At 49.3% G+C, this 57,671-nt stretch carries 45 protein-coding genes and 1 pseudogene (1 of these 46 only partly in view); 6 read left to right on the forward strand and 40 right to left on the reverse strand.

The annotated features are described in order from the left end of the window. Positions 1–304: 304 nt before the first annotated feature. The 10 genes from FHS16_RS17010 to FHS16_RS17055 form a co-directional block, all read right to left on the reverse strand. The gene (locus FHS16_RS17010; RefSeq protein ID WP_183564947.1) at positions 305–2,539 is read right to left on the reverse strand and encodes an MMPL family transporter; all 2,235 of its coding nucleotides are present in this window, start codon (positions 2,537–2,539) and stop codon (positions 305–307) included. 30 nt (positions 2,540–2,569) lie between these two features. Continuing rightward, the gene (locus FHS16_RS17015; protein ID WP_183564950.1) at positions 2,570–3,709 is read right to left on the reverse strand and encodes an NAD(P)/FAD-dependent oxidoreductase; all 1,140 of its coding nucleotides are present in this window, start codon (positions 3,707–3,709) and stop codon (positions 2,570–2,572) included. After that, positions 3,693–4,445 (reverse strand): methyltransferase domain-containing protein, encoded by a 753-nt coding sequence (locus FHS16_RS17020; protein ID WP_183564953.1) that lies wholly within the window; start codon positions 4,443–4,445, stop codon positions 3,693–3,695. Before FHS16_RS17020 ends, FHS16_RS17015 begins: the two co-directional genes overlap by 17 nt. After that, entirely contained in the window at positions 4,438–5,592 is a 1,155-nt protein-coding gene (locus tag FHS16_RS17025; protein WP_183564956.1) for a type III polyketide synthase, read from the reverse strand. Before FHS16_RS17025 ends, FHS16_RS17020 begins: the two co-directional genes overlap by 8 nt. Before the next feature lie 253 nt (positions 5,593–5,845). After that, positions 5,846–6,769 carry a helix-turn-helix transcriptional regulator gene (locus FHS16_RS17030; RefSeq protein ID WP_183564959.1) on the reverse strand — a complete coding sequence of 308 codons (924 nt, stop codon included), beginning with the start codon at positions 6,767–6,769 and terminating at the stop codon, positions 5,846–5,848. A gap of 118 nt (positions 6,770–6,887) precedes the next feature. Beyond that, positions 6,888–8,060, reverse strand: a complete 1,173-nt coding sequence (locus FHS16_RS17035; RefSeq protein WP_183564962.1) for an epoxide hydrolase family protein — start codon at positions 8,058–8,060, stop codon at positions 6,888–6,890. A gap of 91 nt (positions 8,061–8,151) precedes the next feature. Further along, a complete protein-coding gene (locus FHS16_RS17040; RefSeq protein ID WP_183564965.1) occupies positions 8,152–8,682 on the reverse strand; it encodes a hypothetical protein in 531 nt (176 codons plus the stop codon). Positions 8,683–8,694: 12 nt separating this feature from the next. Beyond that, positions 8,695–9,051 (reverse strand): nucleotide excision repair endonuclease, encoded by a 357-nt coding sequence (locus FHS16_RS17045; protein ID WP_183564968.1) that lies wholly within the window; start codon positions 9,049–9,051, stop codon positions 8,695–8,697. 84 nt (positions 9,052–9,135) lie between these two features. Then, positions 9,136–9,987, reverse strand: a complete 852-nt coding sequence (locus FHS16_RS17050; protein ID WP_376769681.1) for a metallophosphoesterase — start codon at positions 9,985–9,987, stop codon at positions 9,136–9,138. Between the two features lie 185 nt (positions 9,988–10,172). Further along, complete coding sequence (locus FHS16_RS17055; protein WP_183564974.1) at positions 10,173–11,672, reverse strand: DUF4153 domain-containing protein; 1,500 nt, start codon at positions 11,670–11,672, stop codon at positions 10,173–10,175. A gap of 124 nt (positions 11,673–11,796) precedes the next feature. Here FHS16_RS17055 and FHS16_RS17060 point away from each other — a divergent pair, with 124 nt between their 5' ends. Further along, positions 11,797–13,584, forward strand: coding sequence for an ABC transporter substrate-binding protein (locus FHS16_RS17060; RefSeq protein WP_183564977.1), 1,788 nt, complete (start codon positions 11,797–11,799; stop codon positions 13,582–13,584). 24 nt (positions 13,585–13,608) lie between these two features. Here the strand turns inward: FHS16_RS17060 and FHS16_RS17065 are convergent, their stop codons facing one another. The 6 genes from FHS16_RS17065 to FHS16_RS17090 all read right to left on the reverse strand — a co-directional run bounded on the left by FHS16_RS17065 (position 13,609) and on the right by FHS16_RS17090 (position 19,774). After that, entirely contained in the window at positions 13,609–14,700 is a 1,092-nt protein-coding gene (locus FHS16_RS17065) for a GerAB/ArcD/ProY family transporter (protein ID WP_183564980.1), read from the reverse strand. A gap of 27 nt (positions 14,701–14,727) precedes the next feature. Next, on the reverse strand, positions 14,728–14,970 hold the full coding sequence (locus tag FHS16_RS17070; protein ID WP_183564983.1) for a hypothetical protein: 243 nt from the start codon (positions 14,968–14,970) through the stop codon (positions 14,728–14,730). A gap of 22 nt (positions 14,971–14,992) precedes the next feature. Further along, positions 14,993–16,138, reverse strand: coding sequence for a Ger(x)C family spore germination protein (locus FHS16_RS17075; RefSeq protein ID WP_183564986.1), 1,146 nt, complete (start codon positions 16,136–16,138; stop codon positions 14,993–14,995). 6 nt (positions 16,139–16,144) lie between these two features. Then, on the reverse strand, positions 16,145–17,731 hold the full coding sequence (locus FHS16_RS17080) for a spore germination protein (RefSeq protein WP_183564989.1): 1,587 nt from the start codon (positions 17,729–17,731) through the stop codon (positions 16,145–16,147). A gap of 255 nt (positions 17,732–17,986) precedes the next feature. Beyond that, positions 17,987–18,730 carry a type I methionyl aminopeptidase gene (gene map, locus FHS16_RS17085; RefSeq protein ID WP_183564992.1) on the reverse strand — a complete coding sequence of 248 codons (744 nt, stop codon included), beginning with the start codon at positions 18,728–18,730 and terminating at the stop codon, positions 17,987–17,989. Between the two features lie 66 nt (positions 18,731–18,796). Then, the gene (locus FHS16_RS17090) at positions 18,797–19,774 is read right to left on the reverse strand and encodes an aldo/keto reductase (RefSeq protein ID WP_183564994.1); all 978 of its coding nucleotides are present in this window, start codon (positions 19,772–19,774) and stop codon (positions 18,797–18,799) included. A gap of 208 nt (positions 19,775–19,982) precedes the next feature. On the opposite strand from FHS16_RS17090, the gene FHS16_RS17095 reads away from it, so the two are divergent. Both FHS16_RS17095 and FHS16_RS17100 read left to right on the forward strand, forming a co-directional pair. Beyond that, positions 19,983–23,327 carry a DEAD/DEAH box helicase gene (locus FHS16_RS17095; RefSeq protein ID WP_183564997.1) on the forward strand — a complete coding sequence of 1,115 codons (3,345 nt, stop codon included), beginning with the start codon at positions 19,983–19,985 and terminating at the stop codon, positions 23,325–23,327. Positions 23,328–23,675: 348 nt separating this feature from the next. Next, positions 23,676–25,007, forward strand: a complete 1,332-nt coding sequence (locus tag FHS16_RS17100; RefSeq protein ID WP_183565000.1) for an ArsB/NhaD family transporter — start codon at positions 23,676–23,678, stop codon at positions 25,005–25,007. 58 nt (positions 25,008–25,065) lie between these two features. Here FHS16_RS17100 and FHS16_RS17105 read toward each other — a convergent pair whose 3' ends face one another. Beyond that, entirely contained in the window at positions 25,066–25,623 is a 558-nt protein-coding gene (locus tag FHS16_RS17105; RefSeq protein WP_183565365.1) for an NUDIX hydrolase, read from the reverse strand. Positions 25,624–25,802: 179 nt separating this feature from the next. Here FHS16_RS17105 and lplA point away from each other — a divergent pair, with 179 nt between their 5' ends. Continuing rightward, positions 25,803–26,795 carry a lipoate--protein ligase gene (gene lplA / locus FHS16_RS17110; protein WP_183565003.1) on the forward strand — a complete coding sequence of 331 codons (993 nt, stop codon included), beginning with the start codon at positions 25,803–25,805 and terminating at the stop codon, positions 26,793–26,795. A 91-nt stretch (positions 26,796–26,886) separates the two neighbouring features. Here lplA and FHS16_RS17115 read toward each other — a convergent pair whose 3' ends face one another. The 9 genes from FHS16_RS17115 to FHS16_RS17155 all read right to left on the reverse strand — a co-directional run bounded on the left by FHS16_RS17115 (position 26,887) and on the right by FHS16_RS17155 (position 40,452). Continuing rightward, the gene (locus tag FHS16_RS17115; protein ID WP_183565006.1) at positions 26,887–28,596 is read right to left on the reverse strand and encodes a methyl-accepting chemotaxis protein; all 1,710 of its coding nucleotides are present in this window, start codon (positions 28,594–28,596) and stop codon (positions 26,887–26,889) included. 104 nt (positions 28,597–28,700) lie between these two features. Further along, a complete protein-coding gene (locus FHS16_RS17120) occupies positions 28,701–33,074 on the reverse strand; it encodes a M20/M25/M40 family metallo-hydrolase (protein WP_183565008.1) in 4,374 nt (1,457 codons plus the stop codon). 324 nt (positions 33,075–33,398) lie between these two features. Next, positions 33,399–34,964 (reverse strand): L-glutamate gamma-semialdehyde dehydrogenase, encoded by a 1,566-nt coding sequence (gene pruA / locus FHS16_RS17125; RefSeq protein ID WP_246431803.1) that lies wholly within the window; start codon positions 34,962–34,964, stop codon positions 33,399–33,401. A gap of 13 nt (positions 34,965–34,977) precedes the next feature. Beyond that, positions 34,978–35,892, reverse strand: coding sequence for a proline dehydrogenase family protein (locus tag FHS16_RS17130; RefSeq protein WP_183565011.1), 915 nt, complete (start codon positions 35,890–35,892; stop codon positions 34,978–34,980). Between the two features lie 28 nt (positions 35,893–35,920). Then, complete coding sequence (gene rocF, locus FHS16_RS17135) at positions 35,921–36,823, reverse strand: arginase (protein WP_183565014.1); 903 nt, start codon at positions 36,821–36,823, stop codon at positions 35,921–35,923. Between the two features lie 93 nt (positions 36,824–36,916). Next, entirely contained in the window at positions 36,917–38,128 is a 1,212-nt protein-coding gene (locus tag FHS16_RS17140; RefSeq protein ID WP_183565017.1) for an ornithine--oxo-acid transaminase, read from the reverse strand. 104 nt (positions 38,129–38,232) lie between these two features. Beyond that, positions 38,233–38,955: an amino acid ABC transporter ATP-binding protein gene (locus FHS16_RS17145; protein ID WP_183565020.1), complete on the reverse strand. Its 723-nt coding sequence runs from the start codon at positions 38,953–38,955 to the stop codon at positions 38,233–38,235. Further along, positions 38,955–39,605, reverse strand: a complete 651-nt coding sequence (locus tag FHS16_RS17150) for an amino acid ABC transporter permease (protein ID WP_183565023.1) — start codon at positions 39,603–39,605, stop codon at positions 38,955–38,957. Before FHS16_RS17150 ends, FHS16_RS17145 begins: the two co-directional genes overlap by 1 nt. A 22-nt stretch (positions 39,606–39,627) precedes the next feature. Next, complete coding sequence (locus FHS16_RS17155) at positions 39,628–40,452, reverse strand: transporter substrate-binding domain-containing protein (protein ID WP_183565026.1); 825 nt, start codon at positions 40,450–40,452, stop codon at positions 39,628–39,630. Positions 40,453–40,788: 336 nt separating this feature from the next. Here FHS16_RS17155 and FHS16_RS17160 point away from each other — a divergent pair, with 336 nt between their 5' ends. Next, positions 40,789–41,433: a GntR family transcriptional regulator gene (locus tag FHS16_RS17160; RefSeq protein ID WP_183565029.1), complete on the forward strand. Its 645-nt coding sequence runs from the start codon at positions 40,789–40,791 to the stop codon at positions 41,431–41,433. 153 nt (positions 41,434–41,586) lie between these two features. Here the strand turns inward: FHS16_RS17160 and FHS16_RS17165 are convergent, their stop codons facing one another. The 6 genes and pseudogenes from FHS16_RS17165 to FHS16_RS17190 form a co-directional block, all read right to left on the reverse strand. Then, positions 41,587–43,953 (reverse strand): EAL domain-containing protein, encoded by a 2,367-nt coding sequence (locus FHS16_RS17165; protein WP_183565032.1) that lies wholly within the window; start codon positions 43,951–43,953, stop codon positions 41,587–41,589. A gap of 49 nt (positions 43,954–44,002) precedes the next feature. Next, entirely contained in the window at positions 44,003–45,091 is a 1,089-nt protein-coding gene (locus tag FHS16_RS17170; protein WP_183565035.1) for a GGDEF domain-containing protein, read from the reverse strand. Continuing rightward, a complete protein-coding gene (locus FHS16_RS17175) occupies positions 45,088–46,206 on the reverse strand; it encodes a GGDEF domain-containing protein (protein WP_183565037.1) in 1,119 nt (372 codons plus the stop codon). The genes FHS16_RS17170 and FHS16_RS17175 overlap by 4 nt, the downstream gene beginning before the upstream one ends. Positions 46,207–46,502: 296 nt before the next feature. Beyond that, positions 46,503–47,462, reverse strand: a complete 960-nt coding sequence (locus FHS16_RS17180) for an acetylxylan esterase (RefSeq protein WP_183565040.1) — start codon at positions 47,460–47,462, stop codon at positions 46,503–46,505. A gap of 359 nt (positions 47,463–47,821) precedes the next feature. Continuing rightward, positions 47,822–47,911, reverse strand: a pseudogene (locus tag FHS16_RS32670) (DUF3934 family protein); the annotation flags it as partial. Between the two features lie 345 nt (positions 47,912–48,256). Further along, on the reverse strand, positions 48,257–48,451 hold the full coding sequence (locus FHS16_RS17190; RefSeq protein WP_183565047.1) for a YodN-related protein: 195 nt from the start codon (positions 48,449–48,451) through the stop codon (positions 48,257–48,259). A 392-nt stretch (positions 48,452–48,843) separates the two neighbouring features. On the opposite strand from FHS16_RS17190, the gene FHS16_RS17195 reads away from it, so the two are divergent. Beyond that, positions 48,844–49,470: an SGNH/GDSL hydrolase family protein gene (locus FHS16_RS17195; protein WP_183565050.1), complete on the forward strand. Its 627-nt coding sequence runs from the start codon at positions 48,844–48,846 to the stop codon at positions 49,468–49,470. A 138-nt stretch (positions 49,471–49,608) separates the two neighbouring features. Here FHS16_RS17195 and FHS16_RS17200 read toward each other — a convergent pair whose 3' ends face one another. The 8 genes from FHS16_RS17200 to FHS16_RS17235 all read right to left on the reverse strand — a co-directional run. Next, complete coding sequence (locus tag FHS16_RS17200) at positions 49,609–50,598, reverse strand: Gfo/Idh/MocA family protein (RefSeq protein ID WP_183565053.1); 990 nt, start codon at positions 50,596–50,598, stop codon at positions 49,609–49,611. A 137-nt stretch (positions 50,599–50,735) separates the two neighbouring features. Continuing rightward, the gene (locus tag FHS16_RS17205) at positions 50,736–51,374 is read right to left on the reverse strand and encodes a ThuA domain-containing protein (RefSeq protein WP_183565056.1); all 639 of its coding nucleotides are present in this window, start codon (positions 51,372–51,374) and stop codon (positions 50,736–50,738) included. Between the two features lie 94 nt (positions 51,375–51,468). Beyond that, entirely contained in the window at positions 51,469–52,560 is a 1,092-nt protein-coding gene (locus tag FHS16_RS17210; protein WP_183565059.1) for a low temperature requirement protein A, read from the reverse strand. 227 nt (positions 52,561–52,787) lie between these two features. After that, a complete protein-coding gene (locus FHS16_RS17215) occupies positions 52,788–53,549 on the reverse strand; it encodes a sugar phosphate isomerase/epimerase family protein (RefSeq protein WP_183565063.1) in 762 nt (253 codons plus the stop codon). 260 nt (positions 53,550–53,809) lie between these two features. Then, positions 53,810–55,414 carry a DUF3502 domain-containing protein gene (locus FHS16_RS17220; RefSeq protein WP_183565066.1) on the reverse strand — a complete coding sequence of 535 codons (1,605 nt, stop codon included), beginning with the start codon at positions 55,412–55,414 and terminating at the stop codon, positions 53,810–53,812. Between the two features lie 76 nt (positions 55,415–55,490). Beyond that, entirely contained in the window at positions 55,491–56,402 is a 912-nt protein-coding gene (locus FHS16_RS17225) for a carbohydrate ABC transporter permease (RefSeq protein ID WP_183565069.1), read from the reverse strand. A 12-nt stretch (positions 56,403–56,414) separates the two neighbouring features. Continuing rightward, on the reverse strand, positions 56,415–57,335 hold the full coding sequence (locus FHS16_RS17230) for an ABC transporter permease (protein ID WP_183565370.1): 921 nt from the start codon (positions 57,333–57,335) through the stop codon (positions 56,415–56,417). Between the two features lie 73 nt (positions 57,336–57,408). Next, positions 57,409–57,671, reverse strand: the final stretch of a protein-coding gene (locus tag FHS16_RS17235; RefSeq protein WP_183565072.1) for a beta-galactosidase. Its footprint extends 2,542 nt past the window's final position; the window shows 263 of its 2,805 coding nt (coding positions 2,543–2,805); the start codon falls outside the window, past its right edge; it ends in the stop codon at positions 57,409–57,411.

The following is a 57,671-nucleotide window of genomic DNA, read 5'->3' on the forward strand; positions in this document are numbered from 1 at the left end:
ACATCGATTGGTAAGTGAATTATGCCTTTTCGCCCTACGTAGGAAAATGCTACGCTGCAACTAGACTGTCCACTACGCGAGACCAAGCTACGCTGCAACTAGACTATCCACTATGCGAGACCAAGCTACGTTGCAACAAGACTATCCACTACGCCAGACCAAGCTACGCTGCAACAAGACTATCCACTACGCCAGACCAAGCTACGCTGCAACAAGACTGTCCACTACGCGAGACCAAGCTACGCTGCAACAAGACTGTTCGCCATACTAAATAATGGATTTCTTGGGAATTAAGCTAATGATATTAGCGCCTTAACCATCCCGGTATCCACCAGTTCCATCGGCCGAGCATCACCATCAAAGAAGGCACAAGCAGCAACCGAACGATGGTCGCATCAATAAAAATCGCCGTAGCGATGCCGATACCGAGCTGCTTCACCCCCGCAACCTCGCCGAGCGCAAAGGGGAGCGTCACCGCAATCATTATAGCAGCCGCTGAAGCAATGACCCCGCTGACGGAAGAAAGACCGATTCTCACAGCTTGCTCGTTATTGCCCGTCCGCTCGTATTCCTCCCTAATCCGCGAGACAAGAAATACGCCGTAATCCATGCTGATGCCAAATACGAGGCCAAAAATAAAAACCGGAATCATGATCGCGATGCTGCTTGGCTCTATGCCAAAGACTCCTCTGCTAAACATAATAGACAGCATGCCAAATGCTGCTCCCATGCTTAGAAGATTGAGCAGAATCGTTTTGACCGCAACCAGAACAGATCGAAACGCGATGAGCAGCACGATGAAATTCGATACAAGAATGAAGCCCAGCACGTATCCTAAGCTTCCCAGTACCCGATCGAACACCTCCTGCTGGTATTTAGCCTCACCGCCAACCTTGAAAGCCAGCGTCGATATCCAATCTCTTCTTTCCCATTTCTTCACCCACCGTACGGCTTCTTCCATAGAAGAATCCTCAGCTAAAGCAACATGCAACAGCATCCGATCTCCGTTCAAAAAAGGTTCCAACAAAGCCCCATACTTACGGCTTTGCAGCGGATTCCCAACCTTCTCAAACAATTGCTCAGGAGAGAGCCCCGTCCGCGAGAAGATCGATTCTACCTTGATCACGGCATGATCCTTCTGCAATTGATTCACAATTCCGGACGCAGCATTCCAATCCGAAAGCTGAAGAAACAGGCGTTTGCCTTCCACCAGCACGAAGATGTTAGATGCAGGTGATCCTTCGAAAGCTGTTTTATATGTCTCCGCCGCTGCACGTGAATCTGACGTTCGCGGCAAGGAGCCCTCGTCCGGAATAGCCACTCGCATCGTTCCTAGAGGATATAAGCCAATCAACAATATGCTGCCCGCAAATAAACAAGTTATTGCCGGTCTTCGCATGACGAAACGGGAGAGCATATCCGCAAAACCCGCATAGCCGTTTGCTTTGCTACGTGACTGTCCTCCTGCCAGAATCGAGTTTGCTTTGCTACGTGACTGTTCTCCTGCCAGAATCGTGTTTGCTTTGCTACGTGACTGTCCCCTTGCCAGAAGCAAAGGCGGGCTTAGTGCGAGCAAAGCGGGTAGCAGCGTAAAGGCCGCCAGCAAGGATATAGCTACGACGGTCATCGCACCGACCGCAATAGAGGAAAACATCGGGAGCGGAATCCATATGAAGCTCAGCAGGCCTAGAAATACGCAAGCCGCTGACACCAAGACTGCCCTTCCCGCCGTTCTCATCGTTTTCGCAAGCGCCTCCGCAGGAATGATGCCTTCCAGTAGCTCCTTGCGGAAACGGCTGATCAGCATGAGTGCGAAATCAATGCTTAATGCAAGCCCCACCATCGGAATGACATTTAGGACAAAGTTGGACAAATAAAGCTTCGTCCCTATGCCATACATGATTCCCATCGCAACGATCACTGCTGAAACCCCGATAACGATCGGAAGCAGCGCAGTTGCTGTTTTTCTGAACAAGAACCATAACACAGCGAATGCAAGCGGAATGCCTACGGCCTCAGCTCTGGCCAAATCACGGTGGCTGGCTTCGTTCACGTCCGCCTGCACAACGGCTTTGCCCGTCGCCTTCACCGAAATGCCTTCGTAGCTTGGGAGCCGGTCATCCAGCTGCCGCAGCACATCCGGCATCCTGTTGGCCGGCTTCGAAAAGTCCAGAATCGCATAGGCGTAGTTCCCTTTGGCCATCTCGCGATGCTCAAGCGGAGAAACCATCGCTTGCAACCCGTCGACCCTCGCTAGCCGGTGCAGCGTTTGCTCTATAAACCAATTAAACCGAGCCGCTGCGATCTTATCCTCCTTCTCAAACACAAGGATGACTGGCGCAGCGGCCTGGTTAAAATCCTTGGCGAGCGCCTGCTCAACCTGCGCATAGGCGCCGCTCTCCGGGTACAAGCCATGATCCTGTACCACTTCATCGAGCTTAACTGCAAATGAGCCCGCGATTATAAGGAGCACGGACCAGAACAGGAGCATTGTTTTGGGGAAATGGAAAGAAAAAAGCGCAAAACGAACGATTCCCATTAGTCTGCTCCCTTCTGCATCACGCTTGTCCTATAACGGCTTCAATCGAGTAGCCTGCACGATAAGCCTCGTTAACGCGGGAGCCATTCTTGCGGCATAGGGGAGCCAGCTTTCCGCACTCGGCATGCTAACCATACCTTGCAGAAACCGTCCCCATTGCAGCGGTCCCTTGAAGGATTTGCGAATCGAACGCGAATAGGCTTGCTCCCACTCTGCCGCAGAAAGCTCGCCGCGCAAGCAGCGGTCCGCTAGCGGAGCGCAAATAGCGGCCGATCGCAATGCCATCGACATACCATCCCCGCAAAGCGGCGGGATCATCGCGGCAGAATCGCCAAGCAGCGGCAGCCCCTCCCATGTTGCCAGCTTTCGGCTCAATTGAACGGGAGCTACGGCTGCCTGCGTTCCGGGCACTGCTTCAGCGAGCGCGAGCTTGCGGTTCAGTCTCGGATTGCGCCTGGCTGCGGCTTTTATCATTGAAAGCACCGATTGGCCTGCAGGCGAGAATGCATCCCGCCGCAGCAGCGCCGAGACGTTTACGATGCCGCCTTCGACTGGGCATATTCCCATGTATCCGCCCCTGAAAAAATACAGCTCAATAACAGGCTCCAGCGCAAGCGCACGGAAATGGGATTTCACGCCGATGTATGAGGGCTTCGAGGAGTCTTGCTGGCGATAGCCGGGCAGACCCGCATGGCCGTTCGCCCCCCATGCCGCAATGACAGCCCTTGCTTCCACCGTGCCGCTTTGCCCGTTCCGCTTAATGTCCACACTATAGCCGTGCTTGGCTGTGCGAATGGCAGTAACGGTCGTTGCCGTCCAAAGGCTGGCTCCCGCCTGCTCAGCCGCTTGATGAAGGGTCGAATCGAGCGAGAAGCGGCTTATCCCTAAAGCGGGCCCGGGAAGAGGGATCTCCAGCTCGGCACCATTTTCGAATATAAGCCGTATGAGACTGATCCTGACCGGCTCTAATGCTAAAATGGTATTACCTAGCCCTACCGCATCCAGCGTGCTTTGCGATTCTGGAGACAGAAACTCCCCGCACACCTTATGTCTCGGGAATGGCTTACGATCAAGCAGCAGCGTGTCCCATCCCTGTCCGGCAAGCGACTTGGCTAAGCTGCTGCCCGCAAGGCCCGCACCCAGCACGGCTGCGTCATACATTCTCGTCATTTCGCTCAGCTCCATCACCTCTGCTTGCCTGATGCTTGTCTATAACAGCCGCAAAACGAAACAACGGCCTCCAGCTGTAATATTTGCCCGGAATGCCAAGCTCTTGCCCAAGCTTCTTCCAATCTTCAGAGCGGAAGCCCTTCGCCACCGATAAAGGCCCATCATGGACAATATAACGATTGGAGGACAGGAGCCGCGCCGTCAGCCATACGGCAGCCCAAGCCAGCCAATGTCGATGGATATCATTAATGACGACGCCGATTCTCGAGGCGCGCAGCATGCAACGAGCTGCGCGGGGAAGCTCGTCCTCGCCGAAATGATGAAGAAATTGCGTCGCGGTTACGATGTCCGCCCTACCCTCCGGCAAGCCAAACAAATCGCTTTGTACAACCTTGATTCGAGGCTCGCCTTCATAATAACGACGAGCCTCCGAGCATGCCTCCTCGGTTAAATCAACAAGCTCGACGGCAAGAGCAATGCCTTGCTTATCCGCCCATTTCAACAGCTGCCTGTTCACGTCCCCCGAGCCGGCGCCAACATCCAGTATGGACAAGCTTCGCGGCTTGCCGGCATGCGCCCATAACTGCTTTACGCCATAAAGAGTAGGCGCGGCTGCTGAAAAAATTCGATTCAGCCTGCGTAAATGGCGCAGCGCCTCGCTTAGCTCCGGCCCTCCTTGCGAGAAATCATCCATCAATTCCTCAGCAGTCGAACGGCTGCGCAGCTCTCTAGACATATGCCCCATCCGTCTTCCGCTGCTCATCCCCCGCCAGAGAGGCAGGCACATAGGCGATCTTGATCATTTCGGCAGTGAGACCCGGACCGAAAGCCAAAGCGATGCCATTGACCGCGTCCGATCCGTTTTCATGAAGATGCTGCCTCATCGCGTTCAGCACGAACAGAATCGTCGCGGACGACACGTTGCCGTAGTCGCGCAACACACCGAGACTATGCGAGATTTGTGCATCCGTTAGCTCGAACTTGGTTTGCAAAATATCGATAATGCCTTTGCCTCCCGGATGAATCGCCCACAGCTGAGGCTCCTCTTCTCCGCAAAGCCGCTCTACCTCGGGCGGGATATGTTCCCCAATCAGCTTCGGAATACTCGGAGACAAGTACAGGTCAAAGCCATGATTGCCAACCTCCCATACCATTTCATCCGCGCAATCCGGCAGGAGGACCGACCTCTCCTGACCAAGCGTAAAAATAGGCTTAACATGCGGCTTTGCTGCTCCAATCAGACAAGACGATGCCCCGTCGCCAAAAAAAGAAGCGGCAAACAGCGACTCTTTATCGCCCGAGGGTTGAATATGCAGCGTACACAGCTCGACGCAAACGATCAATACTTGAGCGGCACGATCATTTAGAACAATCTGACGCGACAAGCCAATCGCTTTGAGCCCGGCGGCACACCCCAGAAAATTAAGCGGAATCCGGGTTATGGCAGGCGACAATCCTAATTGTTGAATAAGAGCGGCATCGAGTCCAGGCAGAAATTGCCCCGTGCAGCTGACCGTTATCAGATGCGTGACATCAGCCGATTCAACCTCCCCGTCCGCCAAGGCTTGCCTGGCTGCTTGAAGGGCGAGCGGGACCGATTCCCGTTTGTAGATGCCCATTCGCTCAGCAGTCGAGGGCGCTTTATCAGCGGACGAGCTTGGCAGGTAGCGGCACTCGGCGGCCTCCGCAAGCAAATTCGGCTCGCACGTGTAGCGGCTCTGGACGCCGCATTGCTTGAAAATCCGCCTGCCCCAGCGAGCGGAGTCCGGCTTATCGATTAACGCATCGGTCAGCCTCCGAGCTGTATCGGCCTGATCGACCAAATAAGGAGGCACGGCCGTTCCTATTCCAATAATCGCAATATTCGATTGTGGCTGCTTCATATCTTCCTATTTCATCCTCTCCGGCATAAATGATGGACAAGTCACACGCTTTAAACCAGTCTATTCGCCGGTTCTTCCATATATGTATCTGAATATGACAACCATTTCCAAACATTTGTAATAAACATGAAATCTAATTTTCATCTCGTTTTAATGAAGACCGCCTATAATAAAAACAACCCCCTTTTGTAATATATATAGTGAAGACCCACAGCACCGTATGCTGTGGGTCTCTTTTTGTCCTGCTGGACGATTAGTTTATTCGATAGTTACGGGCCATATTCGTAATATGGCGGACCAGCTCTTCCACTAATTCCGAAGGCTCAAGCACCGTCACATGGCTGCTATAGCTCAAAATATTGCGAACCGCACGCTCCGTCGAGGAATAGTGAGCGACAACAGACATCGTCCCATCTGGATGATCCGTTACCTCATCATAGCCGAATTCATCCCTCACCCTCGTCCGCACTGCCGGCTGGAAGCGCAGCACGGCTCTCACCTTTTGGAAGTTCGCCTGCCCCATAAACTGCTGTTCAACATCCTGCAGCGTATAGCTGCGTCTCACAAAGGCTTCGGACAAGGTGCGTAGGTGAAGGATGCGGGAGAGTCTGAATACGCGGATGTCCGCTCTCGTCAGGCAATAGCCGTATAAATACCATACATAACCTTTGAGGAAAAGCCCCATCGGTTCAATCATCCGCTCCGTTTCCTGTCCTTTGCTGTCCAGATAGCTGAACTGAACCAGCTTAAGCGCTTTGATGGCTGCATGAAGAGGCTCGATCTTCTCTTTGTCGTTCGGAACCGGTTGAAAATCCATATCGATTGGTGCGGGAGCGCTTGAACTTCCCGATTTCGGCATTAGCGCACCTACCCGCTCCAGCAAGCCGTTTATATCGGAGCTGCCTGTCGCCGACTTCGCTCCGCGCAGCGCGGAGCAGATAGCCGTAAAATCATCCAAGGACAACATCTGCTTTTCGATACGATAACCGGGCATCATTTCATATCCCCCGTCCGAACCGGCGAAGGACATGATCGGAATGCCCGCCTGATTAATGGCTTCCATGTCCCGGTATATGGTACGCAAGGAAACCTCGAAGCGCTCAGCCAGCTCGGTCGCACTTACGCGGGTTTGATTCAGCAATGCCATCGTGATGGCGAGCAATCGGTCCAGCTTCATTCGAGGCTATCCTCCCGGATTAACTTATTTTACCTGATTGTTTTATTTCCAATTGATTCTGTTTCGGTTTCAAATCTATATTTCTACGCTAACCTGCCTATACCCTGCAACGATTCATTCAACGATAGCGTCGGAAGAAATCCTGAAGCTCGGGAACGAGCAAATCAGGTGCGTCCAGAGCCGCAAAATGAGTACCCCGCTTAAACTCCGACCATTGTACGATATTTGTATTGTCACGATTCGCGAAACGCTTCATTGATTTGAAATCATGGCCGAATACGGATACCCCCGTTGGCGTCGTGTTCACAGCTTGCGGGGACGGCTCCTGCTGATGAGCGTTCTCGTAATAAAGCCGTGCAGAGGATTCTGCCGTGTTCGTCAGCCAGTAGATCATCACATTGGTCAGCAAAGCGTCGCGGTCGATGAAATCAATGTGATCACCGAAACCATTGAACAGCTCCGCAATCCAAGCTAACTGGCCGATTGGCGAATCCGCCAGCCCGTAAGCAAGCGTCTGCGGACGGGTCTGCTGTATCGCGTTATACCCGGCGCGCTCATGGAAATTAGCCAGAAACTGCAGGCGGCTCATATCGTCCTCGGATAGATCCGCCATTTCGGATGGGTCACCCGAAGGGAAGGAGAACAGCTGAAGCACTTGAATGGCGAGCAGCCCCTCCGGCTTTTGGATGCCCAGCTCGCGGGATACAAGCGCGCCGCAATCACTGCCGTGCGAGCCATATTTCTCGTAGCCCAGACGACTCATGAGCTCCGTCCATGCTTTTGCAATGCGGGCGATGTTCCAGCCTTCATCCAGCTCTGGGCCCGAGAACCCGAAGCCCGGCACGGATGGAATAACAAGATGAAAGGCATTTGCCGGATCGCCGCCAAACGCGCGGGGATTGCTAAGGGGGCCGATCAGATCCCAGAACTCTACAATCGAGCTCGGCCAGCTGTGCGTGAGCAGAAGCGGCAGCGCATCAGGCTCAGGTGAGCGTACATGCATGAAATGGATGTTGGCTCCGTCAATCGCAGTCGTGAATTGTGGAAACGTATTTAACCGGGCCTCATGCTTGCGCCAATCATATTCATTCATCCAGTACTCAGCCAGCCCCTTCACATAGTCCGACGAAACCCCATATTTCCAGCCTGCCTCCCGCCTTGCATTCGGCCAGCGCGAATTCGCTAAGCGATTGCGCAGATCATCAAGATCCGCTTGCGGAATCGTAATTTCAAAAGGGTAAATCTCCGTATCTATAGCGTTAGCAATCAGGTTGTTTTTAGAAGTTGTCATGGGAATAGCCTCCTCGGATTTGGGTTTGCTTCGTTGCTTTCCTTTACATTTCTAATCATAAGCCATCTACCCTGACAGCATTATGTCAGGGTTAAACGACGCGTTGAATATTTTTGTTCAACGTGCTCAGGACATAGAAAAGACAATCTGCCGCTGCAGACTGCCTTAACTTACCGTTTTCTTTTAGTCTTTTGTCTTTTGTCTTTTGACATTTAGTCTTTTGTCTTTTGTCTCTGTCTTTTGTCTTTTGTCTCTTGTCTCTAGTCTTTAGTCTTTGTCCTTTGTCCTTTGTCTCTGTCTTTTGTCTTTTGTCTTTTGTCTTTTGTCTTTTGTCTTTTGTCTTTTGTCTTTTGTCTTTTGTCTTTTGTCTTTTGTCTCTAGTCTTTAGTCTTTGTCCTATGTCTCTGTCTTTTGTCTTTTGTCTTTTGTCTTTTGTCTTTTGTCTTTTGTCTTTTGTCTTTTGTCTTTTCTCTTTTGTCTCTTGCCTTTTGTCTTTGTCTTTCGTCTTTCGTCTTTCGCCTTTCGTTAAATCAAATAAACCACATAGGCCGACGCATAAAAAAAGCATCCGATATGCAGAGAGGGTCCTCAGACTCCTTCCGTAACCGAATGCTCCAGTCATGATGTGCTTGCTTTATTTGTACAACACTTTTTCTACGTTATACTTGGCTTTGAGCTTGTTCAAAATATAGGTTTCATATATTTCCCGTTCAACCGGATCTTCATTGATGCAAACCTCGATTTTAGTCACTTCATCGCGGTAGTTTTTCATTACCGAAACCGTGTCCTCAAAATGCTTCTTGATTCTCGGTCTGAGCTTTCTCGCCTTTCCGACAAACAACAGCTCGTCCTTGGCATTGTAAAACATAAAAAATCCGCCCTTATCCCGCGGGATTTGGATGAAATCCGTAAAGCCATAAATATGGCTTAGCTGCGGATTGCTTTGCTTCGTAATGGATACATCCGGCGTTGGAATTGTAATACTGATCACGGTCACTCACGTCCTCATTCAATATAGGTCTAAAGCTTACCACATCATGCATGCGAAAACCATTCCGCAGGCTCATTTGATCGATTAATCTGCGCGAGCCAGCTCAACCAGCACAATCTCCGGCCGGTTAAACAGCCGCTGTGGAATAATGCTGTTGCCGAGCCCTCGGCTCACGATCATTGTAGAACCGCCAGCCGTATATTTGCCGCCGTCATACTTCGGCAGAAAGCCTTGTCCAGGCGCAACCAGGCCGCCAAGAAACGGCAACCGAACCTGCCCGCCGTGGGCATGGCCGGAAAAGGTCAAATCAAAGCGCTGCGACGCGTATTCCGCGAAGAGCTCAGGACGATGAGACAATAGTATCGTATAGTGCGTTTGTGATTGGTCAACGTCCTCAAGCGCCACCGCAATATGCTGTTTGATTCGGCTAACGTCATCATAGGCTTCGTGGTTAAAGGTCGGATCATCCACGCCGACTATACGAATTTCCCCGTCTCCCAGCTTTATAGTCTCGCTCTCGTTGCGCATAACATGGACGCCAAGCTCCCGCAGCCCCTTGGCCAGCGCGGGGAATCTCGAGCCCCACTCATGGTTTCCCGTGACATAATACACAGGCGCGATTTCTGTCATTTTGCGCATGAGCATCAAGCTAACTTCAGTGTTGTACCGCTTGCTGTCGACCAAATCACCTGTCATTACTATAAGATCGGGCTTTAGCTTCTTTACCTTGCGCGTAATTGTGCTTTGGTCCTTGCCGAAGGACTTGCTGTGCAGGTCAGTCAGCTGAACGATGCGGTAAGATTCAAACCCGCCCGGCAGCTTATCAGAGCCAAGCCGATACTGCGTAATGCCAATCGCGTTGTTCTCATAATAAAGAAACACAATGACTGCGGCAATCAGAATAGGCATAAGCACCAACAAACGTTTTTTGGTCATTCGCATCACTACCGAACTCCTTGCTTCTCAGCTATTCGCAGCTTTAATGATTTATCCAGCAAATCTTTCATGACATCAATAACTTAGCTATCCTATAGGATGAATGCGACTAAACAAGCTTCTGTCCTCGACCATAACTCGATTTGCATGAGGGGTCAAACGCAGCGGTACAGCGGAAAATATCTCTACTTCGCCCGCTGCTTCGATACGCTCCACGACTGCCACCTGCCATGCCGCTCCGATTTTTCTTGAAGTTTCTCGATGACGGCGCCAAGCTGCTCGAGCTGCGGCTGTTCCGCTTGCAGCTTCCGCAGCGCCGGCACCGCGTCCGTCGACAACGTACTCAGATAAGCCATATCAATGCTGCCCGTACGTTCGTAACGATCACCGTTATTGGCGGCGATACGTGCGTCCAGGTTCATATAATTCATTATGACGAATGCAATGATGGTTACGCAAATATAAGCTTTGCCCATCGAGAAACGCTCTTTCCATATCCGTAGCATCGCAATAGCCAGCAGCACGCCTAAAAACAGCATAAAGCCATGAACGAGCAGTCTCGTCTGAGTGAAGCCGTAGGCTTCCTCATACAAGGACAGCCTGCTGTAAGCCGACATTAGCATGATGATCGTACATCCAATCAGCACGGAAAGCGACAGCTTGCGCAGCCACTCCGCAGCGGCACTGCCGCGCCTAACCAAATGGAGCCCGCACATCAGCAATATGATATTGATTAGAGAAACCATGATCAGCTCCGAGAAGCCTCTGCGCGCATACTCGGCATACGCGGAGCCTTCCGGCAGCATGCCGTTCGCCGCTCCGAACAAATACGAAAACTGGATGAAAACAAACAAGATATAAACCAGATTCATGCTAATCAGAAGCGTTCCAGCGGTGATTGGATCTATTTCAATACGTCCGCTAGGTTTAAGCACCGCTGCTTGCGGGCTCACAGCCGCTGTCTCAGTCGTATCGATAGCTTTACTGAAAAGCAATCCCCATATATAGCAGAATGCATAGAAGCTGAAAAAGGCCGCAACGATCAGGCGCCAAATCCCATTCCCCAGCGAAAACTTAGTCATGACGCCAGGAATCTCCAGCAGCCAAGACAAAAAGATCTCATCTGCCGAAGCCAGCAAAGCGATCACAACGATTAGAATCGGCGCCGCCAGCAGCAGTCCCATCATCATTCTGCCTAGCTTGCTCCTCGTCTTTTTCTCACCATCTTCTCTCCACCTGTCATTCAGGATGCTGAAGGGCATCTTAACAAACGCAAACGGCTTAATGAGTGCTAGAAACAACAGCTCCGTATAAAATATCCCTCTGTACCATGGCTTGACGCTGCTGCTGGTCAGAAGCACCGTTTGAGCAACAATCAAAGCGAATAAGGCGAATAGATTAAGCTGGCGGAACAGCAAATTATTATACAGCGCATAAGTCAGTGTCAGCAAAATAATCGGAATAAACAGCAGCCAGCCTGAACGGACCTGCCCCTGCCATTTCTCAAAACCGCCCATTCGGCCTTTTATGGAAAAGAAAAACAAGCCGTAAAAGCCTCCAACGAATACGACAGCTGAAATGCCTGCGGGCGCTCCTACGAATAAATACTGGCTCATTAGACCGAACAAAAGGGCAAGAATCAGCATGTTATCATACTTTTTTTGCCATGGCGCCGGATCTCTCATGTCACACTCTCCATCTTTAATCTTGATTTGTTAATTTCCTCCTTTTATTGTAACCTAGAAAACAAGAACAAAAAGTGTAAGTTATAACTGGATAATTTCATATTTTAACAAGGGAGTCTTTTGCATGAAAATTCGCAGACATTATTTAACGATAAGACGTGCCTTTCCTAACATACAAGAGCATTCCCCCTTTGAAGTAACAACGCAAGAGCTTGCGAATTTGCTTGATTGCACACATCGCAATATGGTACTTCTTCTAAAGCGCATGCAGCAGGAGGAGTGGCTGGTGTGGGAGCCAAAACGTGGGCGAGGCAATCGTTCCTCCCTCTCCTTCCTATTGAGCAAGGAACAGGTCGCGCTTCAGGAGGCTCAGGAGATGATGCAAAAGCAGGATCTGAACGCTGCGCTTGCGCTGCTCCAGCAGAATGAGGAATCTCCGCTCGTACGCGATAAGTTTCAGGAATGGCTTTCCGGGCAGTTCGGTTTTCATTCCGAGGTGCAGGGAAAGCGGCGTACCGATATTTTACGGTTTCCGCTGCCGCAGGCGATTTATTCATTAGACCCGGCAGCCATCCACTACACAGGCGAGTCGCATCTCGTCAATCAGCTCTATGATGGGCTCGTCCGCATCGACCCGCGGGGCGAGCAGATCTTGCCGCAGCTGGCGCATGCGTGGGAAGTGGACGCCACACGTACGAGGTGGACCTTTTATTTGCGCAAGGGGGTACTGTTCCACCATGGAAGAGAACTCGATTCCTCTGACGTCAAATATTCGCTTGAGCGGCTCAATCAGCTTGCGCCACTTGGTTTATACAGCTGGGTATACTCCGCTATCGTAGCCATGGATACGCCCGATGACACGACGATCCGCATTCAGCTGGCTGAGCCGAACGAAGCTTTTCTTGCATTTCTCACCACTAACCGCGCATCCATCGTCCCGCAGGATGCCTGCACGGCTGCAGGCGAGCAATTCGGCAGCAAGCCGATTGGGACCGGGCCGTTCCGGCTTGCCGGCAACGAACAAGGCGTTTGGATTTTAGAAGCTTTTGCCGCTTATTTTCAAGGAAGGGCCTTTCTGGATCGGGTGGAGGTATGGACGGTTGCGGAGGAGGCGACGCGGGAGAATCAGGCTGAGCTGCAATCCTTCCAAATTATGCATAACGCGAGGCTCTCGGACATGGCAGCCGAACGCTGGCAGCAGGTTAGGCAATCCGGCATGACCTGCAAATTCATTACGGTGAATGAGCAGAAGAAAGGTTTGCTCGCAAATCCGGCGATTATGGCCGCGGTGGATAAAGCGATTGAACGGAGCGAGCTGTTAAAGCTGTTGTCGGGAGACGTCATTGAGGGCGTGAACAGCTTCTGGCCGGATTTGGAGGAAAACCCGCTGCAGCAGCATGCCGAAGCGGATTTTGAAATGATTAAGCGCGAGCTGGCAAGCTCCGGCTATAGGGGCGAGAGCCTAGTGCTCGCTACTATTCCACAGTATGCAGCCGATGCCGAAATCATCAGGCAGGTATGTGAGCGATCCGGCATTCCGCTGGATATCAGCCTTATTCCTGCCGAGCAGTTCAAAGGCTCCGCACGGATGTCAGCCGACCTGCTGCTTTTCGCCATCATGCTCGATGAGCACCGGGAGCTTAGGCTGATCGACCTGTACAAAAGCATGCAGCAGCATGCGCTGCCGGATGTTCATGATATGCTGGAGCAAAGCATTCGCGCCATTCTAAGCGAGACTGACCGCAGTCTGCGGACAAATAGGTTCATCGACATCGAGGATCGGCTCAAAGCAAGGCATAGTCTATTGTTCCTCTACCGAAAGCATTTGAAAACCGCCTTCCACCCTTCCGTACGCGGTATTTCTCTGGAATCGCTAGGCTGGGTTCGCTTCCGTGACATTTGGTTCACCTGAAATCGAGGGAACAGAGCGGCCATTCTATGCGCTCGGCTTCTTAAACATGGAGATGATCAACAGCAGCAGAAGCGGCAGCACGAATGCCGTAAAAGACCAGACAGGGTGCACGGCCATAACGACCCGTCCCCAATCCGTCGCGCTGTCCACGCTGACCAGCCCCATTAAAAAACCGATTAGTGCGAGCGGCATAACGAGTGCGCGGCTCTTGGCAATCCCGAATAGCTGGCTGACAAACAGGTTGAGCACATAAAGCGTGATTGACGTTTTCATATAAGAGCCAAGAATGAGCGACATGCCGATAATCGACTCGATCCGCTGCACGATGTCCTCGAATTCAACAACACGCGCGAGCGAGAACAAAACATACGTCATTTCTCCCGCGAAGCTTCCAAATATCATTATGGAACAAACGGTAGAAATGCAAAGCACTATAATATTAATGCCAAGCGCGATCACCATCGTCTTAGGCAGCTTGCTTGCCGATCTATTATTCACAAATGGAAGCAGCATCGCGAATAAGAACACCTCTACATAGGGAAAGCCGAAGGTGAAATAGGCCCCGTGCAGCACTGGTTTAATGCCTTTCGGCATAATGGGGAGCAGCTGTGCAGGATCGTAATCGGGTACGGCAATAACCAGAACCAAGATGATGCATCCTGTTATCAGAATCATTGTCAAGGTGAACATCCGGGCCATGACCTCCAAACCTGCGCATACCGTAACTGCCGACACTGCAAAGATCAGAAAGTTAAACGCATAGATCGGTGTTTCCCTTAGCATGGAGCTCACCATAAACAGCCCGACATCGTTGACGATGCCAGACTGCATTTGGAGCAAAAATGATATCGTAAACACGGAAAAAACAGCTGTGAGCGCTGATCCCATTAGCTGACGGCTATATTCCACGAACGTCATTCCCGGATACCGTTTGTGCAAATAAAGAATGCCGGCCAAGATCAGAAAGCCAATCGCCCCCGAAATAAGCAAGGAGAGCCAAGCCCCATTGTTCGCCTTGCCGATGAGCGGGCCGGGGATATTAATAATCGAAGAGCCTGTCATAAACACAAAAAACAGTATTCCCATCTGGTAGGCGCTTACCGTCTGTTTATCCATGCTCCACTCCTTCTCCGCTGCCTGCGTCTAGGCATTCACATTTAAGTAATCATCTATTGCTTTGGCCAGATTCCCGAAAACAGGCATCATTAAATCCATAAAATCAAACCAATCCTTGTTTATAGCATAATCCAAGCCCATGTAAAGGCAAATAAAGCAAAGCACGGCATACAGCGCCTTCTCACGCTTCGTCATTTTTTTCATGGTCAGCCAGTCGTACAGCAGTATGCCGCCAAATGCAGCCAACAACACCATTATCCGCTCTGCCATGAACACTTCTCATCTCCTTGGCTTAACCTGCCGGCTTACTCGATATCGTACCGCTTGTCACAAGCCGCAACTTCAACTTTATGTTAAATGTAATTTCGGAAAACCGTTCATCCCAGCCTTCTTTCAGCTGCTCCCATTTCCCGGGATTCGTGCGGTAGATTTTGTCCGCTACGCCAACGACGTCCATCTGGTTGGCTTGCAGAAACTTAATTGTACCGTTCAGCTGCTTTAATATTTCATCCTCTACCTTTTTAATGAATTCTTGTTCAATGACATGGGAGTTAATATTGGTGCATTTGAGCTCGCCGATTGCAATGTCGCCTTGCATCTCGGCGTTCACGGAAATTTGCTCGCCCTTGAAGACTGGCTTCGCCTTTACTTTAAGCGAGAGAACCTCAGCCGTTTCGTTCTCGCCATGCCCGCCTGGGCACTTCACTTCGATCACGCCGGAGCGATAATCATTGCGGAGCATAAGCAGCCCTTCCACCTTGGAAGCAGGAATCACTACCTTCATTTTCCCTTTTTTCAGGAGCGCAAGACCGGCTGCCGAGAATATGTCTTTGGCATCTTTATCTTCATACACATAGGCAACCATGGCGTCGCCGCTTGCGCTCCTTAGCTGAAGCATCAAGTCCAGCAGCGTATTGTCTATCGTTTTGGCCGAAGTAATGTAGGAGGATTCCTTCGCCCGCAAAAATTGCTGCGCCGTAGTCTGTTCGATTAACGGCTTCTTCATAAACAGCTTGCCGGCATTTCCCTTAGCTATCATCAGCGATATGCTGCCTCTCGGCTCATGGTCCCGATAAAACAAATCAAGCAAATGGCCCAAATTGTTCGACTTTGCCAGCTTTTCCCCGATTATAATGACACGAAGATGGCTCCATTGCGCTTTCCTGCCGAGGTGGATAGGGATGTCACGGATGGCTTCCATCACCGATTGATCGTTCGTCTTAATATTGATGCTCGAGGCGTTCGTTGTGGCAGAAGAGATCGTCTGCGCGGATGAAGGCCGATAAATTTGCGTCAAAATTTCAATATCGCCGTTCTCGCCTAGATCCAGCGCTACGCCCATGACGAAGCCGCGTTCGGTCAGTTCAAACTTGCTCCAGCAGCCGGAGAGCGGCAGCAGGCTGCAGAGCACAAAGAGGCAAAGCGTCCATTTCTTCATCTGGGCTCATTCCTCGTTCTTTCCGTTAATTAGCTGTTTTTGCTTATGGAGATCCCGCGGAGAACGCAGCAGCGTCTTAAGCGACACTCTCATAACGACATCCCTGAGCTCCGTCAGTCGGAACGGCGCAAGCGGAGCAAGATACGGTTGACCGAGCGTGCGCAGCTTGCACAAATGCAGCAGGATGAGAATCAAACAGATCATCATGCCGAAGCCGCCTAGAATCGCCGCGCTCACCATTAACGGAAACCGCATAATCCGCAGCGAAATCGCAATGTTATACTGCGGGATTGCGAAGGACGCGATGCCGGTCAAGGCGACGACAATAACCATGATCGGCGAAGCAATACCTGCGCTGATCGCGGCATCACCTATGACCAGCGCCCCGACGATGCTGACAGCTGAGCCTACCGGCCGAGGCAGCCTAACGCCCGCCTCTCTCATCAGCTCGAAAAAAAACTCCATCAGCAGCGCTTCAAAAAAAGCGGGCAGCGGAATGCCCTCACGCGCATTGAGGATAGCCAGCAGCAGCACGGTCGGAATTAGCTCCGGATGAAAGGTTGACAGGGCTATGTATATACTTGGCAGCGTTAATGCAATGACAAAGGCAACGATGCGCAGCCATCGAACCATTGTCGATATCAGCGTTCGCTGATAATAATCCTCGCTGGACTGAAAAAATTCAGTAAAGATGCCCGGGCATAATAAAATGCCGCCAGTACCTTGCGTAAGCACGGCAATTTTCCCGTCCAACAGTCCCGCTACTGCCATATCCGTCCGCTCCGTATACCGGTGCTGCGGAAAGGGGGAATACGTAGAGTCCTCGATTAGCTGCTCGATATAGGCCGTTTCGAGCACCTCTACCTCCTTGACCTGCTCCATTCTTCTTTTAAACTCGGCCAGCAATTCACCGTCGACTCTACCCTCGATATAACCATAGACGATCGTCGTCTTGGTCTCTCCTCCGGCAGTAAGCATTTCCAGCTTGAACTTGGGCGATTTGAGGCGAAGGCGCAGCAAGCCGAGGTTCTTTTGAAGGTTTTCTACCGTACTCTCCCTAGGCCCTTGTACGACGGATTCATTAACGGATTCATTAACCTGCCGCGTCTCGACGGATTCCGCTTTGAAGCTGAGCGCCTTATCCCATTGATCGAATAAGATAACCAGGCGGCCGTTTGATATCTCGTCGACGAGGATTTCCAAGTCATTGCAGACCGCTGCTTTTTTGGCCGATACCCCGTCATGCTCAAAAAATGCTTTTATATCCTGCGGCGTAACGTCCATGCCCGGACCAATCTCATGTGTCGCGAGGTCCTGGAGCGAAATTTTCATATAATTCACCGTATCTTCTTGCACGAGTGAATCGTAATACATCGAACACGCCTTATACATCAGTTCAGGGCCATAATTCCAATGCCTAAATACAATATCCGAGCTGTTGGAAAATATCGTTTCTAAAAAAGCCAAATTATGCTGCAGCTGTTCGGATATCGCTTTTTTCGGTTTGGCTGCCGGTTGATCCGTGCTCGTCTTAATCGTACCGCTTGATTCTGTCGAACCGGCTTGGGTTTGTCCCGAGGAACTGTTCGTCATGATGAAACCACCTTAATTCGATTAGTTCCATTATTCCCCTCCAACTGAGCGGTATACAGAATAAGCCTTCGATATGAAAAAGGAGCTGTCGCAAAGGAGTAGACTAACGTCTGTCAATCCGGTAAAAACGTGCAAAAAACCGGCAACACCACTACAAAAGTGGAGCTGTCGGTTCTTTTCAAGCCTATATCAGTAATCAAGTGAGAACTTAAATATCCAAAACCGAAATTTGAGAAAGCCACTCCGCTTCATGCGCTATGCCACCGTTAGAATAATTGGCTTATCTTTCGTAATGATAATGGTATGTTCATGCTGAGCGGCAAAGCTACTATCCGGCGTGCGGAGGGTCCAGCCATCCTGCTGCTCGACAACATAGTCCGCTCCCATCGATAGAAACGGCTCAATCGTAATGACTAAACCTTCCTTCAGCGTCCGTTTATCATGCTTGTTGTACGTCGGCGGTATTTGCGGCCATTCATGCACCGCTTTGCCTACGCCATGGCTGCATAAATCATTAATGACCTTATATCCGCCCTGCTTTGCTTCCTGCTGAATCAGCTTGCCGATTTCATTGATTCTCACGCCATGCTTAAGCGAAGAAATAACCTTCATCATCGTGTAATGCGTATATCGGCATAGCCTGGTAACCGGCTCGCTGAAAGGCGCGATTTGGAAGGAATGCCCCGTATCGGCTACATAACCGTCTTTCTCCGCGCATACATCGATATTAATCAAATCGCCCGGCTTTAATACCCGTGAACCAGGAATGCCGTGTGCAACCTCATCATTGACGCTAATGCATGTTTGGCCGGGGAATTGAAACGTTTTGCTCGGACCGGAGACCGCGCCATGGCTTGCCAGAATACGTCCGCCAAGTTCATCAAGCTCCTTCGTCGTCATACCTGCCTTTGTGTGCCTCTTCATTTCATTCAACGTCAACGCAACGATTCTCCCAATCTCTTTGAGCCCATCTATATCCTTCTGCGAACCTACCGTCATTCGTCAGCCTCCATCCTTTTTTTTGCTTCGGTATAAGTTACATTCAACTGCATAAGACATAGCCGTTTATACTGGCAGCCTATAAATCGCGAAAGGCTCGCCATGGCGGAAGGAATGGCTGACAGCATCCAGCTCTCCCAGCATCTCGGCTGAGAGTTCCAAGCTCACGCTCGTTAAGTTCGCTTTGAGCTGCTCAACCTTCGTCGCGCCAACGATAACGGAGGACACGACGGGCTGATGCATAAGCCATGAGAGGGAGAGGCTGCTTGGCGTTACATCCATTTGCGAAGCAAGCGTCGCTACGTTCACGCTTAACGCTATCGTCCTATCGCTTATGAACCTTTGAAAGTTTGGATCAGTCTCTGCCCGCGAACCTTGCGGCACTATATCCGCTGCGCTGTACTTGCCCGACAGAATGCCACCTGCCAGCGGGAAATAAGGAATGATACTAACGCCTTGATCCAAACACATGGGGATGAGCTCCTGCTCCGGCGTGCGATCAGCCAAGGAGTAGCTTGCCTGCGTAGCCGCAAACCGATTCAGACCAAGCCGGTCGCTAATGCCAAGCGCCTTCATCAGCTCCCACGCCATATAATTCGAAGCGCCAATGTAGCGCACCTTACCCGAGCGAACCATATCCTCCAGCGTTCGCAGTGTCTCCTCAAGCGGTGTTTGCGGATCGAAGGTATGGATTTGATAGAAATCCACATAATCGGTTTTCAGACGCTTCAAGCTGCCTTCCAGCTCGGCCATCAAATGATAGCGGGACGATCCCCTCTCATTCACTCCAGCTCCCCGAACCAATCCGGCCTTGGTCGCAAGCACGACATCATGTCTTCGCCCCTGCAGCGCTTTCCCGATTATTTTCTCTGATTCCGAGCCTGCATAAATATTGGCCGTATCCACGAAATTAATGCCGTTATCGATCGCGTAATGGATGATTTGCTCGGAAGCTTCACGGTCAGCGCGCTTACCGAAAGCGTTCGTGCCTAATCCAAGAGCGGAAACTTTAAGTCCGCTATTGCCAAGACGGCGGTATTTCATGACATTCAGCTCCTTTTAATGATCGTAATGATTCATATATGACCTCATTTCTTTATTATAGCTTTGTTTGCCTATTATTTCAGTACCGCCTTCAGAAGCAGCTTCGGCTTCTACCTTTTGTACTGTGACCCCGCGCCTAAATTCTGCTATGATAAGAGCAATAGATGAATCGGAACACATGTTTCCGTTACCCGAAAGGAATGGCATTATGCACGCACTGTCCCTGCGGATCATTAAATTACTATGCGGCGAAGCCTTTTACGAACGAGGAGAAGCCTATTTCCAAGACGGCAAGGTTACGATTACAGACTCTGATCCGATATCTGGCAGCTATTCGGCCATCGTGCAGGGGAAGAAGCGTTACGACGTTACGATCGAGATTGATCGCGCCTTGGATGTCGACGCCGTTTGCACCTGCCTCGCCTTCAGTTCTTATGACAAATATTGCAAGCATATAGCCGCAGCGCTCCTTCAAATCCATGAGCTTCAGGAGCTAAACGACCGGCCAACAAAGGTTTATCCTTCTCTTCTGCATCCGGAGGACAGGCCTTACGACGATGATGATGAAGATGCGGAGGATAGCCCGTTATCGCATATCGAGCCGCGCTATGCGAAACATGCTGGTCTGCAGACCGCGGATACCCGATTGGCAAGCAGCCTATTGGGCTTATTCGACAGTCGCGGGCAGCGCACTAGCACCAATCGTTCGATACTGGACGCGCGGGCAGCGCTTGAGGTCGAGCTCACGATCAAGCTCCACCCCTACGGCTATCGAAAGTTCATGTTCGGCATCGAGCTGAAAATAGGCCCGAAACGATTGTATATCGTACAGCGGTTACGCGAATTTCTGGAGAAGGTCGATCGGCGGGAGCCGTTTGTATTCTCCAAGCATTTCACGTACGATCCGGCCATACACCGCTTTGAGAGGGAAAATGACGCTGTTTTAAGGCAGCTTTACCAAATCTATCGCCATGAGATGATTTTCCGTCAGTCTTCCAATCGGTTCTACCAAGCGGAAGCTCCTTCCGGCGGCGAGAGGATGCTGCTGATTCCGCCATTAAGCTGGAGCAGCCTGCTTCCTTTGCTGCAAGAGGCACCAACTGTTCTCTTACAAGCTGGAAGCCAAACGTATAGCGGCATCTCGCTCAGCGATGAGGCTGTACCGCTTCATTTCTCATTCGATCAAGCGCCTAGTGACGGTTATCAGCTGCAGATTCTTGGGCTCGATATGATCACTATGATGGAGGAATATGGGCTTATTATTGCCGATGGCAAGCTGCTTCAGCTGCCAGCAGACTCAGCCAAGCGGCTTGCCGAGCTGAAGCAGCTGGTCGATCATACGCGGAGACCCAGCATTGCTATTGCGCCTGAGCAAATGGAGCCCTTCATGGAGAAGGTCATTCCCGGTCTGATGAAGCTCGGCAGTGTCCAGATCGCCGAAGCGATCTCGGACCGAGTCCTGCAAACACAGCTGAAAGCGAAGCTGTATTTGGACCGAATCAGAGACCGACTCGTCGCAGGACTGGAATTCCAATACGGCGATATTGTCATCAATCCGCTGGAGGGCAGCGATAAAAAACGCGGAACCGATCGCATACTCATGCGAAACGGAGATCAAGAGCGGCAGATTCTGGAGCTGATGGAACTCGTTCCGTTTGCGAGGACCGAAGCCGGCTATTTCATGGAGGACGAGGACTCTGAATATGAGTTTCTTTACCATGTCGTGCCGCAGCTCGAGAGGCTTCTCACCGTGTACGCCACCTCCGCCGTCAAGGTTCGGATTGTGACCAAGCATGCGCCGCCTAAAGTAACGGTAAATGTGGATGAGCGTACCGACTGGCTCGAATTCAAATTCAATATGGACGGCATTCCCGAATCTGAAATCCGGAATCTGCTGCAATCCCTTGAGGTCAAACGAAAATACCACCGGCTGCCGGATGGGGCATTGCTGCCGCTTGAAGGCGCTGAATTCCAAGAGATTATCCGTTTCTTGAATGACGTCGGCTTAAGCAACGGCGATATTGTAGGAGCTGAATTTCGCGTTCCTGCTGTTCGCGGCCTGCATCTTATCGATTCGCATGAAAATGGCAAAGCCATTAAGCTCGGCAAATCATTCCGCCAGCTCCTGGAAAATATGCGAAACCCGGATAATCTTGAATTCCCGGTTCCAAGCAGCCTCATGCCTGTGCTTCGCGATTATCAGGCATTCGGCTTCCAGTGGATGAAGACCCTTGCCCACTATCGGTTCGGCGGCATTCTTGCTGACGATATGGGCCTTGGCAAAACGGTACAGGCAATCGCCTTCATCGTTTCCGTACTGCCAGAGATCCGTAAGCGGGAGCAGCCTGCTTTAATCGTTTCACCCGCGTCACTCGTCTACAATTGGCTGAATGAGCTCAAAAAATTCGCGCCCGAGATTCGCGCCGTCATCGCGGACGGAACCAAAACGCAGCGCAGCGGCGTACTAAGCGGCAGCATGGAGGCGGATGTCATCATCACCTCTTATCCTTTGCTTAGGCGGGATCTCACCCAATACATGAAACAGAGCTTTCATACGCTTATCATGGACGAGGCGCAGTATTTCAAAAACCATACGACTCAAACCGCTCAGGCGGTAAAATCCATCGACGCCGGATACCGATTCGCTTTAACGGGGACGCCGATCGAAAATTCGCTCGAGGAGCTGTGGTCTATTTTTGGCGCCGTATTTCCTGAGCTGTTTCCGAGCAGGCAAGCATTCAACGAGCTTACTCGGGAGAGTGTGGCGAGGCGGGTGCGCCCCTTCCTGCTTCGCCGGCTGAAGAGCGACGTGCTGCAGGAGCTGCCGGACAAAATCGAGTCCATACAGGCCTCCGAGCTGCTGCCGGAGCAGAAGCAGCTGTATGTCGGCTTCCTAGCCAAGCTGCAGCAGGAAACCGTAAAGCATCTGAACGAGGAAGGCTTTCAGAAAAACCGAATTCGGATATTGGCAGGCATTACGAGGCTGCGCCAGCTCTGCTGCCACCCTGCATTGTTCGTGGATGGCTATGAAGGAAGCTCAGCTAAATTCGAGCAGCTGCTCGATATTATCGAGGAATGCCAAAGCGCAGGCAAACGCCTGCTCATCTTCTCCCAGTTTACCGAGATGCTTGGCTTGATCAGCCGCGAGCTTGGCTACAGAGGCGTGAGTTACTTCTACTTGGACGGGCAGACGAAAGCTTCGGAGCGTGTCGAGCTCTGCAATCGGTTCAACAGCGGCGAACGCGATCTCTTCCTGCTTTCCTTGAAGGCAGGGGGAACGGGACTTAATCTCACTGGCGCAGACACGGTCATCCTCTATGATCTTTGGTGGAATCCGGCTGTTGAGCAGCAAGCCGCAGACCGCGCACACCGAATAGGTCAAAAAAACGTCGTGCAGGTCATCCGGCTCGTGGCACAGGGCACGGTCGAGGACAAGATGTACGAGCTGCAGCAAAAAAAGAAGCATTTGATCGACGAGGTCATTCAGCCTGGCCAGGAGGCTATTTCTTCGTTAAGCGAGCAAGAAATTCGCGAAATTCTGATGATTCAATAAGCGTGCCTGGCCACACCGCACGCATCTATTTGAAACAATATAAAGCCTCCGGACGTTTGCCGTTCGGAGGCTTTTATGCAGGCATTTATCCATTGTCGTTACTTATCACTAGAGGGTGTATGTCTTCAATTGATACTAGCAGATTTTAATAGAGATAGGGATATTGACCAGTACGTATGCTCTATCTCGTACGTATACTTTCATTACATAGATCTATTAAATGATAAAAGAAAGGAGATGCTAGATTTTTAAGGCTTGCCTTTCATCCAGAAGCCTTAAGCTAATTTAAGAAAAGGAGTGCTGCTGCTTGAATATAAGAAAGCTCTATCCTTGAAAAGAGGTTAAAACATGCATGATTTATCAATTGTAATGACCATCTGCGCGTTTTTATTCACGCTTAGCTTCCTCTTTTGGCGCCCCCAGGTCAATGAAGCCATTCCAGCCACGATCGGCGCGGCAATCGTTCTCCTAAGCGGAAGTGTATCGCTCCATGATCTCTGGGAAATTACGGAAACGATTGGCGGCGCCGCCGTCACCATTATCGCCACCATCGTTATGGCCATCGTTCTGGAGAGCTTCGGATTCTTCTATTGGGCAGCAGAGCTGCTCACCAAGAAAGCCCGGGGCTCCGGCATTCGGTTATTTTGGCTGACCAACCTATTCTGTTTTCTAATGACACTCTTCGTCAACAATGACGGAAGCATCCTCATTACAACGCCGATCCTGCTCCTTCTGCTGCAAAACATGGGACTTAAGAACAAGCAAAAAGTCCCTTACCTGCTGTCCGGCGCGTTAATTGCCACAGCTTCCAGCGCTCCGATCGGCGTAAGCAATATCGTGAATTTAATCGCCTTAAAGATCGTCCACATGGATCTTTATATGCACACGGCCATGATGTTTGTACCCGCCTCGCTTGGACTGGTTCTGTTAGCTCTCCTTTTATTTGCCGCTTTCTACCGCGTGCTCCCAAGAACGCTGCCGCCTGTTGCCAGATGGAGCCTCTTGCCGGGCAGCCATCCGCTCCAGCATACGCCTGCCCCCGATAACCGCAATCGCTTTATGCGCAATATTCTCATCTTCGTATTCTGCGTTCGGATAAGCCTATTCATCGCATCCTACCTCCACTTCTCAGTCGCAGCGACTGCTGTAATCGGATCGTCCTTACTGCTCGGCTGGCGATGGATCTACTTGAAAATCTCGCCGGCAGACATGCTTCGAAAAACACCTTGGTATATCCTTGTGTTTGCTTTCGGGATGTATGTCATTATTTACGGCTTGCGCAATATCGGCCTTACGGATTGGCTCATACAAATCATGCAGCCCCTCGTAACAGGAGGTCCGATTCATGCCAGTGTCTTAATGGGCGGATTGCTCACGGTACTCTCCAATCTGTTCAACAATCACCCCGCCTTAATGGTCGGAACAATTACCTTGATGAACATGGGCCTGGATCCGTTAACGTTGAAAATATCCTATTTGGCTAGTGTAATCGGCAGTGATATGGGCTCGCTTCTGCTGCCGATCGGCACATTAGCAACCTTGATGTGGATGCATATCGTACGCAAAGGCGGAGTGCCTATTAGTTGGGGTCAATATGTGAAAATAACAGCATTCGTCATTCCCCTTACCGTCGTATTCACCCTGATCGCCTTGTCGTATTGGGTATATTGGATCTTCTAGCTGCTAAAGACAAAGAGACCTTCCGTCTGGAAGGTCTCCCTTTATAACCGATACCATTCTAAACTCGAAACAATCCATACCCTGCTAAGGGCACAACAGGAGAAAGGTCCAGCCTAAGCCCCTCTGACCGGCCATGAAAAGCAACGTCTACAAGCCACTGCGTAAAGCTGGCAACATCCATAGACTCCAGCTCCTGCAGCGTGAAAAAACCTGCTGCATCAACCTCAACATGGTCAGGAACGGGCTCTCCGCTCACATATTCCATTTCAAATGCTACGTATAGATTATGGATGCTCCGCGGCTGATCACGCAGTGCCACAACGTTTTTGACAATAGCCTGCACGCCGCATTCTTCGAGCACCTCTCTTTGTATCGTGTCCTGTATCGCTTCCATCTGCTCAATGTAGCCGCCGGGGTTGGTCCATTTTCCTTTACCCGGCTCCTGTGCCCTGCGAACGAGTAAAATTTTGTCTTCTTTCACCACAAGCGCGCCAACGCCAATGCTGTAATTGCCCCAATGTACAAAGCTGCAGCTAGTACACGCTCTCCTCATCGTTCCATCCACATCTCTAGTTTCCAGCTCATGGCCGCATGCCATGCAAAACTTAGCATCCATCTGCATCACCTCTAGCTCCAGCTTCTGTCTCATCAGATTATACGAATTATTTGGGCTGCTGCATAGTACGCCATCGCTTTACTTATCGAAGAGCGCTGGATTCCCCCTCCCTGTTTGAATATCAGCTCCGCAAGCAGGTATAATGCCTTTAAGAGCTTTCACATTGGAGGAATATACCTATGCGTTTTGTAAGCAACAACGGCATAACCGATCCTGCCATAAACTTGGCACTGGAAGAATACATTTTGCGTTCCCTGCCAGACCATGACGATTACCTTCTTTTCTACATCAATGAGCCGTCCATTATTATTGGCAAAAACCAAAACACCGTCGAGGAAATCAACGCGGAATATGTAGAAGCAAACAAGCTTCACGTCGTCCGTAGACTCTCTGGAGGCGGCGCCGTTTATCATGATTTAGGCAACTTGAATTTCAGCTTCATCATGAAGGATGACGGCAAGTCCTTCCATAACTTCAAGAAATTCACCGAGCCTGTCGTCCGGGCGCTTCAGGAGCTTGGCGTCGATGCCGCCATGACAGGCCGCAATGATCTGCAGGTCGGCGAACGGAAAATTTCCGGAAACGCGCAGTTTTCTACCAAAGGAAAAATGTTCAGCCATGGTACGCTGCTCTTTGATTCCGAGATCGAAAACGTCGTATCTGCGCTTAAGGTCAACGCAGAGAAGTATGTTTCCAAATCAACCAAATCCATTCGCAGCCGCGTTGCCAATATTGCAGAATTTCTGCATGAACCGCTGACTATTGAACAATTCCGGCAAAAGCTCCTGCAATCCATCTTTGAGCAAACGCAAGACATCCCCTTCTATGAGCTCTCGGACGATGATTGGGAAAAGGTAAGGAAGCTTGCAGATGAGCGTTATCGCAGCTGGGAATGGAATTACGGCCGCTCTCCCGCATTCAACGTCCAGCAGAAGAAGCGGATCGAAGGCGCCGGTACTTTCGATGTCAGGCTCCAGGTTGAAGAGGGGTTGATCGTTGGCGCTGCCATCTACGGTGATTTCTTCGGACGCGGCGACAGCGCTGAGGCTGCCGCGAAGCTGATCGGTGCGCGGTACGAGGCTGCCGCTTTGAAGCAGCTGACCGCAGCCTTGGATCTCCCATTCTACTTCGGGCCTATAACCGAAGATGACTGGCTCAGCTTGCTTATTTAAGCATCTTATTTAATCATTACGTTAAACAACCCCCGCGCCACTTGGCTCGGGGGTTGTCGTGTTTCTATTCGGCACAATCCATCATTACCTGCTATTCCATTCTGAACTTAGCGACATGACCCTGCAAGTCGCTTGCAACGGCATGCAAGGCAATCGCCGAGGCAGTCATTTCTTCCATGTAAGCGAGCTGCTCTTCCGTTGCGGCCGATACGCTTTGCGTCAATGCCGACGCTTCATGCGCCTGCTTCGCACTCAATGTCGTAGAGCTTGCTATCTGTTTCGAGCCCACCGAGATTTGCTCGGATGATAGGGAGATCCCTTGCATTTGACTTGCTACTTCCTCCACCGAGCTGCGAATAAGCTGGAACTGCCTGCTCGTCTCCGCTACTGAGCGCATCCCTTTTTTCACCTCGCTTTTGCCCTTGTCCATCATCGTCACGGCACGAAGCGTATGATTGCGTACAGCACCGAGCGCCTTCGTTACCCGTTTCGATGCATCCGCCGATTGAACCGCCAGCTGCCTCACCTCTTGGGCAACAACCGCAAAGCCTTGACCATGCTCTCCCGCTCTAGCAGCTTCAATCGTTGCATTTAATGCAAGCAGATTCGTCTGTCCGGCTATCGTAGAAATGAGTGTAACGATTTTCTCGATTTGCTGCACGCTCTCTCTCAGCTCATTCATGAACAACGACGTATCATCGACAATCTGGTCTATCCTCCCCATATCACGGCTAGTATTCTCCATATAGGAGTAGCCTCCGTCTACAATTTGAATGGCTTGCTCAGACGTTTCCGATATGATGCCAACCGAGGCTGTGATCATACCGATCGCATTCACGATTTCATCCATCGACCGAGAAATAGCCGTTGTTCCTTGCTGCTGCTGTTCTGCTGAGGAGACAACCTGCTGAATAGATTCTACGATATAATAAGTCGCCGATGAAGTTTGCCTTGCGCCTTCCCGAAGCTCCTCGGAGCTTGTCGCTAACTGATCGGCGGCTGCGTTCACTTTCTCGATCATCGCTTGCAATCCCGCTCTCATTCCCGCAAATGAGTTCGCTAATGAACCGATTTCGTCCTTATTCCGAATATAAAGGGGGGCGCTGCGCAAATCACCGCCAGCAACGGCGGCTGCCATGCTCGACAAACGTTTGATCGGATTTGAAATATTTCTCGACAACAAGGTGCCGAGCAGCATCGTTGCAGCAATCAGAATCATGCTGCCAACAAGCATCGAGGCATTCGTTCGCTGAACCTCCTTGCCGTTAGCCGCGACCTCCGAGGCCATAAGAGTTTCTTGCTTGGATGCCAGCTTTGCTGCATTCGTGCGAATCAGCTTAGCGAGCGGGAATATGCGAGTATTGGCATAAGAACTCGATTTCGCCGTTTCAACGCCGCTAAATTCCTTGATTCGCTCCATATACTGCACATTCCAGCTCAGAAGAGCGTTCAGCTTTTCGATATCCTCCTCGTTCTGCAGCAATCCGAGCGCAGCTCCCGCCCGGCTGACAATGTCCGCACTGGAGTCGTTTACTTCCGCCAGCGCATCCTTGTTTCGATTCAACAAGTAGCTGCTAAAGCTGCTGTTAAGCTGTACCGCATTTAGCTGAATCGCTTCCATATGTACGAGCACGGCCACATTACGGTCGATGAGCTCCGTATAAGAACCATTCAAGCTTTTCAGATTATAAAAGATAAAGCTTAACAAGAGCAGGATGAACACAATCGCAACTATAAAACCGCCATAAATCTTTTTGGCTATCGTAAACCTCCATTTGCTCCACACGTTTAATTTAATCATCGCTGTTCTCCTTCGATTCCCTGTCGGGACATTATGGATGCGGAGAAATAGGTTTAAATAAAGGAACTGCCGCCGGCAGTCCCTTTATTTAAAATGGCTATGAATTAATTTTGTTTCAACAGCTTGCTAATAATAACGGCTGCCTGCGCACGGTTGGCAATGCCTTTAGGAGCATAAGTGCCGTCTGTCATGCCGTTGATTACACCTTGCTGCGTGAGAAGCGCGATTGCTTCTTTAGCGTACAAGGCCATTAGGTCTTTATCAGCGAATTTGTCCAACGCGCCGTCAATATCGCTAACAATCGCATCCTTATTCACGATTTTCAAAGCATTCGCAGCCATAATGGCCATTTCCTCGCGAGTAATCGGTCTGTTAGGGTCAAATTTGCCTTCCCCTACTCCTTGCGCAAGTCCTGCTTTGACAGCAGCTGCTACAGAGGCATAATACCAGTCCGAGGCATCCACATCGCTAAAGGTTACAGATGCCGTCTCATCCGCTAATTGGAAAGCACGAACGAGCATCGTTAAAAATTCAGCCCGCGTTACTTCTTTCAGCGGTGCGAACGTCGTGCTGCTTAGGCCGGAAATGATGCCTTTGCCTGCCAGTTCTTCAATCGCCTCACCTGCCCACGCCTCAACCTTGCCAAGATCCTTAAATACAGGAACTACGACCGGAGTAGGTGTCGGGGTTGGCGACGGTGTTACGACCGGTCCAGGCCCGCCTGTACCAGGGTTTGCAGTTGGGGACGGTGTTACGACTGGACCGTCATCCACTTGGTCCGGAGAAGCAGCAGGAGCAGCCGCGAATATTGCGTTTGCTACAATTCTGAACTGCTTTTGCGCACTCGCTTTAATGAGTAAATCATTCGAAAATAATGTTACATGAATCTTGCCTTCGTCGTACGTAAAACCAACTACCTTCCCTTTCGCAACGGAACTGTTCGGCCACCAGCCTGCTTTCAAGAAATCAGCATCCATGCTGGCTGTTGCCAATACCTTGGCGCTGCCTGGAATAGCAGTCATATAAGAACCTGTACCTGTATACAAGTATTCTTTTTTGTCATACGCTGCTGTAATTGTATGCCCCTGCTCGAGCACTGCATTGAACAAGCCTTCATGGGAGCGGGATGTTGTTCCAAAGTTGAATCCTGGTAGAAGACCCGAGCCCTTCATTGTATTCATTGCATTTATTCCGAACCCGACGTATGGTTTCCCCGTGTTGATAAGCTCCGTACTTACCAATCCGCTCGTATTAATAAGAACATCACTTGTTGCCATATCGGCAGCTATTGGAAAACCTAAGCTATTCAATACAAATAATCCATCTGCTCCAGTGACTGAGACGCTAGCCTGCTTCAGCAGTTTTCCTTCTCTGCTGTTCTCTTCGTCGAATGGCACGATATCCAGCAAGTATTTTTGAGAAACAAGCTGAAGATTCGTTTTGGAGACTAGGAAATCCCCTAATTCATAACCAGTGGCGCCACTGCTAAGCATCGTCACTGATTTCTTCGCTGCCAGCAATTCATTAATCGCTTTGATTGCATCATTATTCGTGTTCCGTATTACATAATGTTTGGCATCTTCCGTTATCGTCGTCTTAGGAATGGTAATGGATGTGACGGCTTCCGTTTTGCCTGAAAATGCGCCTACTTGGCGAATCTCATACTTATCGAACCCCCTCATATCGGCAAAGCTTTGTACAATTGCCGCATAAAGCTCTGGAAAATCAGATACGTCAATACCATCATAAAGGACTAGATTAGCGTATCCTCTTTTAGCTTGCTTCATATTAATAACATAGGTCCCGATCGGATAAGTAACGGCATTCACGGTAACCTGCTTCGTGGTTTGCTCTACTTTCACTCCATTGTTCAATAGGTATTGCACCATTTCATAAGTTGCAAGACGGTTTTTTTGCAAACCGCTAGCTACTGGAAGCACATAGTAATCAGGGAAGAAATTGATTTCCTCGCCGCGTGGCCTGCCGATGACTTGGTCAGCTGCATTAGTCAAATACTGATCGACTGAACGGCTGTCAATGTTATCTATTCCGCGTTTATAAACTTCCAATTGGTTTAAAAACAGCTTTTCTTTGTTGTCAGATACATATTTAGTAGCTGCTACGCTTGCATAGAAGAGAGCGGTTGTAGATTCTTCATTAAGAGCCGGGATTTCCAACGTATGTCCTAGTGCACCATGGTGCATTGCATATACGGCTGTGTAGGCAGGTGAAGCATCATCCCAGCCTGATTTATTCGGACCGCTGTTGTTTTTGTGAGATTCATATGGAATTTCATAGCTCGGAATTTCCGTTTGTGCTATTCCTGCTTTACCCATTGCATTCGCTTGCTCTAGCATGCTGCCGATTAATAGATCGTACTCGAAATTCGGATCATGTGGAGGCGTACAAGGTTCAATCAGGAAGCTGCCCACAAAACCGTGCATATCTAAGAAGGACAAAGGCGACCACTTCGCAATGGCTTTAGTTACGATTTGTGTTTCGGGCTGTGTTTGGTATGAATTGTCACGGTTTAAATCGAATCCGTTGGCATTGGCCCGAGTATTTAAGTAACGACCATCCGGGTTCTGAGTGAAATTCATTAAGAATATCGCATCATCGAGCGCTTCGTTTATGTCCAAAGTAACTTTTTGAGGATTATTTGTATCTTTGCTGGTGCTGTACTCAATTTGATCATTTAAGCCAATTTCCCTGAAGAAATTAATAATAGAGTCAACGCCCGGCGCTTCATCCGGATGGATATTGTTTAACCAAATAGGTACTTTATAGTCGGTGTATGCACCGCTCTTAATTTTTTCCTGCAATCCTTTAGGATCATTCATCATAGCAGGCAATGTTTCGTTTAAGTATTTGTCTACTGACGCCTTGTCCTTAGCCAATATCGTGAAATAAATATTTCGACCCTGAACGGATTGTCCCAAAACCTGAGTTTCCACGTAACGTCCGTTCTTCTTGGCAATGGCTTCTGTAATCTCATCAATGGCAGGTTTAATTTCGTCATAAGTATGGTAGCTGTCATACGCATTAAGCTTAATTGGTGCGGTTGCGATCGTACGGCCATTCTGGTCAAGTACCGCAAAGTCACGCGTACCTATCATAGCGGGATATCTAGAGCGTACATTACCCGACAGGTTACCTGTGTTGTAAATCCAATCAAACGTTACTTTGGCTTTAACCGTTGTGCCGTCTAGAACGGCCGGCTCCTCCAAGTAGATGAACGGGTCGCCTGTATATGCGTTAGTAACCCACTTCTTCCATTCCGTCAAAGCTTTCCCGCCGTAAGACCATTGCAGATTCGCAAGCGTTACGCCTGCCGGAAGCTCGAATTGAACGTCAATTGTTCTTTTTTCAGTAATCGATGCTTTATCCGTGCTCAGTTGAAGCTTCTCTGGAGCAAGCTCCTCGACTTCAAGGATGATGCCTGTCAGCACTTTCGTAAAGGTAGTTAAATGCTGCTCAAGCCGTCCTGGATATTTGGATTGAATATACGCGAGTGTATCATTTGGCGTATGCCAAACTTCCCCATCATATTCCGAGTCTGAAGTTTGGGTATAACCATCCATAGCTCCTAGATTCCAGTTAGTCGCTTCCAAGTATGCAATCGGAATACCTGCTTTTGAGAATGCAGCGTGATCGCTCCAGTCGCCTGTCGTACCTGCCGGATACTTAGGATTCAAACCTGGATTCGTAATCAGATCCAGATCAAGACGCTCCGCAATGTCCAACCCTAGCTCGCGGACAAAACCTTTCGAGCCTTTGCTTCCATAGATGTACATAAAGTCACCGACAGCTAAGCTGTCCAGGTTAATCATGGCAACCGTATTTTGCTTATCTACGGTACTCATCTGAGAAACATAATATTGAGAACCTTGCGTACCTACCTCTTCAGCGCCAAATGCAATAAATTTAACGGTGTAAGGCGTATTCAACTGCGCTACCGCTTTAGCGGACTCAAGCATTACAGCTACACCAGAGGCATTATCATCTGCCCCTTTGCCAGCGCTCACGGAATCGTAATGTGCTCCGACAATTATCACTTTAGGAGATATGCCTATTTTCGTTGCTACAATATTGTTAGACGTTTTGCCTGAACTCCCATAGCTGAACGGTTGTACCGTTACGCCATAGCCAAGCTTTTCAAATTCCGCTTTCACATAGTTTCCGGCTTCAACCTCTTTGGCTGAGCCAGCAACGCGTGTTCCGATTGTATTAGCCAAGTAATCGAGATACTCATAAGCGCTTATACCAACTGTACTATCCGGTTCGGCTAATGCAGCTATCGCTGGCGATTCGGTTTCCTGAGGCTCTTCTACCACCGCAGGTGGCGCAGTATCCTCTACAGTTGGAGTCGTGCCGGCATCTTCCAACGCGAAGGCCGCACCAGGCGCTGCGATGGAGAAAACTAGCATTAAGGATAGTAAGAGTGCGAGCATCTTTTGCGATACAAATTTCTTAGACATGGTCTTCCTCCTTTTTTATCTAGCAATTCAGACGATCTGGCAGAGAGAAGTCAAACAGCAACTAGACAACTCTATACTCATCACTCCATTTCCGTTTAGCCATGATCAATTTTGACTGCATCTGCGATGTTATCTATAGGTTTAAAGCGTCAAAATTTGTATACAATATACTTAACACAATATACTTCTTTACGTGAGATAGTATAACACCGATATTTCATATGAACAATGAGTTTTTGAATATTCTACTATTTCCTCTCAAAATCGCAGTAATTATGTCAAATAAGATAACAAACGAATAGGAGGACATAAACAAAACCTCAATTATACCTTTATCGACGTTAGTTTAGCTTGCGTGAATAGCAGCATATAGTCATGCCCGCCTGCTTTAGAATCCGTACCTGACATATTGAACCCTCCGAAAGGATGTACGCCAACAAGCGCTCCCGTGCATTTGCGATTAATATAAAGATTTCCGCAATGCATGTCTTGTAGTGCCGTTTGTATACGTTCCTCGTCTGAGGAGAAGTAAGCTCCCGTTAACCCAAACTCCGTATGGTTATACATAGAGATAGCCTCCTGCCAGCTTTCCGCTTTCGCAATCGCCAGCACTGGGCCGAAAATCTCTTCCTGCATCAGATAATCATCTGGACCCGCATCAGCAAATACGGTAGGTTCAATAAAATAACCGCCCTCTAGTCCCTTATTGCCGCCTATCAATAGCCGCGCCTCGCTTTTTCCGATCTCAATGGCCTTCATTATTTTATCAAAAGAGCTTTTATCAATAACCGGACCAACCGCTGCATTATCCTCCGGCGATCCCATTATCAGCCTGCTTGTTCTGTCTTTTACCTTTTCAACCAATTCGTCATATACATCGGCTACCACAATCGCCCTCGAGCCTGCGGAGCATTTCTGGCCCTGGAAACCGAATGCTGATGCTACAATAGCGTCTGCGGCTGCATCAATATTCGCTGTTTCGTCCACGACGATGCCGTCCTTACCGCCCATCTCCGCGACCACACGCTTCATCCAGATCTGTCCAGGAGCCTGTTCGGCAGCAAGTCTATTAATGCGAAGACCTATTTCCTTCGAGCCCGTGAAGCTTACGAATCTCGTTTTGGGATGGCTGGTCAAATAATCCCCAATCTCCGCGCCGCTGCCCGGCAAGTATTGCATAACGTCAGCAGGCATCCCCGACTCTACCATTAGCTCATAGAATTTGTAAGCTATAATAGGCGTCGTTGAAGCTGGCTTAAGAATAATCGTATTGCCCGCAACAATAGAAGCCGTTGCCATACCCGCGCAGATGGCGAGCGGGAAGTTCCACGGTGGAATCACGATGCCTACGCCTAACGGGATGTAGCTCAAACGGTTATCCTCACCAGGCAGCTTGACGAGCGGCTTATGCTCATTGGTTTCGGCAAGCTTTACCATCTCACGAGCATAATAATCCATGAAATCAATGGCCTCTGCCGTGTCAGCATCTGCTTCCGCCCAGTTTTTGCCCGACTCAATCACGAGCCACGCCGAGAAATAATGCTTGCGTTCACGCATGAGTGCGGCAGCATTCATCAAGCAGGAGGCCCGCTCCCAAACCGTTGTGTTTTTCCAGCTTTCAAACGCCGTCAGCGCAGCATTCATCGCCTGTTCTGCCAGCTCACGGCTTGCTTTCGATACTTTTCCCACGATTTCATCCGTCTGGGCCGGATTAATCGAAATAATCTGATCCGAGGTATGTACGGCATGCCCCGCTATGTGAAGCGGATATTCCTTGCCTAGCTCTGCCCTCACTAAAGCGAGAGCGTCTGCAAATGCGGCATGATTGTCCTCCGAGGCAAAGTTGGTCATCAGCTCGTTAGCAAAAGGTGTTTCCATACGTTCTTTCATCGTAAAATCCCCTCTATTTCCACATATTTTTCAAAACAAACCATACATTGTCCGGCCGCTCAGCGAGCCTTCGCATGAAATAGCCAAACCAGTCCTCCCCATAAGGAACGTATATCCTTACGCGATAGCCTTCAAGCACAAGCTCATCCTGAAGCTCCTCGCAAATGCCGTAAAGCATTTGAAATTCAAACTGGCTCACCGGTATACCCTGGTCACGAATGAACGCTTTCGCCTGTTGAATAACGTCCCTGTCATGCGTCGCAATCGCCGTGTAGCTTCCGCTAAGCAAATGCTGCTCGATTAGGCGCATATAGGATTGGTCGACATCCGTTTTTAGCGGAAAAGCAACCTCCTTCGGCTCCTTATACGCGCCTTTTACTAGCCTTAAATTCGCATTCGTTAAGCCCAGCTCTTGCACGTCCTGCTCCGACCGATACAAATAGGCTTGAATGACAATCCCCACGCGGTCACTCGACGCTCGCAGCTTTTGATAGAGATCCAAAGCAGGCTGGCAATGTGCATAGTCCTCCATATCGATGCGCACGAAATTGTCCGTCTGTTCCGCAAGCTCCAAAATGCGCCGCATTTGACTCTCGCACAGCTCGCTGCCAAGATCTAGCCCTAAGCTGGTAAGCTTTAACGACAGATTGGCATTCACCCCCGAAGCCGCAATGGATGCAAGCGTACGCCTGCACATTTCGGTAGAATGCTCCGCTTCCTGCTTGCTGCTTATAAATTCACCCAAGTGATCAAGCGTTGCCATCTTGCCCTGCTTATTAAGCTTCTTCACCGCTTCAATCGAGCTGTTGATTTCAACGCCTGCCACAAAACGGCTTGCGCCCAGCCTAAGTCCGTACTTGCGGGCAAGGCCCCCAACCCTCCTGCTTTTACCCAACGTCAGAAAGAAGCTTCTCATTAATTTTTCCATCGTACGCCTTTAACCTCCTGCAATCGCCCTATATGATTCGTTTCCCAAGCAGAGAAGTTGCCATTTCCACAGCAAGCCGCGAGGTGCGCATCCCCACGTCGAGCAGCGGATTCACCTCTACGATGTCCATCGAGGTAACTCGGCCTGTTTCAGCTAACAGCTCCAGCGCAAGATGCGCTTCACGGTAGCTTATTCCTCCTGGAACAGGCGTACCGACACCAGCTGCTTCTGTCGGATCGAGACAGTCCATATCGAAGCTTACATGTACGCCATCCGTACCTTTGCTTACAATTTCAATCGCTTTCTCCATCACTGCCTTCATTCCCAAACGATCGATGTCATGCATGGAGAAGCAAGCTATCCCTTCGTTCCGAATAAACTCCTTCTCATAAGGATCGAGATCACGGGCACCGATAATGACGACATTTTCTTTCTTGATAAGCGGACCCGCCCCAGGGATATCGCTTAACTTGAACTTGGAAAGCCCCATCGCAATCGCAAGAGGCATCCCGTGCATATTGCCTGATGGCGTAGTCTCCTCCGTGTTCAAATCCCCATGCGCATCAAACCAAATCACTCCTAAATTGTCGTAATGGCCGGTCAATCCTGCTAACGAGCCAATCGAAACGCTGTGGTCGCCACCGAGAATAAGCGGGAAGGAATCGGCCATGACGGCCCGGTATACTTGCTCGCCTACCAAACCGCTCATTTCCTTAACCTCTGGGAAATATTTTGTTTTCGGCTGCTTAGGATCAAGCACGCCATGTCTAGGACAGTTAACTTCGCTATTGCCTACCAACTCGAAGCCCATGCTTCTGATTTGGCGGGCCAGCCCCGATTGAATAATACTTTCGGGCCCAAGCTCTGTTCCCGCGCGGCTTCCGCCCATCCAGAAAGGCACACTGATGAGTCTTACTCTTTTGTTAGCCATAGAATCCTCTCCCTCTGCCCCGTTAACCATCCTCTTTAATAGAACTCCCATGATGAACATCCTTCCTCTGCGCTGTCTTTGCCTGCAAGCATCCTATTGCGCATCCACTTGGAACACTATGCCTATTCGCTCCAGCGCCCAATCGACTTCTTCCTTCGTAACCGTTAGCGGCGGCGCAAAACGAATCGTCGTTGCATGCGTCTCCTTGCAAAGCAGCCCCTCCGCCATTAGCTTCTCGCAATACGGCCTTGCCTCTACATGCAGCTCCAGCCCGATAAACAACCCTTTGCCGCGAACCTCTTTGATGGCAGGGTGTCGAATGGCGGCAAGCTTAGTTGCAAAATATTGCCCTAGCTCATTAGAGCGGTCCGCTAACGCTTCTTCCTCCATCACCTCAAGCGCCGCGACCGAAACCGCGCATGCTAACGGATTTCCGCCAAATGTCGAACCGTGTGAGCCTGGTTCGAATACGCCCAATATGTCATCATGGGCAGCGATGGCCGAGATCGGCATAACCCCACCGCCTAATGCCTTGCCCATGATGTATACATCTGGCTCCACTGATTCCCAGTCGCATGCGAATCGTTTGCCGGTGCGTCCAAAGCCCGTCTGGATTTCATCCGCAACAAATAACACGTTGTTTCGCTTACACAACTCATAGGCACGTGCAAGATAACCCTCAGGAGGAATGATAATGCCTGCCTCACCTTGAATAGGCTCAATCAGAAAAGCTGCCGTATTCGGCGTAATCGCTCGTTCAAGCGACGCGAGATCGCCATAGGGCACAAGCTTGAAGCCGGGCGTAAACGGGCCAAAATCCTTCTTGTATTCTTCAGAGGATGAGAACGAAGTGACCGTTATCGTCCTTCCATGGAAATTGCCGGTGCATACGATGATTTCCGCTTGATCCTGCGGTACGCCCTTTTGCCGGTAAGCCCAGCGGCGAACGGCTTTCACAGCCGTCTCAACCGCCTCGGCTCCGGTATTCATAGCCAAAATTTTTGTTTTACCCGTGTACGCAACGAGTTTTTCATAAAATTGCGCCAAGGCGTCATTATGAAAGGCGCGCGAGGTTAAAGTCACTTTATCCGCTTGCTGCTTAAGCGCGGCTATAATTTTCGGATGCCTATGCCCATGGTTCAGTGCGCTGTAGGCACTGAGCATATCCATATACCGATTCCCTTCCGGATCCGTCACCCATACGCCCTCTGCCTCTGAAATGACAATAGGGAGCGGATGATAATTATGAGCGCCGTATCGGTCAGACTGCTCCATAACGGACGAAGTCGTCTTTAAAGTTTTCATTTGAAGGTTCACTCCCCCTAAATTTGTATACAATATTCAAATTCTGGTGTAAAAAAACCTGGATTGGTTCTTACCCACCAGGAATGTTATTTCCATATCTATGCCTACAATACTTTGGCCAAAAAGTCCTTCGTACGCGGATGCTGCGGATTCTGAAAGACATGCAGCGGTATTCCTTCTTCGACTATGCAGCCCCCGTCCATAAACAGCAGCCGATCGCCAACCTCACGTGCAAAGCCCATTTCATGCGTAACAATGACCATGGTCATTCCGTTTTGTGCAAGCCTCTTCATAACTTCAAGCACTTCCCCAACCATCTCTGGGTCCAGCGCCGATGTCGGTTCATCAAAAAGCATCACGCTTGGTTCCATCGCAAGCGCCCTTGCAATGGCTACCCTCTGCTTCTGCCCGCCGGACAGCCGATCCGGGTACGAATCATGTTTATCCTCCAGCCCGACAACACGCAGGAGCTCCATCGCTCTAGCATTTGCCTTTTCGTTGGACAGCTTCTTCAGCTTGCGCGGAGCAAGCGTCAGATTCTCTAGTACGCTCATATGCGGAAATAGATTGAAATGCTGGAACACCATGCCCATTTCTTGGCGAATTTGATTAAGCTCGGATTGCTTATTTGTGATCAAGCTATTATTAAGCCGAATTTCACCGGAAGTCGGCTGCTCCAAGCGATTCAAGCAGCGAAGGAACGTGCTCTTGCCCGAGCCGCTGGGGCCAATGACGACGACAACCTCACCTTTGCGGATCTCCGTATCTATTCCCTTTAATATTTCAAGTTTACCGTAGGATTTACGCAGCCCGTTAACGACAATCATTAGCTTCTCAACTTCCTCTCCAATACGGCAAGCAGCCTGGATAACGTAAACGTCATTGCAAAATATAAGGCGCAGGCGACCAACAGCGGTTCCATCGGCGAGAAGGTGATGCTCTGAACCGTGCGGGCGTTATACATCAACTCCGCTATTCCGATAACCGAAATAAGCGAGGAATCCTTAATAATAATTATGAATTCATTCCCAATGGCAGGGAGCATGTTACGAAATGCCTGTGGCAAAACAATATATCGCAGCGTCATTCCCCGGCTGAGGCCCAAGGAGCGAGCGGCCTCTGTCTGCCCCTTGTCAATGGCTTCAATCCCTGCACGAAACACTTCTGCCATGTAGGCCGAGCTGTTGATGGTCAAAGCGACAACGCCCGAAATAAAGGGCGGCAGATTAATGCCGAACCCCGTCAAGCCATAATGGATAATAAAAATTTGTACGAGCATCGGAGTCCCGCGTATGACCTCAATATAAGCTGAAGCGAGGAACTTGACCGGCCACCACCGAGAGATTCGCATCAAGGCAAACAATACGCCAAGCAACGTGCCTAGCGCCACGCCGAAGAATGATAACTCCAGCGTGACCCAAGCTCCCCTCAAAAATGTAGGCCAATATTCTGCCACAAAGCTAAAGTCTAAATCCATATCCAACTACTCCGTCCGTTCTTTATTCTCCAACCAGTTCATTAGCTTCAACGACAAACTGGTCAATGGCGCCGCTTGACTTCAAACGGGCGATAGTCCCATCGATTTTGTTAAGCAGCTCTTGCTCACCCTTTTTAACCGCAATCGATACGCCAGCCTCTTCTTCAGGCTGCTCGATTTTCACTTCAGAAACCACGATGTCTGTTTGGGCAACCGCGTATTGGTCCGCAACCGGCTTCTCCAGGATGATTGCATCTACCCGGCCGCTCTTAAGCTCCATCACCAGCTCCGGAATTTTGCCGAGAGCCGTTAGCTTGGCATCTGCGATTTCCTGCGCGATTCCCTCTTGAATGGAGCCTTTTTGAATCCCGATTTTTTTGCCCTTCAAATCATCCAGCGTTTTAAACTGCTCTGCAGCATCTTTGCTCACCAGCACGCCTTGATCCGTTAAATAGTAGATTTCAGAAAAATCGACGTTTTTCTTGCGCTCTTCGGTTGGCGTCAAACCGGAAATAACCATATCAACCTTGCCTGTATCCAACGCTAGCAACAATCCGTCAAAATCCATATCCTGAATTTCCAGTTCTGCATTCATATCCTTCGCGATTTCTTTTGCAATTTCAATATCAAAGCCAATTATCGTATCCTTGCCGTCTATCGTTTTGTGGAATTCAAACGGGGCATAATCTGCGCTTGTGCCTAGAATTAGAGTCGTTTTCTCCACGGCCGGCGATTCGCTTGCAGCATTATTGGCCGTTGCCGAAGGTGAGTTTGCGTCTTTGCTTTGACCACATGCCGTCAAGACAACCATAACCGTAATCAATAGCAGCGATAACTTTTTCTTCATTTCCATCTCTCCCATTTCTTTATCTCGTTTAGTTTAAAATCCCCCGAACAGGCTCGGAGTTAAATCTGTATACAATATACATAAGTGATGTCAGTAATTATAACATCGGCTATAGCTATGTACAATGTTTTTTTATGTATATGCTGTTCATTGCGATTAAAGGTCAGATTTCCTAACATGTATAGTAGCGTACATTTGCTTGTATAACGTTATGATCAGGTGTTAAAATAGTAAAAACAACGGATGCCGGACTTTACATAACTATTTAATTGCGACATCACCATATAAATAATCACAATCACCTTTACCCGTTAAAGGTAGAAAAGAGGTCTCCGCATGCAAGCGCCAAAATATCAGTCCTTAAAGGACCATGTTTACGAATATATTGCACAAAAAATACAAGATGGCACGCTGCTCCCCAATCAAAAAGTAAATGAAGCGGAGATTTGCAAAAAGCTGGATATTAGCCGCACGCCAACGCGCGAGGCTTTGTTCCAGCTATCCTCGGACAATCTTCTGGACTATTTGCCAAGACGGGGTTTTACCGTCAAAGCCTTTGATCCCAAGAAAAAACTAGATTTCTCTCGTATTATCGGCGTATTGGATGCGCTTGCAGCTACACTGTGCATCGAGCAGCTGAGTGATTCAGATATGAAAGCGATGGAGGGTATCGTCGATAAGATCGACCTGGATATCAGCCATCAGCATTTCTTAGATTATTATATGGACCAATACAACTTCCATGACATTTACATAAAGAAATGCGATAATCCCGTGCTAATCGAAACGCTAAACTCTTTGAAAAACAGCTTCATTCGCCAATCTTACGCAAGTGAAGACAAACAGAAGCTTGCTGACGTTCTCAAGGAAGTCAACGCGGAGCATCGCAAAATTTTAGAGTTGTTCCGGTCAAAGGACAAAGAGGCCTTGGAATGCACGCTGAAGCATCACTGGCGTATCATAGATACGGAAATGCTGTAATATTCGGCTGTCCCAAAGGCCGTTCTCTAAACTTGTGACTTCCACTTTAGATTAAAAGAACCTTCAACTCCGCTTAATCGCGAGTTGAAGGTTCTTTTATGCCATGCCTATTATGAAAAATTATTTCGCAGCAGCGCCGCTCTTTATGAAACGCTACTTCGCCGCAATCAACTTGTTGAATTCGGCTAAAGGAAGCGGCTTGTGATAGAAGAAACCTTGCGCCTTATCGCAGCCCAGCTGTCTTAGGCGATCCCGCTGTTCCTTTGTTTCGACCCCCTCGGCGACGACCTGCTTATGAAGATCATGTCCCATGGACACGATCGTCTTCACGATTGACAATCCTCCCTGATAGGCATCCATATCCGTAATAAAAGATCGATCGATCTTAATAATAGCGATTGGCAGTTGCCTAATTACACTTAGTGAAGAATAACCTGTTCCGAAATCGTCTATGGCAATATGAATGCCTAAAGCAACGAGCTCATCCAGCATTTTTCTCGCTACGTTCAGGTTGTTGACGACCATGCTCTCCGTTATTTCCAAACATAAGCGATCGGGCACCAGCCTGCTCGAGCGCAAGATATCCTGTACCTTGTTGACGAAGTCGGGCTGCATGAATTGCCTGGAGGAGACATTGACCGACAGCATGAAATCATCCCAGCCCTGCTCTTGCCATAGCCTTCCTTGCTGGCATGCCTCCGCGATGACCCATTGGCCGATCTCGTTAATTAATCCGGTCTGTTCCGCAAGCGTAATGAATTCTCCGGGATGCACGATGCCAAGCTCTGCAGAATGCCAGCGAATAAGCGCCTCCGCCCCAATCAGCTTACCCGTCTCCAGATCAACCTGAGGCTGGTAGTACAATACGAACTCCTTGCGCTTAAGCGCCTTGCGCAGATGCTTCTCCAGCCTGACATCCCGCTGTACGAGCGCGATCATTTCGTTCGTGTACAAGCGATACTGATTGCCTCCGCTATGCTTCGCGTTATACATCGCAATGTCCGCTCGTTTAATGAGGCCGTCAGAGCTGTCATCGTCAAACGGATGGACGCTGATTCCAATGCTCCCGCCCAAATAAAAATCTTGGCCTTGAAGCGAAATCGGCAGCTGGAACACTTGATGGATATTCTCGGCGAGCGACACGATTTCGTCGTATTCGTGCGCTCCCCGGATTAATATAATAAACTCATCGCCGCCGAGACGAGCGAGCAGATGCCGTTTATCGACGCTGTTGTACAGCCGCTTTGCCACTTCATTCAATGCTTCATCCCCGTATTGGTGGCCCAGTGTATCGTTAATGAGCTTAAAGCGGTCCAAATCAACGAGCATGACGCCCAGCAAAGCCTTGGAGGTTTTCACCGCTTCCAAAGAAGCCTCAAGCTCTCTATTGAAGTGATAGCGGTTCGGGAGCTTGGTCAGCATGTCGTGATGCGCCATGAAATGGACGAGGGATGCCTCTTCCTTCTGCTGCGTAATATCCCGAATGACGGCAAGCACGAATAGCCTTTCTCCTTCAGCCATCAACTCGGTATCCATCAGAATGACCCGTTTCTTCCCTGCCCGGTCTAAGATGGCAATCTCACGGTTGCGCCACGCCCCTTTGAGTAGTGATGCCTGATATTCCTCCGCTATGCTTGCCCTCTCGCTCCCTTCAATAAACGCAGCCAAAGAGAGATTCTGTACTTCATTTTCTTTCTTATAGCCAAGCACCGACAGTGCGCCGGGGTTCGCTTCCTTAATGATCATATGCTTGTCGAGCATCATAATCGCGGTAGGTGAAAATTGATAGAGCAGCTCATACTTCTTTTTGGCAGACGGCAATATATCATATTTCATATAAATTCGCAGCGATATGCACCAGATGATCGTAACTAAAAACACAACCGAATCGGGAATGTAGAAATAAGGAGCAAGCGAGACGACCGTTACCGAAACCAGAACGGCAGCCAATAGATAATACAAATTCGCTTTAAAAAGCACTAGCCATCGCTGGCGCTCGACGATGCTTGCCGCTCGGGTCCTTGCAGCCAGGCAAATGACAAGATTTAAAATGGAGATTAAAACGATCAATCCGAATATGATATACATGGCTGGAGCAAACAAAGCCTGCTTCCACAGCTCCTCGGATTTCACGCCTAGAAAGAAAAATCCCGTTCCTTTAGCAACTATAAGAACGACATATAATACAAGCGGCACAGCAGAAATCATGATACATTTCGTATGCGATAATCGGTGGTAGACTTTCGCGGCAGCTAGATGAAACAGCAGACCACATCCAGCAGCAGCAATGGAAACCGGATAGATGAGATATGCCGCAAGATTCAGCGTATACGCCTCAGGAAGCAGCTGCTGCACATATTGAAAAAAAATCATAACCGCAAGCGAAGCCGTAGTAAGCGAAGCAAGCCGATTCTCCATATGATTAGCATTCCGTCTAATGATTACGAGTGAAGTATCCATTAAATAGATGACAGGCACGATAAATAACAGCAAAAGCAGTATAGGTTGATAGTCGCTCATATCATGTTGCCACCTCGCTTTGTATGTATAGCACTTAACAGATGCAGCATCACCACATAATCCTATTCTTGCCGCTGCTTTTTGCCGAATATAGCGCTTTGTCTGCCTGTTGGAACAGCACATCGCGCGTCTCCCCCGCTTGCAGCTGATGGAAGCCGATACTAATCGTTACATGGTGCTCATCCATTTCTTCGAATCGCAGACGCTCTGTTTCTATTCGAATTCTCTCCAGCCATTCAGCAACCGCTTTTCCACTCATTCTTTTAAAAATAATGGTAAACTCCTCGCCGCCATAGCGTGACGGAATGATGCCATCCTGTGAGCAATCGCGGAGCAGCTTCCCTACTTTGCGCAACACGGTATCTCCAACCGCATGACCGAATGTATCATTGACTAGCTTGAAGTTATCAATATCGACAATAGCAAGATGAATCGGCCTATTCTCTCCTTCTTCAATCGCTGCTCGCATTCGTTCTTGAAACGTTTTATGATTCTCCAGCCCGGTCAAAGCATCCAAGCTTGACGCCTCGTGGGCAGCCTGCTGCTGCAGCCGATGCTTTTTCTCGCTCCGCAATGCGGCCTTCTCTTCCCTCATCATTTGCAGCCCGCGATTGACAATGCCAAGCGCGGCAAGCGTAACGATAATAAGAAAAGAGAAGCCCACTGCCTTCTGCGAAAGAGAGAACTCATAGCGGTAAACAGGAACGACTGTCATAACGATTAGATAGGTAATCATCGTAATCCAGCATGCGAATAAAACCTTTCCATAATTAAAGTGCAGAATTGAAACCAATATGGGCAGGACCATTACGATTTGGACGCCCGTCACATGAGGCGAGGACAAGGCAAGCGTAATGGCGGCAAAGCAGGAGCCCAAAAAAATAATAATATAATCCTGCAGACTGCTTTTTAGACGGTAAATCACTTCTGCTACAATCAACGTTCCAAATACTAAGCTGTTTCTGATCAATACCTGCTTCTCCAAAAAAGCTGGCAATCTCTCCGGATTATCGTTAGCCACAAGCACCCAAGTCATCATTACAGCTGCTATGGAGAGGAGGCTCATCGCCCAATAGGAGAGCCGCATTCTATTATTCCAATTCGATAAATGCTTAGGAGCAGTGAACCATTTTCTCATCCGCTCGATCCCCCCCTTTGAAGCGGCGAGACGACACGATTCTTCCCAGCGCGTTTCGCATCGTATAAATAACCGTCCGCCAGCTTGAACAAGGCACTTTTCCCAAGCTCCTCGCTATACTCGGCTAACCCGATGCTGATTGTCACGCGCTGGCCCGCAAGCTGGGGAAATTCGGTTGAGGCGAGTCGCTCCCGAATCCGCTCAAGCAAACGACAGCTTTCCTCCATCGTCTTGCCAGTCAGGAGCAGAACAAATTCCTCCCCTCCGTACCTTGCAGCTATGTCCTCGCTTGAGATCGACGACTTCAGCATCAAGGCGGTTTCTTGAAGAATCGTGTCTCCGACATGATGACCAAATCTATCGTTAATGCTTTTGAAATTGTCGATATCCAGCGCAGCAAGCTGGAGCGGCATATCATACGCAGCATGCTGCTCGGTGAGCGCAGTTAAATATTCTTGATAGGTGATATGGTTATACAGGCTCGTAAGATGATCATACTTGGACGCGCTCTGTGTGGAGACCGAGTCAATGAAGGCTTCTATCTCCGAGCTTACCGCCCTCTCGAGCGATTGCCGAAGCTCTGTCCCTCTTTTCAAGATGCCAACGCCAATTATGGCTGTCCCGATAATCATGCCAAGCAGTGCAATCAAATCATAATGATTAATCTGTGCCCGTATGGAATCGCTGACCATCAAAAATAAAAAGAGACTGCCTAGCGTGAGCAGTACCGAGAACCACAGCCGCCGCCTGCTAAGATAGAACAATGAAACGATAATAGGGACATCCAGGCTCACATAAAGACCGTCGATATTTTTGCCAAACCCGAGCATGATGACCATGGCAAACACATAGCCGATTATAATAAGAACATAATCAAAATATGATTTCAAATAGCGAATGAATGCTTCTGCTATCAACAAAGCGCTAATTAAAGACGCTGCCGTCATGAAATATTGGGGAGGAAAGATATAGCTCCTGGACCATTCTTTTAATCCCCCTGAAATAAGATGAATGCTTTCGGCTAGTATCAGAACGAGAGCAGAAAGAACCCAGTAGAAGGATAGCACCCATCGATTCCATGACCGATTATTTTTGTAACGGGTAAGCGCCAGCATTAGTCACCACTTTGCGAGTATATTTGACAGGTTATAACTTTTCACAATATTATCCATGCATTATGACCATTATAGTGCTTAACTATCGGCAGGACAATCAATTATGAGAGATTTCATAGTGTTTCAGACCCAAAAAAAATCAGGTTCAGAACAAAACCAGAGACCTTTTGCCTACACGATTCTGCAAAAGAACTCAAACTCTCTGAGAATGAAACAAAAAGGCGATCATGCAGCCTTTGCTCTGCACGATCGCCCTTCTATAAACCGCTCTGCTTTATCGAGTCTTCCTATTATGCCTAATCTTGTAGAAAAAATTGCATCGTCATATCTGAGAAGCCAGGCAGGTCTTCATGCCCGAAGTCTGGATAGATTTCGAGGTTTTTTTGCGCCGTTATTTTGTTATATACAGCAAACTGCGTTGACGGCGGGCAGATCGTATCCATTAAGCCTACGGCGAACAATACTTCGCCGCGGATACGCGAGGCTAGAAATTGGATGTCGATGTAGCCAAGCTTCGTGAAAATTTCTTCCTCCCGTTTATGCTGAGGGTCAAAGTGGCGGAAGAAGGTGCGCAGCTCCGCATAAGCATCCTTAGCCAGATCCATTTGCCATACCCGTTTATAATCGCTTAAAAATGGGAAAACAGGTGCAAGCTTCTTGATTCTCGGCTCAAGCGCCGCGCAGGCGATCGTTAATGCGCCGCCTTGAGAACCTCCCATTGCATATACCCGCTCCGGATCAACCTCAGGGCTATTTATTGCAATCCCTGCAAGCTGCGCAGTATCCAGGAAGATATGGCGGAACAGCAGCTCGTCTGGATGATCGTTCAAGCCTCGAATAATATGCCCGTTGAGCGTAGTTCCCTTAACGCCCCCGGTGTCCTCCGAGTACCCGCCTTGCCCGCGGCAATCGAGAGAGAAAAAGGAGTAGCCGAGCGCCGCATAACCGAGCTTATCATGCCAAGAGCCTGAATGGCCGCTATAGCCGTGGAATTGCACAATTGCGGGATGCGGCTCCGACACGTTTTTGGGCTTTATGTATTTGGCATGGATACGCGCGCCGCGTACGCCTGTGAAATACAAATCAAAGCATTCCGCGTATGGAACCTGGAAGCTGCTTGGAACAAGCTCGATTTGCGGATCAACCGCCTTCATCTCCGCAATGGCCCTATCCCAGTACGCATCAAAATCATCAGGACGCGGACTCACGCCCTCATAGCTTTTTAATTGATCCAACGACATGTCGACTGACGGCATTTCAACTACCTCCTATATTGTTGAGCTGTTTATAATAGCTGCTTTCCGTTTGAAAGCGTTACCCCCATTCTAATTGAAATCAAAAAAAATGGAAGTGTCTACCTTGCGTTTCTACAAAAAAACAATAAAAAGACCGCAGGCTTCACCTTCCGGCAAACCGCGGCCTATCCCTTGCAACCGATTCTAAACGCGAATTATTTCGATGTATTCTTGCTTTTAACCGAAGTTCCGCCTTTAAAGGCTGTACTGCCTTTGGTCATGTTAGCGCTCTTAGCATTCGGCGTCCCGGCAGCGTCTGGCTTGCCATTCTCGCCCTCGGCGCTCTTCCCGTTTTTGTTTCTGCCAAACACTTTTTTCGCTAATTTCTTCTTTTCCCCTGCTTGCCAGCGGTTCCAGCCCTTTTTATCCGTTCCTCTGCCTGTCCCGCCTTTACCCTTTGCTCCGCTCATATCATCACTCCATCATGTCTTCTATGCCGAGTTAAACTTCTTAAAATGCAGCTAAAGCATCTTTCCGAATCTTGCTCCTCGTTATCATTACTAACCAGTATACCATTAATTGAGCGCTTAGATTCTTATGCGAGTCCATAAACATGAATTTCGTACAACAAGCGTAAACGGCTGAAGCCGTCCTCTGGCGGTTAAGCTTACGTTTCGCGTAGAAATATAGAGAAAGTTGGCGAAATGATATACTTTCCTTATTTTAAAAAAATCCTAAAGCCTACATATGCTAGTCTTCATTAGCATGCATAAGCTTTAGGATTTTCGTGGTTGGTTTGCTCCATTGCGTCATTCTCAATAAGCATGAACCGTATTGCTCATTATTTTACATACGATGTCTTGATGACGCTCCGCGCGAACGATAATGGCTTTTAAGCTCGCCAATGTCTCCTGCGCGTGCTCTAGGTAGCACTCATCGCCAAAAAACATGTACAGTCTCATATAATCATTGTATTCATCCAGCCATTCATTGAAGTAAGAAGAGGTCATTCCCATCACTCCCTTAATTCGATTATAGAACACGAACATTAAACTTTCATGAGTAAATCATGAAGAAAAGTTAAGATAATCTAGCAAATCGTATACTTATATTATATTTCTTAATTTTCAGAATATTCCACTAATAGTTTGCATGTCCTTAAAACCCTTTGTTTCCCCTCCTTCTATTAAATAGGAAATAACGACAAATATAAATAGAAACTTCCGTAGTAATTGTTTCCTATTTTACGAGAATCGATACTCGCGAATGGTATTGACCTTCGATGTCAACCGTATGTATGATAAAGCAGCAGATACAATGATGGCGCTTGCAGAAATGGTACCCCTTGGCTATCTATGACACCCTATCATGACCATCATTACAAACTATTGGAGGGTTTAGAATGACAGTAATTGAACAGAACGCAGTCGTATTATTTCAAGGAGACAGCATTACCGATGCCGGACGAAACCGCAGCGACAGCGCTAACCTCGGATCTGGCTATGCTAATCTTGTCACCGCATTGTTCAAAAGCAAATATCCTGAGAAACAGGCTGCATTTCTGAACAGGGGCGTATCCGGAGACCGCGTCGTAGATTTGGAACGCAGATGGGAAGAGGACTGTCTATCGCTGACTCCGACCTGGTTGTCCGTGTACGTAGGGATCAATGATACTTGGCGCCGTTATGACAGCAACAACCCGCTTAGCACGGAAGAATATTACGTGACTTACCGCCGTCTGCTTCATACAGCGAAGGAGCAATTAAATGCTAATCTCATCCTAATTGAACCTTTCGTGCTGCCTGTCAATGACAGCCAGAAGCAATGGCGTGAGGATTTGGATCCGAAGATTCAAGCGGTTCGCGAGCTTGCTGGAGAATTCAAGACGCTGTACGTTCCTCTCGACGGATTATTCGCTCAGGCCGCAACCCAGACAGGCCCAGCCTATTGGGCGCCGGACGGCGTTCATCCGTCACCGGCTGGTGCCGCGCTCATCGCGCATGCATGGCTGCAAGCTGTCAAAGCGTAACGCTAGCCCGCCATTCTCTATACAAATACAAAAGGAGCGCCCCCAAGATGATCGCTAGGGGGCCGCTCCTTTTATTTTCGCCTGAAGAATATCGCTTTAAAGGTCTCGCACTTGGCCATTAAAGCTGCCTAGCAGCGCTTATTCATCAGCCGGGTAACGAAGTCCCCATTGCTTTCTGATCTCATCGAGTGTAGCCATGATTGTCAATGTCTCGTCTAACGGGATAATCGAGCTCTCGAGCCTGCCTTCGCGGAGCGCATTCATTGCCTCCTCCGCTTCGAATGCGTAACCTTCTGCCTGACGGTTGTCGACAAACGATTCAGCGTCAGCACCCTTCGCATGAAGGCTTGCCGACTTCCCGAATAGGAAGTTCGGCACATGGATGTGTCCCTTCGTACCGTAAATGTAAGCGTCACTGACCATGCCTAGCTGAACAGCCCCATTCAGCGCAGCGGTGCGACCGCCCTCATATTCGAACAGCAGCGAGAACTGCTCGTCCACTCCCGTTGCGCCTATGCGGGCACTGCTCATGATTTTGGCTGGCGCTTCGCCATAAATTAATGATGCGAAGGATACCGGGTAAATACCGGCATCAAGAAGCGCGCCGCCGCCCAGCGCAGGATCAAGCAAACGACTTTCGGGCGCCCAGCCGATATCAAAGCCGAAATCCGCTTTCACTAAACGAACCTCGCCGATTTTATCCGCAGCGATCCATTCCATCACTTTACGGATCGGTGGAAGAAACCGCGTCCACATGGCTTCCATGAGGAACACTTTTTTATCTCGGGCTAGTTCGATGATTTCCTTTGCTTCAGCGGCGTTCATCGTAAACGGCTTCTCGCAAACAACGGCTTTACCTGCGCGAAGCAGCTCAAGCACGTTTTCTTTATGTATCGGATGAAGCGTTCCTACATATACAATATCAACCTCAGCGTCTTGGGCCAGCTCTTCTACGCTCCCATATGCACGCGAAATATTGAATTGCTTGGCGAATTTCTCCGACTTCTCCAAGTTTCTTCCGCCAACGGCAACTAGCTCCGCACCGGCTGCGAATGCCAAATCGGCTGCAAACTTAGATGAAATCCAGCCTGGACCGAGAATTCCCCATTTAATCGTTTGTAGAGACATTAATCCATTCACTCCTCTGAATAAAATAATGAAATGTATTGCTATTCCTAATTATACAGGTCATCACTACGAGAAAGCGAATTCATTTGCGAGCAAGACCTGGTATTCGATTCATTCGTTTCAGTAATTTCTCCTGCCTAGCTGCGAGCGGCGCTTACCCAATTAATCGCATTTTTAATGGTTGCTTGATAGTCCGTATGCTGCAAGACATGAAGGAAATGCCCTGGCGTCAGCACGCATACCCGGCCTTTTCCTTGCTCCCTTACCCAACCGGCCGGCTGCGTGCCATGCACCGACTCTGATTGCATGAATACTTGAATACGCTCGTCGATCACTTCCATAAAATAATGCTCATCATGTATCGTATAAGTTCCTTGCGCGATTGCAATTCCCAACTCTTCATTGAGACTAGAAATCGTCACCGGGCATGCCTCCGGATGATGCTCGAACACACCGCCAACAAGCTCGTAGAATAGCGGCTCGGCACGGTAGCCAACCGCTCCCGCATGAAGCACGAGCAGCCCTTTGCCTTCCTCCACGTAGCTTTGGAACTGCTGCTGAATATCTGGAGTCAGCCATGGCGTTTCGTCGACAGCCGAAACTTGGTTTGACTTGGCAAGCACAACGGCATCATGCTCATTCATCCACTCTCTCGACCACTCCGATGCATGCTGAATGTAATGAAAGGTATACCCCTGCTCGCTAAGGAGCTCCAAGCCTTCCGTGACAAGCTTGCCCGGATGCCAATAATCGTCGCAAATCACACCAATTTTCATTCATGTATCCCTCGCTTCAAATTGTGGTAAGTCTATCAAAGGTATAAACGTTTTCACATCGTATCGCTTCCGATAATATTATTCATTCAGCCTCTCACCGATGGGTCACTTTGGCAAATACGAGAAAGAATAACATGATTTCTGCCAAAATAACGGGTGGAGCAACGGTTATGCTCATATTTAAAGCAAACAAGACGCCTAGCAGCACAGTCAACCCGATAATGATGCTTAGCTTCGGTTTTAAATGCTTGTAACGGTACGCGTAAAGGACAAACATGACCGACCACAGGTACAACAGCACCGATGCGAATATAAATCCGACCATGAACCGGTAATCCAGCTGGTTAAGATATAAGAGCTGGATGGAAGCGGCAATCATGCTTAGCGACAAATAAATGAACAAATGTCCGTACATGATCGTCTGGCCTGCCGTTCGCTTCGCTTTGTCCACATTTTTCTCCACGTTTTCGAAATACTGCCACCATATGCCTATGACCAGAACAAAAGCCATTGCAGCAAATAGAATAGAAGAGCCTGTAAGCTTATCAGACTGCAGTACGGCAAGCATGCTTATGACCGATTCTCCAAGCAGGATCAATGTAAAGAGCGCGAATCTCTCTAATAGGTGCGCGGTGTGCACCGGCGTTTTCACCAAATGCTTGCGGCCAATAAGAGGAACGAGAATATCAACGGCAATGCCGACATATAGAATGGCGTATCTAATCCATGAATCAAAAAAGAGTGAAAAAGCAGAGATGATAATGCCGAGCCAGAAATATTTGCCGAAGAACCTAGCCGTTTCCTGCCTGTTGGACACTTCCACCTTTTGTGTAATCATATATTGGATCGCGGTCAATGCCCTGGAGCCTATATATCCTATAAAAAACGGAATGTAATTGGAATCAAAATCCACATTCAGGCTGGCCGTCATAATTAAAACAAAAAACAGCTGTAGAATCATAAAAATGCGGTGTGAAGCAAGGTCACGCCCAAACCGATTGTTATAGACCGTCTGCCCTACCCAAGCCCACCAGATCGGTATGAAAATAAGAATGAATTTAGAGAGATGCTCCAGTGAAATGGTGCCATGTTCAACATGGAGCAGCACATGCGTTGCTTTGGATATGGCAGCGACAAACAATAAGTCATAAAACAGCTCCAGCCACGTAACCTTCTTTTCTTCCATTCCTCGTCGGCCTCCTCATTGATTGCGCCAGCTTAAGGAATCTCTTATAATCTTTTCCGCTGCGCACGAATATCTTTAATTGAGTTATCTTAAATTAAAGATATATGATTTCAGCTTCCTTGTCAATCTTCTTTTTTGTTAAAGAGCATTCGCACGAAAAATCAGATGCAGTGCTGCATCTGATTTCTTTGTATGCTGAGCCCTTTCCCTGCTTGCCTTCGTTTGGTTTACAAAAACGGCTGCAAATTGCGGAAGCTGATCGCCAAGCTTTCGAATGGATCGCGTCTGCAAACATCCTGCTCCACTACATACCATTCCACGCCGATTTCTCTGCATGCCTCTATAATCGCTTTGAAATTCAGGTTGCCCTCTCCGATTTCCGCGAATACTTGCTGATAATCTACGATTTCCAAATCCTTAAGATGAACGACGCCCATGCGTCCCTTTACCTGATGAATGGCATCAACCGGATTCACCCCGCCGACATGCACCCAATACGTATCCAGCTCAAAGCCTACGGCTGTTGAATCCGTCTCCTGCTGCAAAATGTCCATGCCTGTTCTGCCTTCGAATTTCTGATATTCGAATTGATGGTTATGATAAATAAATTGCAGGCCATGCTCTTGCAGCTTACGGCCGATTTCTGTAGCCGTCTTGGCGAAGCTGGAATATCCTTCTGCGCTCGTCCGGTTCTCATCAGGCAAGCTGCCGAGCCCTACGTACTTGCAGTTCCACAGCTTGTGCTTCTGAACGGTATTGTCGAAATCATGAAGCAAGGAATCAAGTCCGACATGCGTCGCGCAAATGCGAAGGCCCGCAGCGTCAGCAAGCTCTTTTACCTTCTCTGGCGCAATGGGGCCAATCCCCGATACTTGAACCGCTTGATAACCGATATCTGCTACTTTTTTGAGAGACTGCTCCAAATCTGCTTCCGTCTTGCAATAGTCACGCAACGTATACAGCTGTACTGCGATATTCGATAGGTTCATGCCATCGCCGCCTTCTTCGTCTAATAGAAAACTTTTATGATTCATATGCTCATTGTAGCATTAGAGTTGAAAGCGCTACTTTACTGAAATTAGCCAACAAGGGGGTGCCACTTGATTATAATTGACCAATATAGAGACGCTAGCAAGCCGTGCAAAAAAAAGCGCAAGAGGTATCATGCACAGCTGTGCATGAAGTGCCTCTTACGCTTTGTACGCAGCTGTGCAGGAAGCATCCTCTTACGCGATGCGGTATTGCCGAATTATCCTTCGATTAGCTTCTTATAAGCATCCATTTGGCGCTGCAGCTCGGCAAGCACCTTGTCGTAGCCGGCTGTTTTCAGCTTGCTGCGGAATTGCTCGACCGCTTGCGCCGGATCGCCTGCTTTTCCATACGTAATCGCTGGGCCCATCTCGCCCGATACCTGCGTAATCGCTGTCAGCTCAGCCTCAACCGGCGTTTTGTCGAATACGAACTGGCCATACGGGTAAGGCTTCTTGATTTTATCGTATTCGGCGTACATCGTTTCTTCAAGCTGATCCCATGTCGTTACGCTCGGAATTTCGAATTTGTCGACACGGCCGCCCCAGAAGTCTGCATAGAACGAATCCTTTGCCTCGTCGTAGCCTTCTGGCTGAACGCGCTTGCCGTCCTTCACTTCATATTGAACGCCTTCCAACCCATAGTTGATCAGGTGGTAGATTTCCTCATCGTTACGGATCAAGTCATAGGCCATAAGCGCACGCTCAGGGTTTTTGCTGTGCGCACCGACCGAAGTTCCGCCGTGAGTGATGGAAAGCTCCGTCAGATTGTTTCCTCCTGTGCGGGCAAACGGGAACATTTGCAGCTCGGATCCTGGCTGATCCTTATCCATCTGTACGCGCAAGCCGCCAAACGTTTGGGTATGATGTTGGTCGAGACCAGACAAGCCGGCACGCAGCGCGGATCGATTATCGTTTTTGTTATTCAATACATCCTCGCGCCAGTAGCCCTTATCCGCCCACTCCTTCATTAATGTCGCGAAGTTCAGGAACGTGTCCTCGAATACGGGGCTTACGACCGTGAACTTCTCGTCGAAAGACTTGGTCGTGAACACCGGCAAGTATCCGGTTGAAATCGGAAGCTCCAGCTGGTCCGTATAGGATGCTGCATAGCCGCCAAAAGTAGAAGTAGCCGCAACAGCATCCCATGGCACAACGCCTTCTTTGTTATCCTTAACGAATTGAAGATATTGGCCAATGCCTTGCCAATCTTTGATTGGACCAGCAATGCCCGCTTCCTTCGCCCAATCTCCGCGGTAGAAGAATCCATGGTTAACCCACTGTGTATATTCATTCTCCGGTATCAATACGATATTGCCATTGTATTTGCTCTCTGCCCAGTCCTCCTCCGGAACCGAGTTCCATGTCTGCGGCGCATACTCCGGCAGCAGGTCATCCAAATTCATGAATGCGCCGCGCTGCGCATTGCCCCATGTATCGAGCCAGTCGGTACCGATCGTTATCAGATCGATCGCTTCGCCGGACGCGAGCAGCAGATTGTATTTCGTCTGCCAATCCGCCCACTCGACCCATTTCCACTCGAGCTCGGTATTGATCTTTTCCTTCATTTTTTTGTTCACTTCAGCCAGTACCTTCTCGAACTGTCCGTTCTTCGGCTTGTCGCCGAGAACAACGTAGCTCACTTTGACGAACTTCGAAGTGTCTGCTCCTTTGGCGCCATCCGTTGTATTCGTGCTGCCCTTGTTGCCTGTTCCCTCGTTTTTGCCATTATCTTTGTTCTCTCCATTACTGCCTGAGCATGCTGCAAGAGTGAAGATCATCATCATCGCAATCAACAGAGCGGAAACCTTCTTTACGCTGGACATCGCACTTCTCCCCTTTACGTTCATAAGTCGGGCATCGCCCGTTATGTGAAGTGGCCGGATTGCGGCCCTCGGCACATCAGCCTTTTACAGCGCCAACCGTAATACCCTTGATGAAATACCGCTGCACGAACGGGTAGAACAGAATAACGGGTCCCGTTGCCACGACCGCAGTCGCCATCTTCATGGATTCGAGCGGCATATCGCGAAGCTGCACATTGGACGCGGCGGACGAATTGCGGATGAAATCGGCGCTTGTCACGACGTTGTACAAGAAAAGCTGGAGCGGACGGTACTTCATGTCCGGCGAGAGGAACAGCATGGAATTGTACCATTCGTTCCAATAGCCCAATGCGATGAACAAGCCGATTGTCGCCAAGGCCGGTGTTGTCATGGGCAGGATCAGCCTTAGGAATATCGTAAAGTCGCCTGCTCCGTCGATTTTGGCGGACTCCGTAATCGCATGCGGGATGGAGCGGACGAAGCTTTTCATCATAATAATGAGAAACGGGCTAAGCAGGCCTGGAAGCAGCACGGCCAAGTAATTATCCTTCAGCGTCAAATATTGCGTCATCAGCAGGTAGAAGGGTACGAGTCCTCCCGAGAACAGCGTCGTAAAGTAAATGAAAAACGAAATGCCGTTCCGGTAGCCAAAGTCCGGACGCTGCAGCGCGTAGCCCGTCATCGCAACGAGGAAGAGCCCCAGCGCCGTTCCGGCAATCGTAATTGCCATCGTAACCAAGTAGGACCCAATAATCAGATCGGGATTCTCGAACACGATTTTGTAAGCAAAGGTGCTGAAGTCCCGCGGCCAGAAGTTAAAGCCGTATTTCTTGATCGCCCCTTCCGCCGTCAGCGACGTGCCGAGAACGAGCAGGAACGGAAGCAGGCAGCATAGCGCAAAAAACGAAATGAACAGATAGCCGAATAGTTTGACGATTATTCCGCTCATATCCGTTCGGATACTCCGTGAATCTTCCCTGTTTTCCATAGCTGTCACCTCCTAGAATAACGAGTTTTCGGGCGAAGCCTTGCGGACGAGCCAGTTGGCGGTCAAGACGACGACAAAACCGAATACGGATTGGTAAAGGCTGACGGCGCTGCCGATCGAAAAGTTGAAGTTGGTCATGAGCGACCGGAACACGTACGTTTCGATAATATCGGTCGTGGGATACAAGGCGGTATTGTTCGCCCCGACAAGGTTGAAAAACAATCCAAAGTTCCCTTTAAGAATGCCCCCGAGCGAGAACAGCATCAGAATGATGAAGGTCGGCTTCAGCCATGGGAGCACGATATAGATAATGCGCTGGAATGCGTTGGCGCCGTCAATTTCCGAAGCCTCGATGATTTCATTGTCCAGGCCCATGATCGCGGCGAAATAAATGATGGATCCGTAGCCCGTGGATTGCCAAAGGAAGGTCAGCACGATGATAAATGGCCATATTTTCGGATCGGAGTACGTCTTGACCGGCTCCATGCCGAGCGATTCCAGCAGCGTATTCAATATGCCGTAATCATAGCTAAGAATGTTGTAGGCAATAAGGCCAATTAGTACGGCCGATATGAAATGCGGGAGAAACATGAGCGTCTGCGTCACTTTTTTGAACCATTTGCGGCGAATCTCATTCAGGAGAATAGCGACGAAAATTTGCAGCACATTCCCAAGCACGATAAACACCAAATTGTAGGCAACGGTATTGAACGATAGCCGCCACAGATCGCCGTTTATGACCAGGAAACGAAAATTATCGAACGCCACGAACGGACTTTTGAATATGCCGTCGGAGTAATTGTAGTTAATGAACGCTAAATACAAGCCGGGCATCGGCAGATAGGCGAAAATAACGAAAAAGGCAATGGCCGGCAAGCACATGAGCAGCAGCGTTTTGTTGTTCCAAAACCGCTTCAGCTTGCCGCCTTTCATTCGCTGCAGCTTTCTCTCCGGCTCTCTACCTACTATGGTCGTTTGCATCCTGTTTCCCCCTCGCAGTCATGGACTAGACGGATATGAACGTAATGGCGTCCAGCCTTCCTTGTCGCTCGCGATCTACCGCCTCTAACAGAATCGTGAGTTCACCCTTGCCTGCCTCGTACCAAGCGCCCGGCAAATAAAAGGAATCCGGTCTGCCGCCCGTTAACACGGGTCTGCTTTCACCGCCCGGCAGCCAGAGGCGGCCTACGATCCGGTCTCCAAGAAATACGGTAAGCTTAAGCCCCGTGCCGGTTACCTTAGCCCGCCAGCCCGCTTGCGCCTCCGAAT

The sequence above is a fragment of the Paenibacillus endophyticus genome, assembly GCF_014192395.1.
Taxonomy (GTDB): Bacteria; Bacillota; Bacilli; order Paenibacillales; family Paenibacillaceae; genus Pristimantibacillus; species Pristimantibacillus endophyticus.

Excerpts from the sequence above, each read along its gene's own strand:
- FHS16_RS17010 (WP_183564947.1), bottom strand. The coding sequence starts at position 2,539 with ATGGGAATCGTTCGTTTTGCGCTTTTTTCTTTCCATTTCCCCAAAACA.
- FHS16_RS17015 (WP_183564950.1), bottom strand. The coding sequence starts at position 3,709 with ATGACGAGAATGTATGACGCAGCCGTGCTGGGTGCGGGCCTTGCGGGC.
- FHS16_RS17020 (WP_183564953.1), bottom strand. The coding sequence starts at position 4,445 with ATGTCTAGAGAGCTGCGCAGCCGTTCGACTGCTGAGGAATTGATGGAT.
- FHS16_RS17025 (WP_183564956.1), bottom strand. The coding sequence starts at position 5,592 with ATGAAGCAGCCACAATCGAATATTGCGATTATTGGAATAGGAACGGCC.
- FHS16_RS17030 (WP_183564959.1), bottom strand. The coding sequence starts at position 6,769 with ATGAAGCTGGACCGATTGCTCGCCATCACGATGGCATTGCTGAATCAA.
- FHS16_RS17035 (WP_183564962.1), bottom strand. The coding sequence starts at position 8,060 with ATGACAACTTCTAAAAACAACCTGATTGCTAACGCTATAGATACGGAG.
- FHS16_RS17040 (WP_183564965.1), bottom strand. The coding sequence starts at position 8,682 with ATGACTGGAGCATTCGGTTACGGAAGGAGTCTGAGGACCCTCTCTGCA.
- FHS16_RS17050 (WP_376769681.1), bottom strand. The coding sequence starts at position 9,987 with ATGACCAAAAAACGTTTGTTGGTGCTTATGCCTATTCTGATTGCCGCA.
- FHS16_RS17055 (WP_183564974.1), bottom strand. The coding sequence starts at position 11,672 with ATGAGAGATCCGGCGCCATGGCAAAAAAAGTATGATAACATGCTGATT.
- FHS16_RS17060 (WP_183564977.1), top strand. The coding sequence starts at position 11,797 with ATGAAAATTCGCAGACATTATTTAACGATAAGACGTGCCTTTCCTAAC.
- FHS16_RS17065 (WP_183564980.1), bottom strand. The coding sequence starts at position 14,700 with ATGGATAAACAGACGGTAAGCGCCTACCAGATGGGAATACTGTTTTTT.
- FHS16_RS17070 (WP_183564983.1), bottom strand. The coding sequence starts at position 14,970 with ATGGCAGAGCGGATAATGGTGTTGTTGGCTGCATTTGGCGGCATACTG.
- FHS16_RS17075 (WP_183564986.1), bottom strand. The coding sequence starts at position 16,138 with ATGAAGAAATGGACGCTTTGCCTCTTTGTGCTCTGCAGCCTGCTGCCG.
- FHS16_RS17080 (WP_183564989.1), bottom strand. The coding sequence starts at position 17,731 with ATGACGAACAGTTCCTCGGGACAAACCCAAGCCGGTTCGACAGAATCA.
- map (WP_183564992.1), bottom strand. The coding sequence starts at position 18,730 with ATGACGGTAGGTTCGCAGAAGGATATAGATGGGCTCAAAGAGATTGGG.
- FHS16_RS17090 (WP_183564994.1), bottom strand. The coding sequence starts at position 19,774 with ATGAAATACCGCCGTCTTGGCAATAGCGGACTTAAAGTTTCCGCTCTT.
- FHS16_RS17095 (WP_183564997.1), top strand. The coding sequence starts at position 19,983 with ATGCACGCACTGTCCCTGCGGATCATTAAATTACTATGCGGCGAAGCC.
- FHS16_RS17100 (WP_183565000.1), top strand. The coding sequence starts at position 23,676 with ATGCATGATTTATCAATTGTAATGACCATCTGCGCGTTTTTATTCACG.
- FHS16_RS17105 (WP_183565365.1), bottom strand. The coding sequence starts at position 25,623 with ATGGATGCTAAGTTTTGCATGGCATGCGGCCATGAGCTGGAAACTAGA.
- lplA (WP_183565003.1), top strand. The coding sequence starts at position 25,803 with ATGCGTTTTGTAAGCAACAACGGCATAACCGATCCTGCCATAAACTTG.
- FHS16_RS17115 (WP_183565006.1), bottom strand. The coding sequence starts at position 28,596 with ATGATTAAATTAAACGTGTGGAGCAAATGGAGGTTTACGATAGCCAAA.
- FHS16_RS17120 (WP_183565008.1), bottom strand. The coding sequence starts at position 33,074 with ATGTCTAAGAAATTTGTATCGCAAAAGATGCTCGCACTCTTACTATCC.
- pruA (WP_246431803.1), bottom strand. The coding sequence starts at position 34,964 with ATGAAAGAACGTATGGAAACACCTTTTGCTAACGAGCTGATGACCAAC.
- FHS16_RS17130 (WP_183565011.1), bottom strand. The coding sequence starts at position 35,892 with ATGGAAAAATTAATGAGAAGCTTCTTTCTGACGTTGGGTAAAAGCAGG.
- rocF (WP_183565014.1), bottom strand. The coding sequence starts at position 36,823 with ATGGCTAACAAAAGAGTAAGACTCATCAGTGTGCCTTTCTGGATGGGC.
- FHS16_RS17140 (WP_183565017.1), bottom strand. The coding sequence starts at position 38,128 with ATGAAAACTTTAAAGACGACTTCGTCCGTTATGGAGCAGTCTGACCGA.
- FHS16_RS17145 (WP_183565020.1), bottom strand. The coding sequence starts at position 38,955 with ATGATTGTCGTTAACGGGCTGCGTAAATCCTACGGTAAACTTGAAATA.
- FHS16_RS17150 (WP_183565023.1), bottom strand. The coding sequence starts at position 39,605 with ATGGATTTAGACTTTAGCTTTGTGGCAGAATATTGGCCTACATTTTTG.
- FHS16_RS17155 (WP_183565026.1), bottom strand. The coding sequence starts at position 40,452 with ATGAAGAAAAAGTTATCGCTGCTATTGATTACGGTTATGGTTGTCTTG.
- FHS16_RS17160 (WP_183565029.1), top strand. The coding sequence starts at position 40,789 with ATGCAAGCGCCAAAATATCAGTCCTTAAAGGACCATGTTTACGAATAT.
- FHS16_RS17165 (WP_183565032.1), bottom strand. The coding sequence starts at position 43,953 with ATGAGCGACTATCAACCTATACTGCTTTTGCTGTTATTTATCGTGCCT.
- FHS16_RS17170 (WP_183565035.1), bottom strand. The coding sequence starts at position 45,091 with ATGAGAAAATGGTTCACTGCTCCTAAGCATTTATCGAATTGGAATAAT.
- FHS16_RS17175 (WP_183565037.1), bottom strand. The coding sequence starts at position 46,206 with ATGCTGGCGCTTACCCGTTACAAAAATAATCGGTCATGGAATCGATGG.
- FHS16_RS17180 (WP_183565040.1), bottom strand. The coding sequence starts at position 47,462 with ATGCCGTCAGTCGACATGTCGTTGGATCAATTAAAAAGCTATGAGGGC.
- FHS16_RS17190 (WP_183565047.1), bottom strand. The coding sequence starts at position 48,451 with ATGACCTCTTCTTACTTCAATGAATGGCTGGATGAATACAATGATTAT.
- FHS16_RS17195 (WP_183565050.1), top strand. The coding sequence starts at position 48,844 with ATGACAGTAATTGAACAGAACGCAGTCGTATTATTTCAAGGAGACAGC.
- FHS16_RS17200 (WP_183565053.1), bottom strand. The coding sequence starts at position 50,598 with ATGTCTCTACAAACGATTAAATGGGGAATTCTCGGTCCAGGCTGGATT.
- FHS16_RS17205 (WP_183565056.1), bottom strand. The coding sequence starts at position 51,374 with ATGAAAATTGGTGTGATTTGCGACGATTATTGGCATCCGGGCAAGCTT.
- FHS16_RS17210 (WP_183565059.1), bottom strand. The coding sequence starts at position 52,560 with ATGGAAGAAAAGAAGGTTACGTGGCTGGAGCTGTTTTATGACTTATTG.
- FHS16_RS17215 (WP_183565063.1), bottom strand. The coding sequence starts at position 53,549 with ATGAACCTATCGAATATCGCAGTACAGCTGTATACGTTGCGTGACTAT.
- FHS16_RS17220 (WP_183565066.1), bottom strand. The coding sequence starts at position 55,414 with ATGTCCAGCGTAAAGAAGGTTTCCGCTCTGTTGATTGCGATGATGATG.
- FHS16_RS17225 (WP_183565069.1), bottom strand. The coding sequence starts at position 56,402 with ATGGAAAACAGGGAAGATTCACGGAGTATCCGAACGGATATGAGCGGA.
- FHS16_RS17230 (WP_183565370.1), bottom strand. The coding sequence starts at position 57,335 with ATGAAAGGCGGCAAGCTGAAGCGGTTTTGGAACAACAAAACGCTGCTG.